This window comes from Flavobacterium sp. MR2016-29 (assembly GCF_015350695.1).
Lineage (GTDB): Bacteria > Bacteroidota > Bacteroidia > Flavobacteriales > Flavobacteriaceae > Flavobacterium.
Genome location: NZ_JADKPU010000013.1, coordinates 1 through 57,671, shown reverse-complemented (window position 1 = coordinate 57,671; position 57,671 = coordinate 1). Strand labels below are relative to the sequence as shown.

Below are 57,671 nucleotides of genomic sequence, written 5' to 3'. Positions count from 1 at the left end.
ATCACCACATCATTGGCAATTGTTTTAAGAGTCAGGCTTTTTAATGTTTTATTTTTGTTCAGTGGCAAATCTAAAATTGTTGCAGCGCCACCGTCAACGCCATAATTTGTAAATCCTTTTAAGATGCTGAAATGGTTAAAATTCCTTGAAACTTCACCTGATTTCAAATAAACTCTTGGCGGTTTTGGAGCATCTGTCGTAAACGCCAATCCGTCTGTAAAATAATCCTGTTCGATTGGCCACCAGTTTTCTGGATTTTTTAATTGTAAAATCTCAAAAGTTCCGTCTGTATATCCGACTTTTATTTCGCCATTTATCATACGGCTTTGCATTGGGTTTGTTGTTCCGGCAACCATAAAATAAGCGTGTGAAGCTTTTCCCTCAAGCGGTATATTAATGCTTTCAGGATAATTATCCCACATAGAAGTGAAAACAATATTTTTCTGATTTTCATCAGATGGTGTTTGAAACGAAATCCCTTCTGGAGTTCTAATCTGTCCGTTTGCTTTTGCTTTTTGGCGCAAGCCTGAATCATCAATTTTTACAGCTAAATTTGGATAACACCAATTCCCAATTCCTTGTTTTGGAAGTTGGATTGACGTGGTTTTGGGTCTTGGTGATACATATTCGTTATTAAAAATATCGGTAACTTTTGCATTAAAAAAAGCTGAAAGCGAAACTGTTTCAAATTTATTTTTAGAGTTTAGAGGGATATCCCAATTCGTAAAAGTTATTTTTTGAATAACTTTTGAATCGTTTTTTATTGAAAAGCTATTTGTTCCCGGCATTAAATCCTGAACGGGAATTTGAATTGATTGATGCTCTTTTAAATCTAAAATAATTTTATCCTGATTTTCTTTAGCGGAAGCATCAAAAACCACATTTCCTTCAATCTTTTGGTTTGTATTGTTTTTAAGCGAAATTTCTAAAATACTATTAGAAAGTTTTACCTGCGATTCAATTTTAGATTTTAGTATAATTTCTAAAGGATGCCACCATGCAAAATCGCCTTGTTTCAGCTGCAAAAAGAACATCTTATTTCCATCTCCCTTTACAGTAGAATGAAAAGTTTTCTCTGTCTTCGAAATTTCTCCTAAAAAAGATTGCGGATCATAAACCGAAACAATTTCAGCTTTAGCCGTTATTAAATGCAGTGCGTCGCCTGAAGCATAATTTAATTTCGAAAACATTTTTTCTAGAGTACCGCCTTTCCAATTTATTTTAATGTCATAAACTGAATTATAAGGCGCTTCGATACTCATTTTTGGTGCTCCGATACTTTCCGGAATCACTTTCCAACTATGGGCTTTTCCGTTTACGGTAATGCTTTCGATTCTGTCATAAGGGGCGCTAAGAACCAATTTTAAATTCATTTTTGAAGTAAAATGATTTTCAATATGATAAATGTCTGTCTTATTTTCTCTTTTAAAAGAAAAAGAAACATCCGGAATTTCTAAAGAAGCATTATCCCATTTTGAAGGAAAACCGGGCTGAATAGTCAAAACTCCAGCGATTGCGTCAGGCTGAATTCCGTACAAACCTTCAACCAAAGTTCTCGACGCCATACCAATTGGGTCTGCAAAATCTCGGTACAATTCACCTCGCATTGCATCTTGATACATCAGCTGTTCAAAACCTCCTGGCGAAGGACTGAGATACATACTTTCTATCAATGCACTTTCCCACATTGTGTAGGCTTTATCGGCTTCTCCTCCTTGCCAGAAAGCCAAAGAAGTATGCAATTGTTCAGCCAAAGCCACATTATTGATCGACCAAGTATACGGCTGCCAATTTGTTGTACTAATTACATAAAGGTCTTTTTTATCTAATCCTTCGGCCGAAATGGGTATATGCGGAATCTGATTATCAATATAACTCAACATTTGATAACTCTCAAAAGGCGTTGACAATTCAGAATCGATTGTATGGTAAATACTCCAGATTCCCGGCGTTTCATGTAATAATCTGTTTCCTAGAGCATCTTTATATTCGGCAAAAATTCCTTTATTTTTTAACCAAAGCTGATCATTTGTGGCTTTTATAATTTTATCCGCTTCCGCAGAAAATGGATTGGCATCTTCGTTTATATTTTTAGCAATTTCTGCAACTGTCTTATTCGCGTAATAATTATAAGCTGAGGAATGAATCACGCCTCCTCCGCTATATTGTAAAGCATCGCTAGCCCAAATCGACGCATAAGCATCATAAAGTCCGTCGCCATCTGCATCAAAATTTCTTTTTTCCCAATCTAAATGTCTCTGAATGGTTGGCCACATTTCTTTTATAAAAGTGGTATCACCTGTCCATTTAAAATGACGCAGCATTTCGTCTATAAAAATCAAATTCATATCGTAATGATGCGGAATCGTATTTTTATTCGGGCTACGGCTGATGTAACCGCTGCTGAACATAGATGTTCCCATTTCTTCTTTCTGGCGTGCTAAATTTTTTTCAGTATCAAAAACAACTGGGCCGTTTGCTGGCGTTGTAACCTGCGAATTGCTGTAACTCGAGAAATGCGATTTTGCACGGTCGTGCCATCCTAAAGGATCAGCAGTATATGCGCCGCGCCACGCGTTCAGGTACATTCTCCATGCAATTGCGCCGTGGAGATAAGCTGGACTTTCCCAAATTCCGTCAGCCGCTATTGAAAGAGCTGAACCTAAAGTATTAATATAAGGATCCGGCGTTACTACTTTAACTCTGTTTGCTAAAAGCGCTGTTTCTTGAACTGATTTATCAAAAAGCTGTGCTAAACCTTTTTGCGAAACATTAAGTTTTAAATCTTCTGTAGAAAATAGCCAATAAATATCTTTTTGAACATTTTTTGTTTTTCCAGTAATGACTGGCAAAGATTCTGGCTTAGCATTATAAAGTTCTAAAGGCGAATTTTGCTGATTTGCATTGGCTAAATGTGTTTCTGAGTCGGGAAAAAAGCCAAACAGACTTTTATTGTTTCCTGTTTTTTGTTTGTTGCTTTCTGAACCGTATTCCAGTAAAAAAAAATCCTTATTTAAAGTGTATGTATTATTGATGCAATATTCAGGCTGTAAATAAAAGACCGATTCTGGATCTGCACCGATATCGCCGTCACGACTGAACTTCTTTCCGGTTGCACCGCCAAAAGTCCAAAGTAAATTGATTTTTTTATCAATATTTTTACCATAAGCTTTTATAATAAAACCTTCTTTTTCTTTTAAAGCGACAACGTCAATAAATAGTTTTCCGTTTCCTAAAATCAGGTCTTGAATTTCGTACCGCATGGTTCCCAAAACATAACGAGTATCAATTTTTGATGCTTCGGTAATCCATTTGCTTTCTTTTCCATTTATCAAACCTAATTTAAGATTTCCTCCCATTCCTGGCATGTACATTGCAAATTCAGGCAAATCGCCCGTTTCGACTCTAAATCCGGTATTAGAACCGTATAGAGCACGATTGAATTTTCGGGTACCATTTTTTAATACAAAACTATTTCCATCAGGCGCATAATGAATTTTTCGAACTGCTTTTTCCTGCCCAAATGTTATAACTGAACATAAAAGGAACAACACAATTAGAATTTGAATAGAATGCCGTTTTGTTTTCATAAAATGGTAAAAATGACTAATTATAAATAAACATAAAATAAAATTATTATGTATTTATTTTATTGATTCAATAATTATGATGCAATTTCTTTGTTTTTTTGTGGTATAGTATCCTGTACCTACCTGATTCATTAAATATAAAAACTATATTAAATTTTAGCGATTTCAAATTGTTTTTAACATCATAGTACAGGATAGTATATCAAAAATGAACCGCTAGATTTGAAAATCAAATAAATTAAAATCTCAAAAAATTGATAAAAATTAGAATATTACTCGTCTCTTTTTGTCTTTGCATGCCAGCTGTTTTCTTTGCTATGCATTCAAATGGAAATTTAATTTTATCAAAAGAAATTTCGGCTGATAGTACTAAAAATACTAAACCTCTATTATTTCAATTTGGAACTGCTTTAAAAACTTCAAAAGCAAAAATCATAAATAATGCTTTGGTTTATAATTCAACTTTAGGATATGGCTTTGATTTTAACTCAGTTTCGAATATAAGAATCAATTCTAATTCTTTTTCTGTTGAAAAACCAGCCTATTTTTCAGTAAAACTTCCTGAAGGAAATTATCAAATTGAAGTTCTGCTCGGAAGTTCTGAAAAAGAATCAAATGTTACTATAAAAGCAGAATCGCGACGATTAATGCTCGATCAGCTTTTTATTAAAAAGGGAAAAACAGTTACCAAAATTTTCAACGTAAATGTGAGAAATCCAAAAATAGATGACAATATTAATGTTACTCTAAAAGATAGAGAAAAAGATATTTTAGATTGGGATGATAAACTGACACTAGAATTTTTGGGAGAAGCATCTATACAAAGTATAAAAATTACGCCAAAAGATAATCTTACCGTTGTTTATTTAGCGGGAGATTCAACAGTTACAGATCAAGATGTTGAGCCTTGGGCCTCTTGGGGACAATTTATCACAAACTATTTTGATGATTCTGTTGTGGTATCAAATTATGCTTATTCTGGTTCAGCACTGAGTTCTTTTAAAGCTGGAAACCGTTTAAAAAAGATTCTTACTCAAATTAAAAAAGGAGATTATTTATTTGTCGAATTTGGGCATAACGACGAAAAAATAAAAGGCGAAGGAAATGGCGCATGGGGATCATACTCCACCTTATTAACCGAATTTGTTCAGTCAGCCAAAGATAAAGGTGCAATTCCGGTTTTAGTAACGCCAACACAGCGCCGGTTTTTTAATGAAAACGGAACTTTAAAAGAAACACACGGCGAATTTCCTGCTGCGATGCGCGCTGTTGCACAAAAAGATAAGATTGCGCTTATTGACATTACCAAAATAACAACAGAATTATACGAAGCTTGGGGCGACGAACCTTCTAGAAAAGCTTTTGTGCAATATCCTGCCAATACTTTTCCAGGACAAGAAAAAGCTTTGGATGACAATACTCATTTTAATAGTTTTGGAGCAAATGAGATCGCACTTTGTGTACTAAGCGGCATTCGTGAGCTTGATATTCCATTAAAAAAACAGATTAAAAAAGAAATACCAAATTACAATCCGAAAAAACCAAATTCTATTTCGAACTGGACTCTACCAATGAGTGCTCGCTTTGAAATTTCAAAACCAGATGGCAATTAACCATCAAAGAATTCAATTACTATGCTGCTAAAAAACACTATCAAAAACCTCTCTATTATTGCGTTTACGCTTTTTCTGACCCAAAACAGCAACGCACAGCAAACAGATAAAATTTATCTTTCCGGAAAAGATTTTGAACATCCTGTACAATGGGATTTTTATTGTACGGAAGGAAATAACAGTAAAACCTGGTCTAAAATAAATGTTCCGTCGCAATGGGAACTAGAAGGTTTTGGCGAATATACATATGGAAGATGGTATAAAGAATTGAACCAAAAAGAACCAAGCAAAGAAGAAGGCTTATACAAATATGAATTTGAGGTTCCTGCTGAGTATAAAGGCAAAGATGTTCTGATTGCTTTTGGAGGGGCTATGACGGATACAGAAGTTAAAGTAAATGGAAAACTGGCGGGAGCAATTCATCAAGGCGGTTTTTATGAATTTAAATATGAGATTTCAACTTTACTAAAATATGGTGTTAAAAATACTTTAGAAGTTCATGTCTGGAAACATTCTGCCAATAAATCAGTAAATGCAGCAGAAAGAAGAGCAGATTGGTGGCTTTTTGGAGGTATTTATCGTCCGGTTTGGCTGGAAGTTTCTCCTAAAACTCACATTGAAAATATTGCCGTGAATCCAAAAATGGATGGCTCTCTGACTGTTGATTTGGATCTTAAAAATATTTCTAAAAACACAACTTTAGAAGCCACTATTAAAGGTTTAAATGGAGAAAATTTTCAAACTTTTACTTTTCCGATTAAAGCAAAAAGCATAAAAGAATCGATTGCAGCACAATGGAAAAATATTAAACCTTGGAATCCAGAAAATCCTAATTTATATGATTTGCAGTTGGTTTTAAAACAAAACGGAACTGCAATTCATCAATACAATAAACGCATTGGCTTTAGAACGTTAGAATTTAAAAAACAAGACGGAATTTATGTCAACGGTACTAAAATTTTGATGAAGGGAATCAACCGCCATTCTTTTTGGCCAGAAGGCGGACGAAGCACCAGCAAACGCATCAGCGAATTAGATGTCAAATTAATCAAAGACATGAATATGAATGCGGTTCGCGGGCATTATCCGCCGGACACGCACTTTTTACAAGTTTGTGATTCGCTAGGTCTTTTTGTTTTGAATGAATTGGCTGGCTGGCAAAACTCGTACGATACTGAGACTGGAGCCAAATTAGCAAATGAAATGATTACACGCGATGTGAATCACGCCTCTGTAATTATTTGGGATAACGGAAATGAAGGCGGTTGGAATTATGATACTGATAAGGTTTTTGCAGAAAAAGATCCACAAAAGAGAATTGTAATTCATCCTTGGGCTGATTTTAATGGCTGGGACACGCATCATTATCCTACTTATTTGACTGGAATGCATCGTTTTAACGCAGGTGAAAATGTATTTTTTCCAACTGAATTCATGCACGGAACATACGATAACGGACACGGCGCAGCCCTGGAAGATTTCTGGAACCGCTATAAGGAAAGTCCGCTTTTTGCTGGAGGTTTTATGTGGGCAATGCTCGATGAGGCTGTAAAACGCTCAGATTGGACAGGAGATGTAAAATTTGACTCAAAAGGTTCGCTTGCCGCGGATGGAATTCTTGGACCTCACCGTGAAAGAGAAGGAAGTTATTATACAGTTAAAGAAGTTTGGGCGCCAATTCAATTTCAGCCGAAACAGGTTTCAGAAGATTTTGACGGATCGTTCCTCATTAAAAATGAATATCTTTTTAGTAATTTGAATTCTTGCAAAATGGAATTTAAAGTATTAAAAGCAGATAATAATGTACTTTATACAAATGGAACTTCTAAAGAAATAAGTGAAGGAAAAATTGAAATTCCGAGTATTGATCCAGGTGAAACACGCAAAATTCAATTTGCGGTTCCGAGCAATTTTGCGGAAGGCGACATTTTATCGATCTCAGCTTATGATCAATTCAATAAAGAAATTTATACTTGGACTTGGCCTATTCATAAAGCTAAATTTTATGCTGCTAAATTTTTAGCCGTTCAAAATACAAAAGCAAAAGCAACTGGCGTAAAATCTGGAAATGAAATCACTTTAAAAGGAAGCGATGTTACCGTTACTTTTGATGCTGCAACTGGAGAAATCATGTCTATTAAAAATGGAACATCAACTATTCCGCTTACAAATGGACCTCGCCCAATTGGTATGAAAGCAAAATTAAAAGATATTCAGCTTTCGCAAGAAGGAGATAAAGCTGTTTGCAGTGTTTCGTATGCTGGCGGATTATCTTCTATAAAATGGATTATGGAACCGGACGGAAGATTTAAAATGGAATTAATTGCCCTTAAAAATGCATCTGGAGGAGAAGGTTTTGACGGTGCTTTTTTTGAAGATAAAATCAGCGCTTTTGGAATTACGTTTAGTTTTCCTGAAAAAGAGGTTACTGGCATCAAATGGTTTGGAAGAGGTCCGTATCATGTTTGGAAAAACAGAATTAAAGGAACAACTTACGGTATTTGGGAAAAAGAATATAACAATACCATTACAGGTGAAAGTTTTGAGAATCTAATTTATCCTGAATTTAAAGGATATCATGCCAATTTATTGGGAGCAAATTTAAAAGCGGGAGCATCTTCCTTTAAAGTTTTCAGTGAAAATGATAATTTATTTTTGAGATTATTTACGCCTGATTTGCCAAAAAATGGCTTTGCAGGAAGCAACCCACAACCGGCTTTTCCGGAAGGAGATATTTCGTTTATGTATGAAATTCCAGCAATGCGAGATTTTAAACCTTTAGAACAGCAAGGACCTCAAAGTCAGCCGACAAACATTCGTATTAAAAGCGGAGATGACGGAATTAAAATGAATTTGTGGTTTGATTTTAGAGATAAGATTTAGTTTCATGTTTCAAGTTTCAAGTTTCAAGTTTCAAGTTTCAAGTTTCAAGTTTCAGTGCCGAAGCTTCGGGATCAGGTTTCAGGTTTTAATCTTTATCTATAAAATCGATGATTTTGATTACGGAGTTTCTAGTGTGATTTCTCCTTCGTCGAAATGACAAATTAGATGAAAAGGGCTTCGACTTCGCTCAGGATGACAATCATTTTCATAATAATACCTATGTCAGGCTGAGCGAAGTCGAAGGCTCGTTTTACATCTTACCTATTACATTTTACAACACACAATATGAAAACATTTAAAATACTTTTCGCCTCTATTTTGGCACTATTATTTTTCAATTTTACATCTAAACAAGACGACAAACCTACTGTTTATATGGTTGGCGATTCGACCGTAAAAAACGGAAAAGGCGACGGAGCTGGCGGGCTTTGGGGCTGGGGAGACTATATTGGACAATTTTTAGACACTACAAAAGTTAACATTGAGAATCACGCTTTGGGCGGTACCAGCAGCCGAACATTTCAAGATAAAGGTTTGTGGATTGAAGTCCTGAACAAACTCAAAAAAGGAGATTATGTACTGATTCAATTTGGACATAATGATGACGGACCCATTAATGATACGATTCGTGCTCGCGGCACAATTAAAGGCATTGGAAAAGAAACGCAGGAAATAGACAATTTGCTTACCAAAAAACACGAAACCGTTCACAGTTACGGCTGGTATATTCAGAAAGTGGTGCAAGAGGCAAAATCCAAAGGAGCAATTCCGATTATTTGCTCACCGATTCCTAGAAACGACTGGAAAGACGGAAAAGTACCAAGAAATAACAAATCGTACGGTTTATGGGCCAAACAAATAGCTAAAAAGGAAAACGTTACTTTCATTAATTTAAATGAAAAAATGGCGCTTGAAATGGAGAAATTCGGCGAGCAAAAAGTAACGGGAACTTATTTTTACAAAAAAGATCACACACATACTTCTGCAAAAGGCGCTGTACTTTCGGCTTCAGTAATAATCAATGAATTAAAAGAGAGCAAAAATTCTTTAAAAAATTATATTTTAGGAAATCCAAAAATCGTACTTCCACCTAAGAAAAAAGTATTTTTAATTGGCGATTCTACAATGGCCAGCAACGACGGCAATGCAGATGCTGTTGGCTGGGGAGTTGCTTTTCCTAAATATTGCGATACGACACGAATTGAAGTCATCAATAAAGCTCGCGGCGGCAGAAGCACTAGAACGTTTGTTAATGAAGGGCTTTGGGACGAAGTAAAAAAACAGCTTGAACCTGGAAATTTTATTATAATTCAATTTGGACATAATGATGCCGGAGCAGTCGACAAAGAAAAATTAAGAGGATCCTTAAAAGGTAATGGCGACGAAACTCAAGAAGTAATACGCCCTGACGGCTCAAAAGAAATTGTAAATACTTTTGGGTGGTATATGGCAAAATTTATTCGTGAAGCGAAAGAAAAAGGTGCTATTCCTATTGTTTTAAGCCAGACACCAAGAAATGAATGGCCAAACGATAAAGTAGAACGCCGAACGGATACTTACGGAAACTGGTCGAAAATTGCAGCCGATAAAGAAGGTGCATATTATATTGATTTAAATGAAATTGTTGCCTTAAAATATGAAGTTTTGGGTAAAGAAAAAGTAAAATCCTTTTTCCCAAAAGATCATACACATACGGGTTTAGAAGGTGCAACTCTAAATGCACTAACTGTTGCAGAGAGCCTTAAAAAATTAAAAGATTGCAATTTGAAAGATTATATTGAAATACCTAAATAATTGTTAGTTGTTAATGGTGAATTGTAAAATGCAGTTTGAGATGTTTCTAAGTAATTTCACAATTCATAATTAACAATTCATAATTAACAATTAAAAAAAAACCTCGTTTAATTACTTAAACGAGGTTTTATCTTTTGAATACAAAGTATTATTTTTTTGATTCTTCGATAGAAACTTTTCTGAATTCTTTTAAAAGTTTTTCAATTTCCAAAGTAGCTTTACGAGCTCTTGGTCCAGCAGCTTTAATACCTTTTTCAGTTAAAGATTCAGCTTCTGCTTTAAATGCGTCAATTTCGGCGTTGATTTTTACTAATAGATCTTTCATGCTTATACTTGTTAAATTAAGGCGCAAAAATAAATGTTTGCTGGAAAGATAACGCACGTTTAGTGTTAAAATTATACCTATTTTAGACTATTGCGTTAATATTAATTTTACAAAGGCCATTGATACTTCACAATCAGATCATTACAAAATTATAAAAAGAAAAATATTTTCCATACAACTCACTTTTATTCGATTATTACATTCTTAAGGCAATTTACATCTCATAAATAATAACACACAACTCAATTAAAAGGTATTTCATAAGAACTTCCTTCAGAGGCTAGATAGACTGCAAGCTGATCCAGAACAATTCCGGTTTGATTGACTTCTATTTTAATCGTATGCTTTCCTTTTTCTATTTTAGTGGCTGGTAATTTTACAATTGTGCTGTTTCTCAACACATTTTCTTTCCAGGTGTTGTCGCGGTCTTTTGTATTGGTTTTAAAAAACTGAGTCGTGTTTTTATCTACTTGTATTCCGATTTCGTGATCAAAATTATTAGCATGGGTTGGCAGTAATCGAACTTCAATTTCATATTCTCCAGCATTTTCAATTATAAATTCATAAGTCAAAAAAGGTTTTTCAGTTTTAAAATACTGCTGTTTCAGCGGAAATAAAGTAACTGCATTATTGCTGTATCCTAAACCGTTAATTGTTTGCCACTGAAAGTTTTTAAATCCTTTTTGGGAAATAAATTGATTGGCTTGAATGGCAATTCTGTTTCCTGATATTTTCTTGTCTTCTTTTGAAAATATATTCTTTTTAAGTGAATCAAAAACAGGCAAATTTCTCGGATGCATTGACATCATATTGTTCCATTTTCCGTTGCTTAATTTTGTATTGTAGAAATCAGTGAGTTCTTTTATTTCCTGATAGGCTTTCGCACTTAAAACCTCGAATTTTTGTTTTTGATTTGCATCTGAAGTCGCTGCAGCTAAATTCCAATATAAAAATTTATGATTCATATAAGCAGCTCCTTTTACAGGATAAACTACTAGTTGAAACCAAGCGTCCTTTCGCTCTGACGGAATCAAAACAGATAAGCTGTCTACTTTTTCCATAAGTTGATCATAGGCTTTGATTCTGCTCCAAATTTCTGCTGTCGAAAAATCAGAAAGCTTTACAGGAGTTGTTGGTTCAGTTTGGCTCCAGCCCATATATTCAGGTTTTCTTAGAAAAGCCAAACGGTAATATTCTTCAAAAACTAAACTCAAATCTGCACTTACTTTTTCCGTAAATTCTCTCGAAGCCCAATTTTTTAAATATTGATGAAGTCCATCTGATTTTATGCTGTTGATGTTCCAAGCCATATCTAGAAAAAGTTCTATATCATATTCTGCTGGCTTTATATCGCCCACATTTACAATCCACATTTTCTTTGCGCCATTTTCATAAGCTTTATTCATTTCATACCAAATTAATCCCGGCTGCATGGTGCTCAGCCAAAGATAATCGTGAGGTCTTCCCCAATAACTGATATGATAATAGACCCCGCTCCCTCCTGCTCTCTTTTGTTCGTTTTCATTGCTCAAACGTCGAATATAACCGTAATTATCATCAGGCCAAACCAAGGTTATATCGTCTGGAACTTTTAGTCCGTTATCATACAATTCTAAAACTTCTTTATACGGAACAAAAGCTTGCGGAATAGCTGACAATGATTTTTTGAAGGTTTTTGAAAGCATTTCACGCTGATTCACAATAATTTTCTCGACCATTTCAATCGATGCTGCTAAATCTTTGGCACCTTCCATTTTGCTGTCGTGAACGCCACGCATACCTAAAGTCATAATGGTTTCGTTTTGCGCGTTTTTTAATTCATCTAAACGATCTTGCCAATATTTATCAACTTGAGTTTTATTGGTAAAATAATTATAGTCTCCATTAATTTTAGGTTTCCACTCGTCAACATTATTGCGGAGCATTGGTTCTGCGTGCGAAGATCCGATGACAATATGGTATTTTTGCGCCATTTCCTTATTCCCCGGAAGGGTAAAAAAGCCTTTTGTTGACGGATGCATTGCTGGCCAAATCGTATTTGCTTTTAATCGCAATAATAACTGAAATATCTTTTCATACGTTTTTGGTCCAATATCTCCTGTTTCCGGTTCAAATGTTTTGGCGGCCCAAGGCTGTAATGCCCAATCTTCATCATTTAAAAAAATACCTCGATATTGAACTGAGGGTGAAGAAATTATTCCGTTTTGAGGCAATTGCAACGAAAGATTTTCTTTTTTAATTGAACGAACATCTGCCCACCATTTCCACGGAGAAATTCCTAGCTGTTCTGCAATCTCAAAAACAGCATAAACAGTTCCTCTAACATCACTTCCCGTAACTAGTAGGTTTTCTTTTTCTTTTTTGATAGAAAATTTCTCCCACTGATTTGAGAATTCTTTTTGATTTATTTTTGATTTTAAAAGACTTGAAGAAGCTTGTCCTATATAAATGCCACTTTTAGAAATTGAATTTGTCTGAATAATTTCTGGACGTTTTCCGGTTATTTCTTTAACATCATCTGCCAATTCATTTACTGCCCAAACAATTAATGGATCCGTATTTTTGTCAATATAAATAGACGTTGTTTTATTTGAGTCGGCAACGGAAAAGTCAACGAAACTTTTATTCTGGCTGTAGGAGTTTAAAGTTACTAAAGCAAAAATATATAAGAGTATTTTATTCATTTTATGATAATGTTTGAATTGTAATAGCGCACAGATTTTACTGACTTAGCAGGTTTACGCTGTTATTTTCTCCAGTTTTGCGATTATAGGCAATGACAAAGTTTATGGTTACTTTGTGTTAGACGCACTGCTGTGCGCCTCTACAGAAAGCCTTTGCACTTCTGAACCTCTTAATTTTAATCCACAAGCACTTTGTTAACATACACATTTTTAAAAGTTACTCCGTTAATCAGGCTTTTATCAATATCTGTTTTTACTGATTCTATTTTTAAATTCTCGAAAGTGAAGTTTGATAAACGCACATTTGGATCGTTTTCTACTTTATAAAACATTTCGCATTTAAGTTCAATATTCTTCAGAGTAACATTATTGCCATAAGAAAGTGGAATATCAGGACGGCCTTTTAAATCAAAAAACTGTTTCCATCCTAAAATAGCCAAACCATTTTTAGTTTGTCCTTTAATGTCTTCAAGCCTAATAAACTCGTAAAGCTGTGGTGTATCAGGCCTCATTTTAAGATGCAATAAAATTGAAGGTCCGTCAACCTCGCAATTACGCATAATTATGTTTCGGTTATGAATCGCCTCGCTTCCGTTTGTCAATGCTGAATGGCAATATCCAAATTTACAATCCTCAATGATGATATTGGTATTTGGCCCATTATTTTTATCTTGATCTGCATACGGGCCCTTTCCGCCTTTTAATGCTACAGCATCATCATTAACAGACATATAACTCCCTTTTATAAGTACATTGGTACAAATGTCAAGATCTATGGCATCCGTACTTGGAGCATCTCCCTTTTTGTGCGGAGAGAAAATATAAGTATCTAATATTTTTACATTATTGCATTTGTAGAAATGATTTGTCCAAAAACCTGAATTAATCAATTTTACATCCTGAAATTGTACGTTGTTTGAATTCCACACAAAAACCAATCTTGGTCTTGAAACTTCTAGATTGGTACATTTCGGATTCTCTTTTCGGCGTGCCCAAAAAGCATCCCAATATTTTTTTCCATTTCCATTGATAGTTCCTTTCCCTGAAATCGAAAAATTATCAACTCCGTAAGCGTTTACCAAAGCTGGAAAATAGTCCAGATTTTGTCCTTCCATTCTTGATGGCATAATTGGAAAATCAGCAATATTATCAGAGCCTTTCAAAACTCCGCCTTCACTAACATATAAAGACGTTTTTGGTTTAAAAAACAAAGCACCGCTCAAGAAAACACCTTTCGGAATTACAATAACGCCTCCGCCATTTGCAGACGCTTTATCAATCACTTTTTGAATGGCAACTGTCTGCACTTTTGTACTGTCTTTGCTAATACCAAAATCTGTAATAGTGTATTTTTTTCCTAAATCCTTCAATTGAAGTTTGGTATAATCTTTAAACCAAGCTGAAATTGCTGTTCCGTCTGGAAAGCTGTCGTTTTGATATTTTTGAGAAAATGTAAATTGAGAAATCCCCAAAATACAAATGACTAGTGTTATTAATCTTTTCATTGTATGCTTTTTTTTGATATTTATTTTTTAATTGTAATCTGATGCAGCGAAATAGTATTTCCTGTACTTCCGTAATTGGCCTTCTTTTTATCAGACCAGTTTGGCCTTTCTCCTGTAACCGAAACGATTAATTCGTAATTGTTTTTTTTCAAAATAGGAGATTTAAATACTTGTACTAAATCTGAAAACTTACTGTACATATCGATAATTGCTGTATACATTGTATTTCCTTTTTTATCTGTTAAAACCACTTTTGCATAACCATTTTCAGGACCAACAAAACTTGTTAAACCAATTTGCTGTCCTTTAAATTTTATTGAAAATGAAGCGTTTTTGTCATCAGATTTGCTTTCTAAAAGCATATTCCCATTATCAGTATGAATCCACTTCCCTAAATATTGAATTTCTTCATTAGTGTTTTTGATAATTATATCTTTATTCTCCACAATAGTTACAACTCCTGTTGAAGTATTTATTCTCCAAGCTTCTTGAAATTTTGGCATTGATACAGAAGTTCCTGCAATTGAAAGTGGCTGCCAAACATAAGTTGCTGACGAGGCTTGCTTAGGAAAAGACCAGCGATCACCCATAAACATATAAGTTGTTTCCTTTAAACCTTGTATGGGCAATACAAATGTGGATTGAGAATTCCATGTTAACGTATTTTCTGGAGCAACTAATCCTTGAGAAATCCATGGTCCTTTTAGAGAAATCGAAGTATAATAATAATTGTCATTTTTTTCCCAGCTTGTCAAATGCGATCCTATAAAATAATAAATATCATCTTTTCGAAACAGCGTTGGCGACTCAAATCCAGACGTTATATTTTCGTTTAATTTCTCTGTAACCGATGTAAAATCATCACTTAATTTATAAATTTCACCGCCGTGAACTAAGACATATCCAGAACCATCATCATCTTGAAAAGTTCCCATGTCCCATTTTTTAATTGATTTTCCCTGAAACAAAAGCGGACCTTTAAATACATAAGGACCATTTATTTCTTTTGAAACTGCATAACCCACAAACTGATCCTTATACGTTAAACTATCAGCGTGCATGTACATAATGAATTCTCCCGTTTTAGGGCATTTCATAACTTTTACTCTTTCTCCCACTCGATTTGGACCCAGTTTTCCAGATTCTTGTGCAGGAAGTGCAACACTTTCAAATTTCCAATTATAGAGATCTTTAGAAGAATAACAGTTGAATCCAGCAAATGCGTTGCTGGTGTCCGTATGTGATTCACCAAAAAGATAAAAAGTATCTAATTCTTTTATAATATTTGCGCCGTGTGCGCTTACAATATTTCCGTTTTGGTCAAACCAAGGAACTCCAGAATAAATGGCATCCATTTTGGCTGCTTTTTGCGCAAAAGAAACCGCTGTATTGCTTACAAAAACAATACAAATGGTGAAATACCTCAAAACGAAATAATTATTTTTAAACATTTTACTAATTACTTTTTGCTAAATATTTTAGCTTTTCAGAAGTTAATTTTCGCCCTTATTTACGCTTCAGCCAATCTTTTGGAACGTTTACAATACAAATATTCAGTGTCCTATTATCCTCAGAAAGCATTGCCGATTGAATTTCTATTTTTGTTCCGTCTCTGTTAAACGTAGGATGAACGTGATCTGCAGCAGTTTCTTTATGTCCAGTGGTCAGCATCACCATTTCGTTTGTTTTTCTATCGATTAAATATAAGCTTCTTGAGAAATCGTCTCCAACTGCCCATCTTCCGTCAGAAGAGCCGTGTACGTGCCATAAACCACTTCCGCTTTTGGTTTGTCCGGCAATAATCATTTCTCTGGTTCTTAAATTTACAATTGCTAAACCTGTTGGTTTTTCGCGTGTTCCAGAATTTCCCCAATTGCTTTCCTGACCTGGATTCTGCGGATTTTGAACTTCTTTGCTGTCTGTTACTTCAGATGGAGCTTCTTTTTGAATATCAATTTTTCGATGTCCCATAATTGCCATCGCAACCTCGTCCTTAGAAATAACTACTTCATGCGTAACCCATTCAAAATCAGATTCTGGATATAAAGGTCTTAGACCAGATCCATCTGCCATTACTGTCCAAGTTCTTTGAGGTGATTTTCCTCCAGTTTCCCAGCAAAAAACAAGTTCTCCTGGATTCCAAATATTTGACTGAATGTGTCCGACCTGAAAGGGAACAGAAATTACATGTTTCAGTTCTCCTGTTTTTATATTCATACTGCTAATACCGCCCGGACCAGCGCCCATATTTCTTGGTCCAAAACTTTTTTCTATTTTAATATTCGGATCTAAATGTCGTGCTGCCTCTTCTTTTCCAATTCTAAAATAAACGCGTTCTTCATCTGCATCTAAAGCCATATCGCCAGAAGCGCCCATTTCTGGATTCGTTGTACCGCAAACGCGCTCGTAAGCCGAAACAGGTTTCATTTTTCCAGCTTGACTGTCAGTAAAAACAGCTTCTAGATTAACCTCAATAATCTGCATTTTATCGCCGTCGGCTTTTCTCATAAAATACAACTTCATCGATTTTTGCGCCATACATAAAGTTCCGGTATAACCGCCTTCTGTAACTTGAACCATGATACCTGATTTTTCGTTAACAGCCATTGCTTCGCCATTTGCTCTTTTAGTTCTAAAGATGAGCCATTCTCCATCTGAAGACCATTGCGGATGCGTGGGATAGGTTTTAGAATCTCCAGCCGACTTAGTGGTTAAAAAGATTAAATCGATACCTGTAACCGGATCTTTGATTATCTTTTTTTCTGATGGAAATCGTTTTCCTATCTGGCAAAAAACTGTTAAGCTAAATAATAGGAAAAGTATATTTATAGTGGATTTCATAGATTGTGTTTTTTTTGCCGCAAAGGCATAAAGACGCTAAGCTTTTTTTAAATATTATTGGTTAAAGCTGCTTATTACTACTTCATTTTAATAATTAAAAACTCATAACTCATAATTCATAACTTATTTCAGCAGATTGTTTTTACCTGGAATTTTCAATTGAATTGAACTGTCATTTATTACAAATTCACTATCCTTTAGCAACATAATCACTTCGGATCCAGCCAATAAAACGGGACCGTAACCGTGTGCCGCGAAAACACTCACAGGACGATAGTAATAAAATGCAGGATCAAAACCCATTCCGGTTCCAACGCAGGTTCCTTCTACCTGACCTTTATCGTTAACTTTTGAAGCCACAGCATTCCACGCCAATAAAACCGCTGGAGCGTACGTCATTTTATCAACATAGCCTCTATTAATTGCTCTGGCAATAGAATAAGCATAAATAGCGGTTGCCGAAGTTTCTAGATAAGAATCATTCCTGTCTAATAATTGATTCCAAAAACCTGTTCCGTCTTGATATTGTACCAATCCCGCAATGTGTTTTTGCAATTGCGCCAAAACCTGAGGATATCCAGGATGATTTTTAGGCAAAACTTCTAACAATTCTACCATTGTCATTACTGCCCAGCCATTGGCTCTAGCCCAATGAAACTGAGGATGAACCTGCATAGATTCGACCCAGCCGTGCATGTAAATTCCTTTTTGAGTGTTAAACATTCTTTCAGAAAACTGATTTACCTGTTTTACAGCGTCGTCGTAATATTTTGCATTGCCCGTATAACTTCCCATTTGTGCAAGCGCGGGAACACTCATAAACATATCATCCAGCCAAAGAGTATTATCCTGCGGTCTGTTTCTTGCTAATGTTCCGTCTTTTAATCTAAATTGTTTATTGCTGATGAAGTCGATATAATTGTTCACCAAAGGATCAATATTGGCTTTTAAACCTTCTTTTTTGGCTTTAATAAATGCTGCACAAAGAGCACCTGCAAAATCTAATGCTTCTGGATGAAGCGTTTTTAGCATGTCTTTGTCTTTGATGTTTTTTTCGTTATAATTTGCAGCGATATCCGCAATTAACTGTATTCTTTTGTTTGAATAATCTGCAAAATATTTTTCGCCTGTGGCTTTAGATGCCAACAGCATTCCAGCATAGGTAACGCCCCATTCGTAGCTTGTTAATCTAAAAGCACCAGGTTCAAAAACAATATCCTGATTGGCCTTTTTATAATCTGTAATTTCAGCTTTGGTATTTGCATCTACAATTTTTGAAGCCGAATTTTTGTCTAAAAAATTATAAACTCGGTCCAGTACAGCTTTTATATTTTCTTTTTGCGGAATAATATACGGTGTTGGATAATCCGGCTGCATCAAATGCAATGGTGCAGTAGCATCTGTTTTTTGAGCATTTGCAACAGAAAATGCTCCAAAAGCGAACAATGTTATAGTGGTTAATTTATAGTTCATTTGGTTAGTGTGTTAGTTAAAGTGAAAATGTTTTTATTTACTTATCTCAACCTCTATTTTGGCAGAAAGCTGTTTTGCCAAAGTGGTTACATAATTGCTGAAATAAGTCGAATCTTTAAAGTTTTTATCAGCACTCAACTCCCAGCCGGCAATGGCATAGTAGTTGATTTTTTTATTGTTTTCGATCGTCAATTTTGCCAAATATGAATCTGTTAACTGACCGGTTTTAGGTGCTTCGATATAGCCTTTATACAGTTTTTTTGGAACCAGAATTGCCGTTCCTAAAATCCAAGTACGGTCATAGGTTAAATAATCATGCTGGATTAAGCAAACCCAATCTCCGGCATCAACAATTTTCAACGGATTTTTATTGTTCAGGTTTGAGATTGCCACTAAAAAAGTTTCTTTTCCTTTAAGTCCGTTTATTGAAACCGTATTTTCATAACCGTACATTCCGGGCCAGATTGAGGTAGTTTCCTGAACTTGATATTGATTTCCTGAAGCTTTCCAGTTTTCGTATTTATAACTTAAAACAGAATTTACAGGACCTTCGCTGACAATTTTAAAAGTTGTTTTTTCGACATTATTTAAAGTATCATTCGTCAAGATTCCAAGTCTGTTGATTTTGTCTTCAATCAATAAAGCGTAGCCGCCCAAACCAGCAGAATTTCCAACAGGAAAAATATCTCTTCCCCAATCGTACATTACATGATAATTATCTTCAACGGCGCCTTTGCTGTTTATTCCGACATTTTCTGGCGTAATTCCAGGCAGTTTTTTTCCGAAAACATCTTTAGAATTTCTTCCATCCAAATAATGTCTGAAACCTACTTTATCATTTTCCCAAGTTGGGCCATCGGTTTGGTATTTTTGAAAACCTAATTTTTTATGCACCTGATTGGCTAATAAAACTTCTTCGGTTGCGGGCTGAACTGGTAAATCCTTTGCTTCTCTTTTTCCGAAACGAACACTAGTCTTTATTGGGAATTTCGGATTTATCGAAGACCATTTCAATTGTACCGTTTTCTTTTCTTTTGGAGCAAAATCAGTTACAAGAAAAAGCTCATCCCATTTTCCATCTCCATCCAAATCATTTAATTGAGCCGGAATAGTATCATTTTTATTGATTAAAATTGGATAAACATTCGTTGCATCTTTTACCGAAAGCTGACTTCTTTTTATTGTAATTGCCTTTTGAGGTACTGCTAAAGCAGCGGTGTTTTTTAATGTAATTTTAGTTCCAGATACTTTTTGCTGTGCTTTGCAGCTCATCAAAAATGTGGCTGAAAGGGCAATTGACAGATAGATTTTTGTTCTCATTTTATGCTTTTTTTTGTTTAATGTTTTCATTGTTCAAGTTGAAACAATTTAATCATTTAATCTAAGTGAAAAACTTCTTTTAACGGAATTGAAATTGGTGAATTATCTGGATTTGTGTCCATGATATCTCTCATATAAGCCCACCATTTTTTTACGATTGGATGATTTGGCAAAAAACTTTCATCAAAATCTGAGCTGATTTTTTGAACAGCAAAAAGGATCAATGTTTCTTCATCTAAAAAAATACTGTAATCCTGAATACCTGTTTCTGAAAGCAAACTTTCAAGTTCCGGCCAAATTTCATCGTGTCGTTTTTTATATTCTGCTTCAAAACCTGGTTTTAACTTCATTTTGAAAGCATTTCGAATCGTATTATTATTTGCCATTTTTAATGTTTTAAATTAATTTCAACTTGTTTATCTCTGTTGCAGACAATTTCTCCATTTAAATATTCCAGTTCGGCAACCTGTATAGAACTTCTTTTGGTTTCGTAACTGTCTACACCTTTATTTTCAGGAATTCTCCCAGGATGAGTGAAGTAAAAAATATAGGCTTTTCCATCATTTACTATAACATCGGGATGCCCGCCAATTACTTTATCATCTTCTCCAGTTCCCGGAGTTTGAAGAATGTTTTTTTCTTGTCGATTCCAATTCAGGAAATCTTTAGAAGAATAAACATTTAAGCCTCGCCATGAATCAGAAATCATCCAGTTTTTGCCTTTCCATGTAAATACTTTCGGGCCTTCCCCTCTATCTTTTACAATCTTTTTTCCGCTGTCAATCCAATTATACAAATCTTTGCTGTCAGCATAATAAATTGATTTTCCATCATTTTCGTTGTTATAAAACATTCTCCAAGTTCCGTTTGGCAATCTAAAAACAGATGCGTCAATACATCTTTCTGAAGCTAATTTTAATGCTGATTCAAATTTCCAGTCCATCAAATTTTTGCTGGTTAAATGAATAATCGATCGAGGATGATACCAATCATTAAAAATTCCAGGTACAATCGTTAAATACATATGATATTGACCTTTATACTCAATAACATCTGGCGCCCAATGCGTTGCATCTTTTATTTTATAATCAATATTGCAAGTGTCTTTATATGTCCATTTTGCTCCGTCTGGCGATGTTGCAATACCAATTTTGGTTCCGTGTACCCAAGTAATTCCTTTTGCAGTTGAATCTTTTGCTCGGCGATTGGTATAAAACATGAACCATTTTTTTTCTTTTTTATTCCAAATAATAGTAGGATCTGCAGCTCCGTCAAAAATAGGATCTCGGTATAAAGGTTTGTCTGCAATATGAATATTTTCTTTTTTGATTTTATTCTGCGCTGAAATGGTCAGGCAGAACAATACTGCTGCGAGATTTGTAAAGAAATATTTTAGATTTATTTTTGACATTGGATTTTATTTATGTTCTCGCAGTGGCAGATACAGCAGCTTATTTCTTTTGATTTTCTGTTGGCCAATCATCTGTTCTAAAAGGCGATGCAGGCAAATTTTCGGCGTTGAATAAATTCGGTTCCGGTACTGCTTTCCATGCAAAACGAACTGCAACGGGATTCTTTACTTTTGATGAAGAAACTACAATAGTCTTGCCATCAATTTTTGCTTGAGCAGGATAAAAAATTTGATCGTTTCCGGAAATTTCAAATTCTTTTAAATCTTCATTACTTTTTTTGAAACCATTTTCTACATCATCAAAAAACAATTGAATTTTACCTTTTTTTATTTTCATATGATTGTAAAGCGGTCCAGAATAAGCCAAATTACTTTCATTGTACGTTTTCGATCTTGCAATTAAAGCCAAACGATACCCAACAGTTTGTTTGTCGATTGGATGAATATTTGTTGCATTTCCAACATCTGTAGTAACGGCCATTCCAGTATTTGAAACACTTTTAGAAGCCATTAACTGCGCTTCTCGAATATCTGGATTCTGCCCTTTGTGTGGCGCAATCTGAACAAAATAAAATGGAAAATCACCTTGATCCCAATCGCTTCTCCAGTTTTTAATCATTGCTGGAAATAAAGTTCTGTACAAAAAGGCGCTTTCTGCATTGCTTTCTCCTTGATACCAAATTACGCCTTTCATCGTATAATTGATTAGCGGATGAAGCATCGCATTATAGAGAACATATGAAGTTTTATTCTCTTCTTTCTTAGGTCTTTTCAGTTGTGATTTCGAAATATCATTGTTGTTTGCAATTCTTTCTTTTTGCAAATCAGCATAATAAATTTCTAATTTCTCCTGAAATAATTTTTCGTTTTTTGCATCCTGTTCCAAAATCGGAAGGAAATCTGGATTCTCCTCTAAAACGGTTTGAGATGTCCAAGCTTCTGCTTTTGTTCCGCCCCAAGAAGACGAAATTAAGCCAATGGGAACTTTTAAATTTTGGTATAAATCTCTTCCAAAAAAGTAAGCAACGGCAGAGAATGTTTTTATTGAAGATGGAGAACATTGCTTCCAGCTTCCGGTTACGTCGTCTAGAGGTTTCTGAGAAGCTTTGGTTAAAACCGTAAACAATCTGATGGATGGAAAATTGGCATTTTGAATTTCTTGTTCGTAATTTTTAACCCCTGTTTTCCAAGTTCCGTCTTCCTTCCCAACAGGAAAATACATATTTGACTGCCCGGAACAGATCCAGACTTCGCCTATCAAAATATTTTTTAGAATGATTTTATTTGAAGCTTCTATTGAAACGTCAAAAGGCTTTTCACTTCCTTGTGGAGTATTTACAGCTGTTTTCCAAGTTCCGTCAGGATTTGCCGTGATTTCTACAGGATTATTTTGCCAGCCCAATTGAATTTTTATTTTTTCGTTTGGAGAAGCCCATCCCCATAAATTAACTTTTGAATTTTGCTGCAAAACCATATTATCCCCCACCAAAGCAGGCAGTTTTACCTGAGCAATGGCAGTTATTTTTAATCCTAAAATAATGAATAATAGAGGAAGTTTTTTTAAATATATCATTCGGAATTTAATTTTAATACTAAAACTTTAAAGATATAGTACTAAATCGATATCGGTATCCTGTGCTTCCCTGTTTATTTGCAGAATTATGAACAAAAAAAGGCAGTAACCAAGTTACTGCCTTTTGTAAAATCAAAACCACTTAATTTTACCATTACCATTAAACGAAAAACCAATATTCTTAAAATGATACTCAAATCTAGTTATTAAATAACTCATAACTATCCTGTTGTACCCTGCTAAATTTCATAAAAAAACCGTCTCAAAATTGAGACGGCTTTAAACAATATAGTTGGGGGCAAAATTTAGTAACCTGGATTCTGCATTGCTGCTTTTTCTTCTGGCGTTAATGGTTTTCCGCTTGCGTAAACACCATCTAAGAAAGTCTGCGGAATTGGACGCAGATTATGAAAATCCTGAATGTTTGGAGCTGCTTCAATATTATAAGCTTTTGCTCTGGCGACCAAAGTTTTAGTTCGGCTTAAATCTTCCCATCGATGGAATTCACCAACAAGTTCTCTAGATTTTTCATTTAATACCAAACAAAGCATTCTGTCATAATCAGTACCATATCCTAGTTTTGCAATTACAGCTAAATCTTCAGCTGGCAAAGCTCCAATACTAGAGATCGCTAAACTTGTTGCTGTAGTCAAAACGGGAATATTATTTGATTCGTAATACGAGTTTTCTGGAATAAAAGAAATAGGAATTCCAGCCTGACCTGAAACTGTCCAAGCTGCTAAGCCATCCGTATAAGCAGAGCGGTTTTCTCCGGTTTTATAAGCTGCACGAGTACGAACTGTGTTGATATAAGTCAGTGCATCGGCAAATGTTGCAGATCCTAATTTTGCGAGACGTATTTTTGCTTCAGCTGCCATCAAATACGTTTCTGCTGAACGTGCCAATATAATATCACGAGATCCTTTTGTGTTGCTGACATCTATTCTATTTCCATCTAAATGTTTGCTTAATGAAGGAAATCTTACGTCGGCCATTAAGCCAATTTTATCTGCTGCATAAGCTACATATACACTCGGAATTGTTTTTCCTGTTTTTGCATAAACAATAGCGTCTGCATTTTTGGTTTTAGCAAAACGCGTATCAGAAGCACTGTTGACAATGTACATAATACCTAAATCTCCATTTACATAATAATTTCCTGATTTATTATTGATAATGCTTTTAGTTTGAAAACTTTTCCAAAAACGAGAATCATTTACATGATCATAAACATCATAAATAAAGTAAGTTGGTGCCAAACGGCTGAATGGTCTTCCTCCGGCAAGGTTTCTTCTCATTTGAGGCAATTGATCGTAAGTAGAAAGAAAATACAGGTGCTGCTGATTTCCTCCAGTAGTTAATGTACTGGAATTGAACTGAGCAGATAAGATTATTTCTGGAAGTTTTTCGTTTACGCCATCGGCTACAGTATAATTCCATAGCTCACCAAAATTTGATGCCAAAGGATGATGTGAAATTACCTCATCAGATAAAGTTACAACTTGCTGTAAATCGGCTGCTTTTGTAGCTGAGTTCCAGCTGTCGTTAATTTCACTAGCACGTGCTAAATAAGCTTTGGCCAAATAGTGAGCAGCAGCATCTTTTGTAATTTTAGCTGGAGCGCCGGCGTTCGTCAACAAAGTGTAGGCTTGTGTAAAATCAGCAATTATTTGTTCAAGCACTTTTTGCGGTTCTGCTCTTGTAAATTCTAATTCAACTGTAGAACTTGTTTTTGTTTTTAACGGAACGGCTCCATATTGGCTAACTAATTTTAGATAATTAAAAGCTCTTAAAAAATAACCTTCGCCTAAAGCTGTTTTTTTGATTGCATCATTTGTCGAAACAATATCTGTGGCAGACTCAATCAATTGATTTGCATTTCCAATTCCGATGTACAAATTGTCCCAGTTGGTGTTTGCTGCAACTGTATTTGCATTCGAAACTGTCACAAAAGCTTTAAAACCTGAAGAATAAGAATTCCAAATCCAGTTTGAAGGATCTCCTCCTGCATGAAATTCATCTGTTCCAGATTCGGTTGCTGTAAGCGGTACTTCGCTTGAGAATTCTGCAGCAAATACTTGATAGTAAGTACCATTTGCCAAAGCCTGAATTCCTGCTTCTGTTTTATAATAATCTTTACTGTAAGCTGTGGTCAGTTCTTCGTCAAGAAAATCTTTGTTGCATGAACTGCTTCCTAAAACAAGCGCAGCAATCAGCATCAAATTTATATATCGGTTTTTATAATTTTTCATAATGATTTTTTTTAAGTTTAATTTAGAATTCTACATTTAACCCTAAAGTCATACCTCTGTTAGAAGCTGTCGTCTGCGTATCCAAATCAGTCCATTTAAGCTTGGTGAAAATCATACCTGGATTACTTGCCTGGCAGTATAATCTCAATTTAGAAAGTCCCAATTTCTGTACTAATTCCTTATCGAAATGGTATCCTAAGGAGATGTTTCGTATTTTTAAGAACGAACCATTGCGATATCCTAAAGTAGGATAATAAGGATCTCCAGTACCTGCTGAATAAATTGGTTTTTGATATTCTGCATTGATATTATTATCAGTGTAATAATTTATCGATCTCTGACTTCCTTTTGCTCCTTCATTTTCTCCTAAAGTATCATATAAATAGCCCATACGTCCGTAAACAAAAAATGACAATTCGACATTTTTGTAAATGAAAGTATTTGTTAATCCAACGATATATTTTGGATCTTTGCTTCCAATAATTACACGGTCGTTGTTGGCATCAATTTTATAATCACCATTTTGATCTACAGGTCTTGCATTACCAAAAGAGAAAATATTAGATCCGGCAGCGGCATTGAATTTTGCCATTTCAACTGCATCTTCAGGTTTCCAGATTCCGTTTGACTCAAAACCATAAATTACATTTTGAGAATCTCCAATAAATAAATTGTTGTTGATGTCGTCGAATTTTCCATTTTGAAGGGCTACAATTTTACTCTGTTGGTACGATCCGCTAAAGTTCGAAGTCCATTCAAAATCTTTTCCAGTTATGTTTACTGTGTTTAAGGTAAGCTCAACTCCGCTTCCTTCCGTTTCTCCAACATTTTGGTAAGTATCTCTCACACCAATAACGGTTGGAACACTGCTTTTTAATAACAAATCAGTAGTTTTACTTGTGTAATAATCTAAAGCACCTGATATTCTATTATTGAACATAGAAAAATCAATACCATAGTTAAACTGGGCAGTCTGCTCCCAGCCTAGTTCTATGTTTCCTAATGAAGTATTGTCTATCACACCAGATCCATTTGGATATACGATTCCGATCAGCGGCGGCTGTGTTGCATAAGCTGGTACTGCTGCATTTCCGGTAACACCGTAACCTACTCTCATTTTTAACTGGTTGATCCAAGTTACATCTTCTAAGAATTTTTCTTTATTCAGTACCCAAGCTACAGATGCACTAGGAAAAAATGCCCATCTGTTTTCTGCTGCTAATTGTGAAGCTCCATCAAAACGTCCTGATGCAGTAAGCAGATATTTATCAGCATAACTATAATTTACCCTTCCCATGTAAGATAATAACCCAGTGTCTGTCAATCCTGAAGAATAGCCCGCAAGTGTTACATTGGCAGGATTTAAAGCATTCCATTTGTTTTCAGGATTTTTGATATCATTGGCAGACAGTGAACTGTTCTCATTATGATATTCTGTCTGGCTCATTAATAATGTTCCGCCAAAACTATGATTGCCGAATGTTTTGTTGTAAAAAATCAAGTTATCTAAAGTATATGAAATTGATTTTTCATTTGTTAAAGAAGCGAAACTTGTTCCAGAACGAATGGCTGATTTTCCATCTAAATAAACCCCATCACGATAAGAAGTAAGGTCCGGACCAAAATTAATTCGGTATTTTAAGCCGTCAAGCGAAGATGAAAGACCACCCAAATCGAATTGTGCATACAAACTACCAAAAGCACGCAATGTTACACGCTGATCTTGCGATAATTTGTATTCATCAACAGGAGTTCTGATTGTAGAATCTCCTCCTGGATTATCAATTCTGTTTCCGTTGCTGTCGTAAGGAACTGCATATGGAAGATTCGTGCGGGCAGTTGCATAGATCCCGCCAGAACTTGTAACGGCAGTTCTTCCTACGTTTGATTGTCCATATTCATTTACGCCATAACTTGTATTAAGGCTTACACCCATAGAAAACCATTTTGTTGGCGTAACATCTACATTTGCCGTACCACTGTAACGCAGGTAGCTTTGACCAAATAATGTTCCTGTATTATTTAAATATCCAAAAGATCCGTAACCTTTCATTTTCTCTGTACCACCACTTACGCTAACTGTATGCTGTTGTGTGATTCCAGTACGGGTTACAAATTTAGTCCAGTCTGTAGTTGCTACTTTAGAACCATCCCAAGTTGTTGTTAAGTTTCCGCTGGCATCTCTCCATCCTTTTTCGATATTTGCCCATGCTGATGGATCAGCGGAAGCCAAGAAAATTAATTTGTCATTATCTATATTTGGAGTATCTCCTTTTGGGAAAGCAGTTGGATTTGAGTAATATCTTCCCCAACGACGAAATTCGATATATTCTGCTGCGTTCATCATCGGAGCGTTTTCATGAATAGTTTCTAAGACAACAGAAGTATCGTAGTTTAAAGTAAATTTTCCGTTTTTACCTTTTTTTGTTGTTACGATAATAACCCCATTTGCACCGCGAGATCCGTAAATAGCAGTTGCAGATGCATCTTTTAATACGTCTATTGATTCAATATCTGTTGGATTCAAGAAATCTATCCCACCTGAGTTTGGATCTACACTAATTTTTCCTGTAGAGGCATCAGTAACCAATCTCGAATTTAGCGGAATACCATCAACCACATAAAGCGGTGCATTCGAAGCCGAAATAGAGCGGGCTCCACGAATGGTGATACTTCCTACAGTTCCTGGACGCTCTGTTGAAGAAACATCTACACCTGCAGCTTTACCCTGCATGGCTTGAACTGCATTTACAACTGGTCTTGAAGCAATTTCTTCAGCACCAACGCTGACAATAGATCCGGTAAGATCCTTTTTCTTTTTTACTCCATATCCGACTACTACAACTTCATCAAGAGAATTATCGTCTTCTTTAAGTACAATGTTGTAAACAGTTGCATTTCCGACTGTAACTTCTTGTTTTTGAAAGCCAATAAAACTAAAGGTAAGTGTACTTCCTGTAGCAGCACTTATGGAATAAGTTCCATCCAAATCAGTGCTGACACCAGTCTGACTTCCTTTGATGAGTACGTTGACGCCCGGAACCGGTAATCCAGAAGCATCTCTAATGGTCCCTTTAACTACTTTGTTCTGCGCATAGCCTGATGCATGCAATAATGTCATCAGCGCTATCACAAGCAGAGCACTAAATTTGTTTTTCATAAAAGTTAAATTTGGTTAATTAATTAGTTAGTTAGTTATCTCAAATTTATTTAGAAGTTCATTCCGTACTGTCCTGTAGTATCCTGTAAAATTATTTAGTACGAATCTAACTTACAGTGTTTTACAAAAAATAATTAAGTTTTTTTTAACCATAAAAACCTTCAAAGCCTTGATTTTCAAGAGAAACTTAGATTTAGAGTCAAAAATATTGATACCAAAATAAATGTGTATTTTTTTTAAATATACCATAATTTTGTTCAAAATTTTTTATTGAATAAAAAAAATATTACTAAAAATACTACTGATTCAACATTATTAAAAATTTATCAATAAGAAGTATTCAAAAACTAATACTAAATACCGTGATTACTCTCTGAAAATCGTTTACATTTTAGATAAAAGCATAAAAAAACCGTCTCAAAAATGAGACGGCTTTCAAAAAACAAAAATTAAAAAATTTTACTTATAACCTGGATTCTGCCATTCTGCTTTTTGTGAAGCAGAAAGATTTGAACCATCATCGTTCAACAATCCGTCAATAAACGATTGCGGAATTGGACGAAGCTCATGTTTATTTGCAGTAATACCTGGAGCTGCTTCAGCATTAAATGCTTTTGCTCTTTTGATCAACTGTCCTGTACGCGAAAGCGTTTCCCAACGTTGCCATTCTCCTAGCAATTCACGAGTATATTCATCTAAAATAAAGTTTAACGCGCGCTCATAATCACTTGAAGCTCCAACCTTAGCAATAATTGCCTCATCTTCACTTGGCAGATTATTAGGGAATGATGTTAATCTTAAGTCAGATGCAGCAGTTGTAACCGGTACTGTTGGATTAGATAAATAATACGTATTCATATCTAAATTTGAAGCCGTAAAGTTTGTTGCAGCAGTTCCTGTATTTAGAGCATTTGTTTTAAATGCTTGAGATCCGTCATTATAGTAAGATCTGTTTTCTCCAGCTTTCCATTGTGCTCTTGCTCTAACTGTATTTATGTCTTGCATTGCATTTCCGTATTGCTGTAAACGAGCATAACATTCTGCACGCACAAGATAAGTTTCTCCTAAACGAGCCATAATTACGTCACGGTGTGCATCTCCTCTTTCAGCAGTACGTGAACCATCATCTGTTTTATTGATACCTGCGAAGAAATTACAAATTGGCTGATTTTTAAATGTAGGCGCAACATAATTTCCGTTTTGATACAACACTGAAGAGTTAGGCACAAATTGTCCTTTTTTAACAGCCAAAGTTCCAGCAGTAGGCGTTTGTCTTGCCCCAGTATTCCATTCTGGCAAACGTCCTGCAGCATCTGTCCAAGTAGGAGCCTGAACACTCGCACCAAATTTAGCTGTATTATAAGTATTATCGTTTTTAGTATTCAAGATCATAACAATTCCAGGATCTCCAATTTTTACACCTGCATTAGCAGTTACAACAGTGTTAGCTCCGTAAACTGTCCTGAAGGTTTTCCACATACGAGCATCGTTTACGTGATCGTAAACTGCATACGAATATTCAGTAGGGCGACAGCGTTGAAAATCCATACTTCCAATCCATACGCCACGTTTTACCCATCCTCCAGAAAAACTTGAAAATTGAGGAGCAAAATAGTTATAAGTACGGTTTCCAAAACGGCCTACAGTTGCAGCATCTCCATTATGACCAGCGGCCATTAATATTTCATTCAATTGCTCGTTTGGACAATCAATTCCTGTCCAGTTAGCATAAAGATCACTATAGTTAGCCGTCAATGGTCCACGCGCAGTAATTGCATATGAACATGCATCAATTGCTTCTTTAAGGTCTGTATCTTTATATTTACCATTCCATGAATCATTACGCTCTGAAGAACGGAATAACAACGCTTTTGCCAAGAAATGGGCAGCAGTTGCTTTTGTCCATGTAACTCCTTTTCCATAAGTAAATACTTCCCCTTCAAAAAGATTATATGAATTTCTTAAATCAGAAACCACCTGCTCCCAACATTGTTCGTCTGTAGAACGAGTAAAGTTACGAACAACTCCTACAGCAGGTTTAGTTTGAAGAACAACTCCTCCATATTGTGCTGTAAGACGGTAATAATTATAGCCACGTAAAAAATAAGCATGAGCTAAACAGCGATTACGGATTTTTAGATCTGTAATTTTTTCTGCATTTGCAATGATAGTGTTACAAGATGCAATTCCGTAATACATTTCATCCCAAAGCGCTGCTGGGTTTGTAGCATTCCCGTTTGCTGCTCCAGTAGCCGTTGTTGCACCTGCTGGTCCAAAACGGTTATCATACGTATTCCACATTTCATTGGTAAGATCATTTGCATTCGTAAACTCATCAGTTCCGTAAAGTGTATTTGCATACGACCACTCAAAACCAAAATGCCAGCGAATATTACCATAAAGAGAAACCGTCAAGGCTTGAAGACCTTCAGACGTTTCAAAATAGTCTGTTGAATATTGATTCGTCAATTCTTCGTCTAGAAAATCTTTCGAACAAGAGGCAAAAGATACCCCTATCATTATCAAAAGACCGATTCCGATATTTTTTATATTATTCATTTTTTTACTTTTATTATTATACTTTAGTTCGCAACAGCTTATTAGAATCCAACTTCAACACCCATAACGAAACTGCGGTTGAAATAGGTATTATTTGTATCAAAATCATACCAGCTTAAAGATTGATAAATGCTTCCTGGGTTTACCGCTTGTATATAAAGTTTTAGATTCGCCATTCCAATTTTGTTTACATAATCTTTATCAAAATTATAACCTAAAGAAATATTACGAATTTTTACAAATGAAGCTTTTTGAAAACCTAGCAATCCTGCAAATTTATCAGCTGAACCTGATGATGCTTGTCCAAGAATTGGTTTTTGAAACTCAGCATCTGTATTATCTGGAGTCCAGTAATCTACTTCACGTTGGTTAGCGTGAGCAGTTAATGCTTCTCCGCCTAAAGATGCTGTATAACCTGCACGTCCGTATAAATTAATTCCTAAATCAAAACCTCCATAAGTAAAATTGTTATTCCATCCCATAGTCCAGTTTGGATTGCTGTTTCCTAAAACTACACGATCGGCTGCATCCATTTTATAATCTCCATTTTGATCTTTAGGACGCACGTTACCTGGGCTAAATGCGTTCCCGTTTGCATTCCATTTTGCCATTTCAGCAAGATCTTCCGGCGTATTTTGCCAAATTCCTTGATTATCATAACCATAACGAACAGCAATAGATTTACCAATAAACCATGAATTGTCAACCATATCATTTTTACCGTTAGCCAATGCATCAATTTGATCTTTCTGCCAAGCTGCATTTAAATTAGTTTCCCATGTAAAACCTCCACCAGTCTGAATAGGAATCAAGTTAAGCGTTACCTCCACACCTTTATTACTTGTTTCACCAATATTAGAAGTAATAGAAGGGAAACCTGTAAGTGTAGGGATTTTTACCTCTAATAATAAATCGTTTGTATACGATTTGTAAACATCAATAGTACCGCTTACTCTATTTTTGAAGAAACTAAAATCAAGACCAAGGTTATATTGTGTTGTTTTTTCCCAAGTAAGAGCTGGATTAGCCATTGTTAATTGAGTAGCAGTATAATATGGTTCATTTGTAGTATAACCAATTTGGTTGCTCATTCCGTTGAAAGGAAGATAAATTGAAGTAATATCTCCTTTTGTTTCATAAGGATCTACAGAAGAATTTCCTGTTGTACCAAAACCTAAACGAAGTTTTAAATTTTCAAGCCAGTTTACATTCTTCAAAAATTCTTCATTTTTGATACGCCAAGCCAATGCTGCTGAAGGGAAAAATTCCCATTTGTTTCCTTCTGATAATTGAGACGCTCCGTCCCAACGGCCTGACATAGTCAATAAATAACGATTATCGAAACCGTAATTTACACGAACCATGTAAGAACTCAACTGACGTTCCGTAATATCTGAACTCATACGAGCACTGTTTGCAGGATTTGTAACATCTACAGATCCCATTGCATTCCATAAATAAGATGGTTTTGGAATATTATTCGCATTCATTGAAGAGTTTTCAATATTCCATGAAGATGCAGTCTGAAGCAATGTTGCACCAACTTTATGTCTAGCTGCAAAAGTACGATCATACGAAATTATATTATCCAATGTCCATGAAAGATCGCGGCGATTTTGAAGACGAGCATAATTAGTACCTGAACTTCCATCTGAATTTATTTTAAGAGATGAAGTCCCGTCGATATAAGATCCTTCTCTCCAATGACGAAAATCTGGTCCAAAATTTATTTTATAACTAAGCCCTTCAACCGCGTCTGCTAATTTACCGAAGTCAAAAGTTGCAGAGAAATTACCTAAAACACGCATCGTTTGTGACTGTTGCGTACTTTTTTCCCATTCATCTATAATTGTATAAACTCCTGATTCCCCACCTGGATTAATCACCATCTTTCCATTTGCATCATAAGGCACTGCAATATTATATAAAGATTTCGCTGCACCATAAATTGCATTCGGAGCTGTTCCGCTTCTTGCGCCTAAAGTCGACATACCAAAATCCTGCTCACTCCATGAAACATTTAATGAAGCATTCATTTTAAACCAGCTAACCGGCGTAATATTAGATGTAATTTTTCCAGTATAACGTTTGTACCACTGTCCTTTTTGAGTACCGTCTTGATCTAAATATCCAATAGATCCATAAGTATTTACTTTATCAGATCCACCGCTTGCACTCAAAACGTGCTCTTTGGTTAGTCCACCTTGCGTTACAAGGTCAGTCCAATTTGTATTCGTTACTCTAGAAGCATCATACGTTCCGTTTACCCATCCTTTTAAAACATTATCTCTAGAAGTCTGACCGTCTAATGCACTGTCAAAAATCAGTCTGTCATTTGCTAAGGTTGGACTATTAGGATTTGCGTAAGTTGTTGGATTTAAATTGTATGCTGCCCAACGTCTGAACTGAATAAAATCTGCTGCATTCATAGAAGGAGATCTATCCACAATTTCAGACGTCGTAAGTGTTCCTGCATAATTTAATGAAAACTGTCCTGATTTTCCTTGTTTAGTTGTAACGATAATAACACCGTTAGCACCACGAGAACCATATATAGCAGTTGCAGAAGCATCCTTAAGAATATCCATAGAAGCAATATCCCTCGGGTTAAGTGTCTCAATAGCAGATGCAGACATTAAAGGCACACCATCAACCACATAAAGAGGATCATTACTTGCTGCAAGCGAACGCGTACCACGAATACGAACAGTACCAAGCTGTCCAGGGCGCTCATTGCTTGTAACATCTACTCCGGCTGCTTTACCTTGCAATGCTTCAAGCGCATTCGTAACAGGTCTTGTCATTAACTGTTCTGCAGTTACACTTACCAAAGCTCCTGTTACATCAGATTTCTTTTGAGTTCCGTAACCTACAACAACAACCTCATTAAGCTGAGACACGTCATCTACAAGTTTTACGTTAACTTCTGAAGACTGACCAACTGTTATTTCTACTGATTTAGATCCAGTAGATGAAAAAACCAATACTTGTCCGGTACTTGCACTGATAGAGTATTTTCCATCAAAATCAGTACTTGTTCCCTGCTTTGTTCCCTTAAGAAGTACATTTGCTCCAGGTATTGGCAGTCCGGCCGCATCTGTGATTGTTCCTTTAACCACTTTGTTCTGCGCATAACCTGCTGTCTGCAGAAGCGCAAACATGGCCAAAATCAGCAAAAGACTAAATTTGTTTTTCATAAAAAGTTAAATTTGGTTAATTAATTAGTTTATCCAAATTTATTTAGAAGAGGGGTGCGTGGCATCCTGTAGTATCCTGTTAACTTTCAGGTTCTTATGCTTTTTTTTATGTTTTTATTAACTATAAAAAGCCTCAACTCCTTGATTTACAAGGCTAAATAAATGTAAAAACTACAAATATAATATCTAAAATTTTATTAAAATATTTTTTTGTAATTCCTATTTATTCTACATGAAAAATACGAATTGAGAAAAAAATATGACAATTTTTTATTCATTTGATTTTTAAGAAAATAATTTTAAACAGGACGCTACAGGATGGCAATTTAAGACAGTACTTATAATTTTACGTTTAAGACTAAGAATATAATTGCTGTACTATAATTTTAAAATTAATTGAAGTCATTATATTAGTAGCTACTATTAACCACCCTTCAACAATAAATAATGAGACTGACCAAATCAAATTACTTTATATTATTATCTCTTTTCTGCATTTTCAATTTAGCAGCACAGGAAACTAATTCACCTTGGCCAAAATCTTCTAATATAAATCAGCCATGGGCGCGCTGGTGGTGGATGGGGAGCGCTGTTGACAAACCCAACTTAAAAAAGAGTCTTTTAGATTTTCATAATGCTGGAATTGGAGGCGTGGAAATTACTCCTATATATGGAGTCAAAGGAGAAGAAAATAATTTCATCGATTATCTTTCTCCAAAATGGATGGAAATGCTAGACTATACGATTCATGTATCTGATAGTCTTCATATGCAGGTAGACATGGTTTTGGGAACTGGGTGGCCATATGGAGGATCACATGTAACCTTGCCTCATGCTGCTACAAAATTAATTGTAGAAAAATACCAATTGAAAAAAAATGAAACTTTCGACAGAAATATAACACTAGACAGCAGTAAAGAAAAAATTCCAGCAGAACTTTTATATGTTGTAGGATATGGAAGCGACGGATCTTTTGTCAATTTAACAGATCAACTGAAAAAAAATCAGACAAATTCAAAAGATAAAGGTATTGACGGAACTTCAGTGGCTATTCCAAATCAGCTTGAGCTAAATAAATTAAAATGGAAAGCAAAAAAAACAGATTATACTTTATATGCTGTTTTTAGCGGTAAAACCGGACAACAGGTAAAAAGAGCTGCTCCAGGCGGAAAAGGGTATACATTAGATCATTATTCAGAAGAAGCTTTTAATGCTTATGTAGTACCCTTCAATACTGCTTTTAAAGGCCGTGAAGGAAAAATAAGAGCTATTTTTAATGACAGTTACGAAGTTTACGGAACTGATTTTACGCCAACTTTTTTCGAAGAATTCCAAAAACTACGAGGCTATGATTTAAAAAAACAGCTCCCATTATTACTCAATGAGACTGACAATGAAATCGGAAATCGCATACGAAGTGACTACAGACAGACTATAGGTGATTTGCTTTTGAATAAATTTGATAAAAATTGGACACAATGGGCACACACTAAAAACTTTAAAACCAAACTTCAGGCGCATGGCTCTCCCGGAAATTTAATCGATTTGTACGCTGCTGCAGATATTCCAGAATGCGAAACTTTCGGCTCTATGCCATTTGATATTCCAGGTTTTAGACGCGAGAAAGAAGATATCCGCGAAGGCGATGCTGATCCTGCAATGTTGAAATTTTCATCCTCTGCTGCACATATTTCTGGTAAAAACTTAGTTTCGTCAGAAACATTTACCTGGCTGAGAGAGCATTTTAAAACTGCTTTATCGCAATGCAAGCCCGAGGCAGAAGATTTAATGCTTAACGGAATCAATCATATTTTTCTGCACGGTTCTACTTATTCTCCAACAAGAGCTGCGTGGCCGGGTTGGCAGTTTTACGCTTCTGTAAATTTTAATTCCAATAATAGTATTTGGGAAGATGCTCCTTCTCTATTCTCTTATATAGCGAACTGTCAGTCAATGCTTCAACAGGGAAAATCAGACAACGAAATTTTGATTTACTGGCCTATTTTCGATACTTGGGACAAATACCAAAAAGGAACATTATTTTTCGAATTTAAAATACACTCTTTGCAAGAATGGCTTCATAAAACTGCTTTTTATGACACTACTAAAAACTTGATGAAAAAAGGATATGGAGTAGATTACATCTCAGATAATTTTATTGCAGAAGCAAAAGTAATAGATGGAAAAATCAGCCTTTCTGGTACAACTTTTAAAGCACTTGTTATTCCTCAAACTAAAAAAATGCCTCTTGCAACTTTGAAGAAATTAATTGAACTGAAAAAAGCCGGAGCAAATATCATTTTTGAAGGACTTCCAGAATCGGTTCCGGGTTTTAACGATTATAAAAATCAGGAAAAAGAACTGCAAAATGTTTTAACAGCAAACAGCGAATTAGTAAAACCGGCTTCGGATATTTTTAGTGCTTTAGATGCTGCTAAAATATTCCCCGAAACACTTGTAGAAACAGGTTTAAAATACACTCGAAGAACTGTTGACGGAGAAAAAATATATTATTTAGTAAATCACACTACAAAAACTATAGATGATTTCATTCCGCTTCAAGTGGGTAATAAAGAGGTCGTAATTTTTGATCCATTAAATAGAGATTTTGGAAATGCTGTTGTAAAAAAATCAGATAATATTACATTGGTTAAGATTAAAATAGAACCGGGACAATCTTACTTTCTAAAAACAGAAAACACAGCTTCTCAAAAAAAATGGAATTATTATGAACCAACCTCAGAATCAATCGCTCTTAAGGGAAATTGGAAAATTAATTTCGATAAAGGCGGACCGCAATTGCCTCCTGGCGCCACTGTTTCTAATTTAGAATCATGGACAAAATTAGGACCAGAAGCCGAAGCTTTTTCAGGATCTGCAACATATACGCTTCAATTTGATAATCCGAATGCTAAAATAAATAACTGGAGTTTAAATTTAGGTGATGTCCGCGAAAGCGCAAAAGTCTGGATAAACAATGAATTTATTGGGACTGCTTGGTCTGTTCCTTATAAATTGAACATCGAAAAATTAAAACCTGGAAAAAATATTTTAAAAATTCAGGTTACGAATCTATCAGCAAACCGAATTCGCGATAAAGAATTAAAAGGCGAAGAATGGAAGATTTTCTACGAAATAAATATGGTCGATAAAGATTATAAAAAATTCGACGCTACAAAGTGGAGCCCAATGCCATCTGGATTGCTAGGGCCTATCACGCTCACTCCATTAAAACAAAACTAACTATTAAATAACCGATATTAAAAATGAGAAAATTACTTTTAATCTTCGCTATATGCTTTTTATATACAAGTACAGCAAGCGCACAACAGCCATTTGATAAGAAATTAGTTTTAAAACAAATGATTTTGGCTAATGATTATTTTATGCAAAAATGGCCAGAAACCGGAAAAACAATTGTCACTAATAAAGAACGTCCGAGCAATATCTGGACACGTGGCGTTTATTATGAAGGATTAATGGCATTGCACGAAATTTTCCCAAAAGAAGCCTATTATGATTATGCATATTCTTGGTCAGAATTTCATAAATGGGGTTTCAACGGAGGCAACATAACCCGAAATGCCGATAATTATTGTGCTGCTCAAACTTATATTGATTTATACAATTTAGAGCCAGATGCAAAAAAATTAAAAAATACAAAAGCAAATATCAGCATGCTTTTAAATACGCCTCAACTAGATGATTGGTCTTGGATTGATGCCATTCAGATGGGAATGCCTGTTTTTGCAAAAATGGGAGTTTTAGAGAAAGACAACCGTTATTTCGAAAAAATGTATCAAATGTATATGTATTCACGAAACAAACATGGCGACAACGGTCTATTTAACCCTAAAGATGGATTGTGGTGGCGCGATGCAGATTTTGATCCGCCGTACAAAGAACCAAATGGTGAAGACTGCTATTGGAGCCGCGGTAATGGCTGGGTAATTGGAGCTTTGGCAAAAGTGCTTACCATTATTCCTGAAAATGCACCTCACAGAGACCAATATGTAAAAGATTTAAAAGCTATGGCAACCGCATTAGTTCCTGTTCAGAGAGCAGATGGATTCTGGAATGTTAGCTTGCATGATCCTACAAATTTTGGTGAAAAAGAAGCATCTGGAACAGCTCTATTTGTTTACGGAATGGCATACGGAGTAAACAGCGGGATTTTGAAAAAAGAAACCTATTTACCCGTGATTCAAAAAGCATGGAATGCACTTGTAACTGAAAGTCTTCATACCAACGGAGCTTTAGGCTTTTTACAGTCAACAGGTAAAGAACCGAAAGACGGACAGCCATTATCATATGATAAATTTCCGGATTTTGAAGATTACGGTTTAGGCTGTTTTTTATTGGCAGGTTCAGAAATTTATAAAATGAAATAATGAAAAAGACTCTCTTATTTTTTGCTCTATTTATTTATAATACAGCTTTATTTTCTCAAGAATTTAAGAGAGAAAAATACAATTTTAATTCCGATTGGAAACTAAAAACTGGAGACTCAAAAAATGCTGAGTCTCCTTCTTTTAATGATAATTCATGGAAAAAGGTTACGCTTCCGCATGCTTATAATCAGGAAGAGGCTTTTGAAAAAGATATCGAACATCTGACTACAGGAATTGTTTGGTATCGCAAAAAGTTCAAACTTCCAAAAGGAATCAAAGACCATAAAATTTTCTTGGAATTTGAAGGTATTCGGCAAGCCGGCGTTATTTATGTAAACGGACACAAGGTTGGACTTCATGAAAATGGCGTCATGGCCTTTGGATTTGATATTTCAAATTTGGTAAAGCCATTTCCACAAGAAAATCTAGTCGCGCTGCGAATTGATAACGATTGGAAATATAAAGAAAAAGCCACTGGAGCATCCTTTCAGTGGAACAACATTAACTTTAATGCGAATTACGGAGGCATTCCAAAAAATGTTTTTCTGCATATTACAAATAAATTATATCAAACGCTTCCACTCTATTCTAATTTAAAAACTACTGGAGTTTATATTTATCCCACAAAAATTAATATTCAGGCAGAAAGCGCTATTATAAACGCAGAAACTGAAGTGCGCAACGAATTTGAAACTTCAAAAACAATTGAATATAATGTTAGTATTGTAGATCTTGAAGGGAAAACAATTGCTTCATTTTCAGGCGAAAAAACTACAATTTTGCCCAATGAAACTAAAATTATAAAAGCAAATAGCCTAATTGATAATTTACATTTTTGGAGCTGGGGTTACGGTTATTTATATACTGTAAAAACCATTTTAAAAGTAGATGGAAAAATTATTGATGAAGTCTCTACCAAAACAGGCTTTAGAAAAACTGATTTTAAAGAAGGTCAATTTTGGCTGAATGACAGAGTATTGCAAATTAAAGGATATGCACAGCGAACCAGTAATGAATGGCCGGCTATTGGAATGTCGGTTCCTTCTTGGCTGAGTGATTTCAGCAATAAATTAATTGTAGAAGGCAACGGAAATTTAGTTCGATGGATGCACGTTACACCTTGGAAAAAAGATATCGAATCCTGTGACAGAGTTGGCTTAATTCAAGCAATGCCAGCTGGTGATGCCGAAAAAGATGCGCAGGGAGATACTTGGAAACAGCGCGTAAACCTTATGCGAGATGCCATTATTTACAACCGTAATAATCCGAGTATTATCTTCTACGAAAGTGGAAATGAAGTTATAAGCGAACCTCATATGCATGAAATGAAAAGTTTGAGAGATACATATGACCCTTTTGGAGGCCGTGCGATTGGTTCTCGAGAAATGCTTGACAGCCAAGAAGCTGAATATGGCGGAGAAATGTTATACATTAATAAAAGCGCCAAAAAACCATTATGGGCAACAGAATATTCTAGAGATGAAGGTCTTCGCAAATATTGGGATGAATTTTCACCACCGTTTCATAAAGAAGGTGATGGCCCTTTGTACCGAGGAAATCCAGCAACTGATTACAACCACAATCAAGATCGCCATGCCATTGAAGATGTTGTTCGCTGGTATGATTATTACAAAGAAAGACCCGGTACCGGAAAAAGAGTAAATTCTGGCGGTGTCAATATTATATTTTCTGACTCGAATACACATCATCGGGGTGAAGAGAACTATAGAACAAGCGGAGAAGTCGATGCGATGCGTATCCCTAAAGACGGTTTTTGGGCACATCAAGTTATGTGGGATGGCTGGGTAGATGTTGAAAAATATCGCACACATATTATGGGACATTGGAATTATAATGACGCAGTGGTAAAAAACATTTATGTGGTTTCAACAGCTTCAAAAGTAGAATTATTCTTGAATGGAATTTCACAAGGTTTTGGAAAACGAAGCAGTGAATTCTTATTTACCTTCGAAAATATCACTTGGAAATCAGGAACTATAAAAGCAATTGGTTATGATGATGAAGGAATAATTTTAAGTGAAGATATTAAATCGACTGCAGGAGATCCTTCGGAAATTAGACTAAAACTAAACACACATCCGCAAGGTTTATCAGCAGACGGAGCTGATGTTGCTTTAATTGAGGTTGAGGTAGTTGATAAAAACGGAAATCGCTGCCCAATAAGTAATGATTTAATTTCCTTTTCTATGGACGGTCCGGCAACTTGGCTTGGAGGAATTGCTCAAGGTCCAAAAAATTATATTTTATCAAAAGAAATTCCGGTAGAAAATGGTATTAACAGAGTAATGATTCAGTCTTTGGCAAAAGCCGGAAAAATCAAAATTTCTGCTCAGGCAAAAGGATTAAAGCCGGCTGAATTAACTATTAACTCAAAAGCTGCTGAAGTCACAAATGGACTTTCGAAACAACTTCCTGGGAACAGCTTACCTTCAAACCTAGAACGTGGATCAACGCCTAAAAAGGTTTCTTACACACAAAAAAGAATTCCTGTCAATATCTTAAATGCAACGTCTCCATCAAACAATAATGATGCTTATAAAAGCTATGATGACAATGAATTAACAGAATGGAGAAACGATGGAAACATCAACACAGGATCGATAACTTATACCCTTGCAAAACCATCAGTTGTAAATGAAGTAACGGTTAAGCTGACAGGCTGGAGAACTAAAGTTTATCCAATCAGAATTTTAGCCGATGGAAAAGAAGTCTTTAAAGGAAATACAACCCAAAGTTTAGGTTATATTACACTTTCGCTGGAACCAATTTTAGCTGAAAAAATTACAATTGAATTGATTGGAGCTAACAGTGAAAAAGACAGTTTTTCTAAAATTGTTGAAGTAGATCCAACAAAAGAATTAGATTTATATAAAGATAAAACATCAGTTGATGCAACTGGACAATTACGCATTGTTGAAATAGAATTTTATGAAAAAATCAAATAGTTTAAAACAGGCAAAAGCAATAATATTTTTAATGTTATGGATATCAATTCCTGCTTTTTCTCAAAAAAAGGAAATTCCATTATGGGATAAAATTCCTGATGAAATTCAAACAAAAGGATATTCTGAAGAAATCGATCATAAAAACGAAATTGCTGAAGGAGTTAGAAAAGTAACATTACCTACTCTTACAGCTTATTTTGCGAATGCTGAAAAATCGAATGGAACTTCCGTTATTATTTGCCCGGGTGGCGGTTATGGAATGCTGGCTATTAACAAAGAAGGTTATAAAGTTGCAGAATGGCTTAACACTTTAGGAATAAATGCATTTGTTCTAAAATACAGGCTCCCAAGTGATTTAATCATGAAAAACAAAACTATAGGACCGTTGCAAGATGCACAGGAAGCAGTGCGATTAGTACGAAGAAATGCTGTTAAATGGAAATTAAATCCAACTAAAATTGGTATTATGGGATTTTCTGCTGGAGGACATTTAGCCGCAACTTTGTCTACGCATTACAGCGATAAAATCTATACTACTTCTGATACGACAAGTGCTAAACCCAATTTTTCGATATTGATTTATCCTGTTATTTCAATGCAGGAAGGCATTACGCACCAAGGCTCTAAAGATAATTTATTAGGAAAAAATGCCAATAGCGAGATAAGTGATAAATATTCAAATGAGAAACAAATAACTGCTGCAACATCAAAAGCCTTTTTGGTTCATGCGACAGATGATAAAGCTGTTCCCGTTGAAAATAGTATTAATTATTATTTAGCTTTAAAAAAAGAAAAAGTTTCTGCAGAAATGCATTTGTATGAAAGTGGCGGTCACGGTTTTGGTTTAGGTGTAAAAGGAACTAATGCTTCTTGGCCAAAAACATGCGAAAAATGGCTTAATGCAAATAATTATACCTTAAGTCCAGATGGTTATGTATTTACTTATTTTAAAGGAAATGGTGAAGACGGTTTGCATTTGGCCTACAGTGAAGACGGTTTAAAATGGAATGCCTTAAAAAATGATACTTCATTTTTAACTCCAGAAGTAGGAAAAGATAAATTAATGAGAGATCCTTGTGTGATAAAAGGCGGAGATGGCCAGTATCATATGGTTTGGACAGTAAGCTGGACAGATAAAGGAATTGGTTATGCCTCTTCAAAAGATTTGATTCATTGGTCAAAACAGGAATTTATTCCAGTAATGGAACATGAAAAAAAGGCTCGCAATACTTGGGCTCCCGAAATTACTTACGATGAAAAATCAAAAAAGTATATGATTTATTGGGCTTCTACTATTGAGGACAAATTTCCAGAAACAAAATCAGATGAAGAGAAAGGATATAATCATAGGATTTATTACACAACAACAAAAGATTTTAAAAAATTTGCTAAAACGAAACTGCTTTATGAGCCAGGTTTTAACGTCATTGATGCAACAATTGTAAAGCAAGATCAGGAATTTGTAATGTATTTAAAAGATGAAACACGTAATCCTGTACAGAAAAATTTAAAAATTGCAATAAGTAAAAATTTAACAGGACCTTACAGTAAAGCTAGCGAGCCAATAACCGGTAATTATTGGGCAGAAGGGCCTACAGCAATCAAAATAGATAATAATTGGGTGGTTTATTTTGATAAGTATACACTTAAGAAATATGGAGCTGTAAAACAAACTTCAAAAGGCTGGGAAGATATTTCAGATCAAGTAAGCTTTCCAAGCGGAACACGTCACGGAACTGTTATAAAAGTTTCAGCAGATGAAATCAATATATTAAAAAAAGAGTAAACAATAAGCAATTAGTATTTTACTATAATAAAAAAGTAGGTTATTGAGCAACCGATAACCTACTTAAAAAAAAAATAAACTAACGTAATAACTTCTGTTAAGAAGTTTATTACTATAAATCAAACTACATTAAAAAAAATAAAGCTTTATAAAAATTATCAAATTGTGTTGGGAGAATTGGCGTATTTTGAAGTCTTGATTCCAATGTTATCTTATTCAAATTTAAAGTCATTTTAAAATGTTGCTTTAAATCACTAATAATTTGTGATCGTGTTTTTGAGCTATCTAATAAAATTAAGTTTTTAACTTCCTCTAAAAAACTTAAACTATTATACAACTGCTTGTTAAAAAGACAAACTAAAACATTTGCTTCTTTTTTATCTAATTTTAGATATTCAATCATTTCAAATTTATCATAAACAACAAATATAGAACGATCATAATCTTTAGAATTATTTTCATTTTCCAATAAAAAAGAGCTTTCAAAGAAATCAAATTCATCTTTAAACTTTTTTTTAAACATTTTTAAGAAAAACCCTTTATTATCCCGCACTAAAACCTTTTCCTTTTCCATTATTCAATTAAAATTGTTCTTGTTAATATACTTTAAATCAAAGCACTTAGTTTATTTAAAAACTTAGCGCTTAAAAACCGGGCAAAGGTATTTTACAATTTTTGCTTTGAGTAACTTGATAAGACATGAAACAGTTAAAATAAGGTTTTTTATGAGACGCAAAACAATGTATATCAATAATTTAAAACCCTTTTAATACCTATCTTTCAATATTATATTTAATAAATTTTAGCAGGATAATGAATTATTTGATCAAACTTTTATAATAGGAGTTACGTTACTTTCTACAAAAGTTAGCAGTTTTTCCATATTTCTTTCATCATTATATTTGTTAGAAATTGAAATTATATATCCATTTCTTTCTTTTACATACAGAAAGAAAAAATCTTTAGTCAAAATCGCCTTTTCAATTTTAATCCATTTATGAGTTATTTCACCTAGTGGTGAATGTACATTTATTACAGTGTTATTAAAATTAAGTTTGTATTTCCCAATAATGCTTTCAAACTTGGATATTTTTTTTAACAACCTGAAAATAAGCCTACAAATTGTATTTACAAGTGAATATTGAAATATTAGAAAGAATATTATAACAAATAAATTTCTTATAATCCATATTGTAAAATCATTACCAGTAGTTAAGTTGAAAAAATCATAGACAATAGAAAAAAATAAAAGAAGACTAAAAAATATGCTAACTCTTTCTTTGTATAAATTTTTAAAATACATTTTATTTAATTTCCTTATTTCAACAACATTCAATTCAAACTCCAAGGAAAAGTTATTTATACTGTCCATTTTGTATGTGATATTTATTTATTTGAACCTTCTGAAAAATTAGATAGATTAATCTTCCAACAGTTCAAAATTAATACAACCACAGTTTATCTTTCTAGCAGATACGTCAATTAAATATCAGAATAAGACTTTTTATAAGAATGGATGTAAAAAACACATGGCTGTTTTTGAAAACAATAAATAAGAAATATTCCTTCAAACTTTTCATCTTTTTTGTGCATCAAAAAAAATTATAAAAATCCCTTAATAAGACAAAAAAATATCAGAAAAAGGCTTAAAAAACAATACTATTTATTTTGTTTTCAAATAGTTAAATAAACTTATTATTTTACAATCTTAACTAAAATATTTAGTTACTTTTGAATTTAATTTAAAATAAATATAAATAATTTCTTACTTTTTTTTTAAGTGTGTTTTTTAAGGTAAAAATTAAATCTCAATTGCCTAAAATATTTTCTTTTTAGATTGTTTTTTGTAATTCCATTTAATTACTAAAAGGTTATTCTTAGCAAAGAAAAAACACTAACAAACATATAATCAATAAATTAACTTAAAAATTATTAACTTTATATATTAAATTCATTATGCCATTGAAAACAATTCATCATTCTTACAGCGCAGATTTAAATTGGGTAGAGCCCTTTGCTAAACAGTTCGGAGGAAAAGTTGAAGGCAATTTCATAATTATTCCAGAAGATTTACAGTCCGGAACAAGATATTTTTATGATTGTGGAGACGGTATTATTGCCTATTATATTAATGTAGAATATAAAAAGACCTTTCATTTAATACAGAGAAACGAAAACAAAGATTTCGTAGGAATATACTATAATCTTACCGATGGAGAAGCTAGTGTTTCCAGTACTGATTTCACTTATAATTTTGGAAGATGGCAATATAATTTGGCAGTCATTGATGGAAATTTAGAATCTAGTTATAAAGTTAAAAATGGAAGCAAAACATTTGCACTATGTATCTTTATAAAAAGGAGCAATATCGAAGAATATGCAAAGAAAAACAACATTCAATTTCATAATATGAATAGGATGGTTGATCCATCAAAAAATACTATTGTGCGATTCGACAGAATGAGTAACGAAAGCTTTCATCTTTTAGACGACTTAAGAAAACTAAAAACTGGAGGATCTGTGTTTAATTTAAATTTAGTTGGAACTGTACACTTGCTAATCTCAAATTATTTAAAAAAAATAGCCAGCAACCGTATAATTATTCAAACGGTCAACGAAACTGATCTTGCTAATATTATTAATATACAAATGTATTTAATTGATAATGTTGAAGGTCATTTTCCAAGTATTAAAATGATGGCGAGTATGGCAAATATGTCTGAATCAAAATTTAAAAATTTATTTAGAAAAATTACCGGTATCACACCAAACGTCTTTTTTATGGATAATAAATTGCTATTAGCCAAAAATCTTTTGGAAAAAAAACAATTGTCTATTTCGGAGATATCATATAAGCTCCATTTTACTAATAACTCCTATTTTGCTTCAAAGTTTAAACAGCATTTCGGATTATCTCCAAAAACTTTTATTAAACAATTGTAATTAATGCCAAACATCAGAATGTAGTAATAATAACTAATCTCCTTTATGAAAAAAATTACACATTTTTATAGTTTAGGTCCCGAGTGGCAAAATCAACTTGCTGAAGAAATGGGAACGAAAGTAGTAGATGATAAAATAATTGTTGTGCCCGAAAATATAGGCCGAGGACATACTTATTTTACTCAAATTACATCTGGTATTTCTGCATTGTTTTTTGACATTGAATTTAATACTCCTGTTAAAATAACCAGGCTAAAATCTGATCACTATTTATATATTTTTCATTATGATTTAAGTGAACATGTCAATTTAATCAAAATCAATAATAAAGACTATGAGATTGGTTCTTTTGACAAATTAGATCTTGCTATCATCGATAATAAACTGGAAAGTTCATTTAAACCAGCTGTTAATGAAAGAACAATTGCTTTACGGATTTTAGTCGATAAAAATTTATTAAACGATTTTACAGAAAAATATCCTAGTAAAGAAATAACAAAAAATAAAGGCAAGTCAACACAAAACACACTTTATCATTATGGCAATATTGATAGTAATAGTCTTTTGCTCATTCAAGCCATTAAAAGCAAATCTATTTATGATTTATCATTTGATTCATTTTTAAAAGGGGTTTCATTAAAATTATTAGGGAATTTTTTTAATAAATTCTATAATATTGATACTGCTCAAAATGAAATCACTGATGTTGAAATTGAAGCAATAACCAAAACAAAAAACTATCTTCTTGATAACTTATATGGTCCATTTCCTTCGATAGCATTTTTATCAGCTTTAGCGGGTATGTCTGATTCAAAATATAAAATGTTATTTAAGAAATATTTCAAGGATACGCCAAATAACTTATTTATTGTAGAAAAAATGAGGCTTGCTAAGAATCTACTACAAAGTGGAAAATTTAATACATTAACAGAAATAATCTATGAATTAAATTATAATAAGCTAACTTATTTTAGCTCAAAGTATTATGCCCTTTTTAAAAGAAAGCCTTCAGAAGATTTCGTAAAAAAATTATCATAAGTATATTTATATAACTTAAAAGTTAAGGTAAAATATTTATTAAACTCTTAATTATCAGAAATTAATGCTAAATGCATGAGTAATTATTATAAAATAAAAGGGTATCAGAAATGATACCCTTTTATTTTATTTATACTTTCGTGATATTCACGAAATTATTTATTGAAATTAATAATAAATTCAGAACGTCTGTTAAGCTGATGTTCTTCTTCAGAACATTTAACACCATCAGCACATTTATTAATTAATTGACTTTCTCCATATCCTTTGCCAGTAATTCTATCTGCTCTTACACCTTTGCTCAAGAGATATTTAACTGTTGATTTTGCTCTTCTGTCAGATAATTTTAGATTGTAATCAGCATTACCACGGCTATCAGTGTGTGATCTAATATCAACAGAAATATTTGGATAATCTTTTAATACCTGAAGTACTTTATTTAGTTCGATCTCAGAAATAGGTTTAATTTTATCACCATTAAAATCAAAATAAATTGGCTTTAAGTCCAGCTGTTTTGTTAGATCGCCATTATCTGTTATAGTTTTGTTATCTTCTGAAATAAGGGAATTCGCATTCGGATCACTAATCAAATATTTATTTATTTCAATTGTCTGATTCCTCTGTTCTTCAGCTATATGAAGATCTTGTTTCTCTTGATAATATCCCGTTTTATCATAAGTCAAATAATAGTCCCCTACTGGAACTTTCAATAAATACTCTCCTGCATTATCAGTATAAAAATCATCTAACTTATTCTGATTTTTATCATAAACAGTGATCTTAACTTTTGGAAGTAATTCACTATGTTTTTTGTCATATACTTTTCCGTATACAAGTATTTCATACTTTATAGTATTATGAAGTTCAGTAAAGCTATATATCTGATCTTTTGAAGTTCTGTTTGAAGCAAAAAAACCTTTATGAGTATCTGGGTTAACAATATAACCAAAATCATCTTCTGTAGTATTAATTGGCTGGCCAACATTTACTACTTTATAAGAATTATCTTTTTGTTTAATTCCCTCAAAAACATCAAGTCCACCTAATCCAGGATGTCCGTCAGATGCAAAATAAAACTCTCCTGTTTTAGATACAAATGGGAAAGTTTCTCTTCCAGCTGTATTTATTGATGGACCTAAGTTTCTTGGTTCTCCAAAAGTACCGTCTTGTTTTATCTCTACCTCATATAGATCAGTCTGTCCTAAAGTACCAGGTCTGTCAGAAGCAAAGATTAAAGTTTTACCATCTGCACTTAATGCTGGGTGTGCATTCGAAAAAGATTTATCATTAATACTTAAATCTTCAATATTAGTCCAATTACCATTGTGCAAAGTTGCTCTGTAGATTTTAAGACGGTTTGTATTTGTATCATCTTTTCCAAATTTACCGCCTAAATAATTACTTCTGGTGAAATAGATTTGATTTCTATCTTTTGTAATTACAGGAGTTGACTGGTGGTAAACTGAATTTATTTTTCCACTAATTTTTTTAGCATCTGTAAGATCTCCGTCATCAGTCATCGTTGCTTCATACAATTTAAAAAATGGTTTTCCATTCCATTTGTCAATATATTTTTTAACAACATTTGTATCTCTTGCAGAAGTAAAAATGACTTTATTGTCTTTATAAAAAGCAGGTCCATAATCAGAAACCTGAGAGTTTATACTTACTGGCTTAATTGTAAAAGGATTTGAATTATTCAATAAATCTTGCAAATAATCCGTACTTGCTGAAATAGAAGTATTTCCTGACCTTGCATTGTATATTCTGATAATTTTTGCTGCATCATCATACTGTCCATTAGACTTTAACGTTTGTGCATATCTAAGTAATTGTATATTAGGAATAACAAAATTATCTTTAGTTTTATACATCTGATCATATGCTTTTAAGGCATTACCATATTCGCCATTTAAAAAGTAAGCCTCCCCTAATTTTGAATAAAGTGCCGGTGAACCATATTTTTTTTCAATAAGTTTATTATACAATTCACTTGCACTTACAAATGCATATTGATCGTAATCTTTTTCTGCCTGATTAATTAATTTGTTTTGCGAATACGTATTATGTATACTAAACAATATTATAAAAAGTAATATGTATTTTTTCATGAGTATATTTATCTTCATTATTAAAAGAATCTTGGATTAATCAATCGTTTGTCAGATTTATTGAATAAATCAAATCTTAAGAAAATTTCATGCGATCCCGAATTATAATGTCCCAGTTTTGTTGTGTCATAATCATAACCATAACCTACCATTAAATCATTTGTAACTTGAAAACCAGCTAAAGCGCTTACTGCAGCATCCCAACGGTATCCAGCTCCAAGAGTGAATTTCTCATTAATTAAAAAGTTTGCTGATAAATCAACAGCTACTGGTGCACCAGGAACTACTTTTAATAATGCGGCCGGCTTAAATTTTAAATTTGGATTAAGATCGAATACATATCCTCCCATTACATAAAAATGTGATTCCTTACTGTATACCGATGAAGCGACATCACTGTAATAACTTGTTTTTAATAATTTAGGAACTGATATTCCAACATACCAATTATCATTATAAGCATAAACACCCGCACCTACATTTGGTGAAAATTCAGATGGGGAACCGGTTAAATATTGATCAGGAGATTCACGATTTAGCTTATCATAATCAACTTTAAAATTTTCAATACCCCCTGATATACCGAAAGACATTTTCCAATCGTTCTGACCTAAAATCAATGTATAAGCATAACTTGCTGTAACTTCTGTAGTTTTTGATGGCCCGATTTGATCACTCACTACGTTTAAACCAATTCCATTACCATGATATCCTAGAGGACTTTGAATCGAAAAATTCATTGTTTTTGGAGCGCCATCTAATCCAACCCATTGTGTTCTATACAATCCCATAGCACTAATAACACCTCTCGAACCAGTATAAGCCGGATTGAATGTCATTGTATTGTACATGTATTGCGAATATTGAGATTCTTGTTGCGCTGAGGCACTAGAAATCCCTAGCAACAATATTGCTGCCAGACAAAAAATATTTTTCATTAGTTCTAAATTAATTTTTGATTCTTAAATTCTAAGATTATTGATTGTTGATGTACAGATATCCTGATTTTTCAACCATTTTATTTTCTTTTTTATAACTTAATATGTAGAAATAAGTTCCCGTAGGAAGTTTGTCACCTCTGTTAATAGTTACGCGTCCATCTGAATATCCTCTGAACATTACGTCAGTTTCATTATATGAATTAGCTTCATATACTTTTACACCCCATCTGTTGTATATTTCAACTTTATTTTCAGGATATTTATTTATACCTTCTATATGGAAACTATCATTTATTCCATCTCCATTTGGCGTAATTGCATTATACACAATCAAATCATCTTTATCTGTATTCTTTTTAGTAACAATTGCCATTGTAAAAATGCCATATCCTTTTACTGGACCAGTCAACAAATGTGAGTATGTTTCTCCGGTTATCTCATTACTCAAAACACCCCCTTCTCTAACCCATTTTGATGTTGTTTCATCCCAACGTACAATTGCTAACTCTGTTCCTGAAGTTTGTGTGAAAAAGTCAGAAGGTGTAGTATCTGTATCTAGAGTAAGACTCAAAACAATTTTTTCATCTCCTTCATTCTGTCTTACTTCCCAATATTCTTTATCATTTATAAGTTGAATTCCTGATTCTTTACTTGTATGAGGATATTGATTTCCTGAATTTTTATTAAAATATTGTGTTGTATACAGATTATTCACAGAAGAATTAGCCGCATGTACCGATGGTCTATAAAATTGGCCATCACCCACTGGGAATTCAAACATTTTCTGTCCTTTTTTTTGTACTTTTCCATCAACAAAACTCTGGTCTCCTGTATTTTTATGAACAGCGTTTTCATTAAAAACTACCAAACCATCATAATCATCAGCATCAACAATTCCTTTCTTAAAATCCGCTTCTTTATTGACAGAAAAAGTTGTAGCTAAATGAAATGGAATTGGAGAGTTCAAATTGTTAAAAATTATATTTTGAAAACCTGATGGTTGTCCACCCTCTAAAATTTGATCTTGCTCACCTATAAAAAAGGTTTTACCGTTTGCTGCAGTATTATAACCAACTACTCCCTCATTTTTCCAATTTTGAAAAACGTAAACCTCACCGTCATTAATAAATTTTCCTGAAGATGCATTTTCATAATCCATGTAGATAGACAATATTGTATTATTGTCTACTTTCACATCACCATTATTAACCATTTGAGCATTTACTTTATAAGAAGAAAATAAGCCGGCAAAAAGACCTAATGCACAATAAGAACATTTTTTACTTGCCATTCTAAAAGCTGGCAGTTTCACATTATATAAATTTTTATTTTTCATAAATAGGCATATATTTATTATATAAATTACACTTTGAATTAGGCCGTAAAATTAATTGATCAATAAAATTTACCCCTCCCTTAAAAGTTATTGCTATATCATAATAGGGTTAAATCAATTCTGCTTTACCACATCATTTATTTATTGATTTCACAACAATTAAACGGCGCAAAGTTCTGATTATCAATATCAATTTTTAGCCTGTAAAAGTTTTTAAACTTATAGATTAAGACATATCTATATATTACAGAATGTATGCCTATGAAATTTTACTAAGAAATATTTTAGGAGAAGATTAGTTAAACTATTTATAACAAATAAAAAAAATGACTAATAAGTAAATACTCACAAAAAAAACGAGTGACATCACTTTTTTTTGCTTAAATGCTGAATAACATGTTAAATTGATTAATTTTATCATTAAATATAATCAGCAAAACATAAATATTTGCTGATACCTAAATTTCTAAATGTGTCACAATCAGCTTTATTTTTAGCAGGCGAAATTCTAAAACGTGCAAAAGAGCAAAACATAGGAATTTCTAACATGTCGCTTCAAAAGCTTCTTTTCATTGCAAATGGGCTATATCTTGCAAAAAAAGGTAAGCCATTATTCAATGAACCTATTGAAGTATGGCCATACGGACCTGTAATAAAATCAGTATATCATGAATTTAAAGAATATGGTAATACGGATATTAGAAAAATTCCGATTGCATATACTATGAACCTGGATAAGGAATTTGATGCCACTGCCAATGAGGCTATCAACTTCGCTTTACAGGTGGCTCAAAATCTTAATGCCATTCAACTATCCAACTGGACCCACCTTCCTGAGTCTCCTTGGGCAAATGCAAGAAACAATAATGACGATTATATTTCAAACGAGTCTATTGCTGAATATTTTCAGAGATTCATAGAACAACAAGAACAATTATAAGAAGCATGGCAGCAAACGTTTCAGGTTTTAATCTTAATAATTTACTAGATGATGCTACAGCAGCTCCAACAAGTCCAGTATCTATTGCTGAATATATGTCATATGAAAAACATATTCAGGAAATAAAAAATTCTGATCAGAATATGGTCGAACGGAAAAATTATGCTGAATATATTTTTAGCTTTACCTGCCTTTGGTGTATTGCAATATTATTTATATTGATTTGGAAAGGAATGGGAAAATTAAATTTATCTGATGAAATAATTATTACATTGATTGGATCATCAACAGTGAATGTTTTTGTTTTCTTCCGTTTAGTCACAAAATATCTTTTTAACGAGGCAAAATCCACATAAAGTCTAAGTTACTGCTATAATTATCTATAAAAAAACCCGATTGTTTAGCTCAATCGGGTTTTTATATTCCTTGTTTTTACAATAAACTTATTTATTTTTTATCAATTATTTTTTGAACCAGCAACTTCAAGTTTTCAACTTCTTCTTTAAGACTTACTATTTCTGCTTGTTGTTCTTGTACTGCTTTTACTAAAGGCACTACAAATCCTGCATATCGCAGACTATAAAAATCATTCTCGCTTTGCGGTTTAACAATACCATTAAATTCATATCCAATACTATTTGCAGCAGCTTCTACTTCCTGAGCTATGAAACCTGATTGTAATTCTGTAGGACCTGTTTTCATTTTATAAGTTACTGGACGTAGTTTATTGATAAAGTTTAAACCATAAGTACTGGTAACGATGTCTTTTTTCAAACGAAAATCTGACCCTATCGACCACTCCACAGCTCCACCAATACTTGTCATTGAACTATTTCCTATTTGTACTGTATTTGAACCTCTACCAATAGTGTTATACCCAATAACAATCTGATTCGTCTCGTTATTATCGTGCGGTGCAGAAAATGATCCAATAAAAACTGATTGTTTACTCGATAAATAAGCATTTCCTCCACCACTTAAATGACCAATTCCCACATTATTAGAACCTATAATTTTATGAAGTGCTTGATCGCCTACTGCAGTGTTAAAACCTTCTTGTGTAACATTATCAAGTGCATGATAACCTATTGCAACATTTTGTGTACCTGTAGTAACTTGAGAAAGCGCATTAAATCCAACTGCTACATTAAACATTCCTGAATCATTGCTACTTAAAGCACCATAACCAAAAGCTGTATTATCTCCTTCTACCGAACTTCCTAAGGCATTTTCTCCAAAAGATGTATTACCTCCTGAGGTTCCTATTCTACCACTTAAAACGCTATTTCTCTTGAAAACCAAATCCATATCATCTGTAGTACCTATAAAGTTCGTTCCAGCCGTTGTTCCTGCATTTCCTCTTACATCCCATTTTTTGACTATTTCTTTTGCCAAATCTTCAATTGCACCTTGTACATTTATTGAAGGTACTGCAACAGTTACATTTGGCACTGCAGCAATTGAAGTACTTGGTGTTTGAGATGCAGTTTCAATAGGTGAAGAAATCACATAAGGTTCCTCTTCAGTTCCTTTACCTTTTACAGTTACATTTGTACCTTCAATTGTTTTACCACCTAATCCATTAATTCCTGGTACACCTTGAGAACCTTGCTGTCCTGGTATACCTTGAACACCTTGCTGTCCTGGTATACCTTGAACACCTTGCTGTCCTGGTATACCTTGAGGACCTTGTTTCCCTTCTTCTCCTTGAATACCTTGCTTTCCTGTTTCTCCTTGAACTCCTTGAGCGCCATCGTTACCTTTTGGACCTCTCAACCCTTCTAATTGTTCCTCTGTGAAATCTTCATATTTGAAATTTTTTCCATCAATCCCGTTGGTTCCATTAGTACCATCCTTTCCATTTATTGAAGTGAAAGTCCCATCAGAGTTTTGAATGTAAACTGTATTAGTTTCCTTATCGGTGTAAATATTAATATTCTCACCTGGGTAACCGTCTTCACCTTTATTTCCAGGAGCACCGTTTCCGCCTGCTACTCCAACTGCACCATCTTTACCATCTTTACCATCTTTACCATCTTTACCATCTTTACCGTCCTTTCCATTTATTGGCGTGAAAGTTCCATCAGAGTTTTGTATATAAACTGTATTAGTTTCCTTATCAGTGTAAATATTAATATTTTCACCTGGGTAACCGTCTTCACCTTTATTTCCAGGAGCACCGTTGCCGCCTGCTACTCCAACTGCACCATCTTTACCATCTTTACCATCTTTTCCGTCCTTTCCATTTATTGGCGTGAAAGTTCCATCAGAGTTTTGTATATAAACTGTATTAGTTTCCTTATCAGTGTAAATATTAATATTCTGACCTGGGTAACCGTCTTGACCTTTATTTCCAGGAGCACCATTACCTCCAGCTACGCCAACAGCACCATCTTTACCATCTTTACCGTCCTTTCCATTGATTTTAGCCCAGGTCCCATCTGGATTTTGAACATATACATCACCTGATGAATTATCTGTATATATAAGAATATCTTCTCCTGGATAACCTGGTTCTCCTTTATCACCCGGAGGCCCATCTCCACCAGTTGCTCCACAACATTTTGCCGCTTCATCAGAAACTGCAATTCGATGCCATTTATCAATATACCAGTAATAATATCCTGGTTGAATATCAGAAGCGGTCGCAGTATTAAATACCAGCAAGCTATTTACATTTCCGTTTTTGATTGTAGTTGCATCTGTTGAGCTCGTTAAAGGAACTCGCGAAATCAATATCCCTTTATCTGAAGCGATGACTTCTAATTGTGCTGATTTATCTGGCTTAAGTGTCCCAATACCAACTTGGGAATACCCTACGTATCCACTTAAAACTAAAAGTAGTGGTAAAAATTTATTCTTCATTATTTCTTTTTATTCAATTAAAAGCTATGAAAATCAATAAATAAGATTTACAAAGCCTGTCCATAAGCCATTTGCTGTTTTTTTGACGGTGCAAATTTCTTTCAGTTATGAAAACTTATTTACTCCTGAAAGTTTTAATTCTATTAGATTAAGACTTTTTTTTATGTAAGCAAAAAAGCCCACTGCAAGTTGCAGTTGGGCTCTATTATTTGCCTGTGTAAAAAAGATAATTAGTAATCTTATTTGTTCAACAATTTTTGCACAAGTTCTTTTAACTCCTGAATATCTTTTTGTTGCTGTTCAATTTGAGTTTGTTGTTTCTCAATTTGAGTTTGCTGTTCTTGCACTGCCTTTACTAATGGTACTACAAATTCAGAGTAACGGAGGCTATAAAAATCTTTATCACTTTGTGGCTTAACTACCCCACTAAATTCATATCCAATATCATTCGCTGCTGACTCAACTTCCTGAGCAATGAACCCTGACTGTAAACCTGTAACTCCTGCTTTCATTTTGTATGTTACCGGACGTAATTTAGTGATGAAATTTAGACCAAAATTACTCTTTACGATATCCTTCTTTAAACGAACATCTGAAGGGTTTGACCACGCCACCTGACCTCCAATGCTTGTCATCTGATCATTTCCTATTTGTACTGTATTTGAACCTCGTCCTCTGCTATCATGACCAATAACGATTTCATTTTCATCATTATCTTTCTGAGGATAAGCTTTATTACCTATCACAACAGAATTTTTTAATGAAGTAAGTATCTGTATACTATTCTCCACACCATAATATCCCCCTGCTTCCATTCCAATAGCAATATTATTGTTCCCTCTGGTTAAACCGCCTAACGCCGCTGCTCCCAATGCGATATTAAAACTGGTAGTTTCAGATTTCGCAAGTGCAAACCCTATAGCAATATTCTGATTTCCACTTAAATTGGCATTAAGTGCAGATAATCCTATTGCAACATTATCACTTCCAGTATTATTTACCTGAAGCGCTTGCAGACCTATTCCAACATTCTCAGAACCTATTGTATTACTAGCAAGAGTATGCGTACCAAAACCTACATTTGAATTTCCTGTAGTATTACTCATAAGAACATTGTAACCCACCGCTATATTATTAGAAGCCGTATTTACTTTAAGTACATTGTAACCAATTCCTACACAATAGCTACCTGTATTATTTTCTAGAGCATTTATTCCGAAAGCTACTGCATATTTTCCTGTATTTGCAACTGATGAATTATATCCAAAAGAAGTGTTAAGTAAACCGATTCTTCCACTCTCAAATCCATTTCTTTTAAAAACCAAATCCTGATCATCAGTTGTACCTATAAAATTTGTTCCAGCAGTTGTACCTGTATTACCATTGATGTTCCAACTATTATTAACTATTTTACGTAATACACCATTAGCATCCATTGATAGAATTTGATCTGTTAATGCACCTGTTTGCAATCCTGTAATTGCTAAAGTATTGCTTGCTGTAGTCGTTAAAACTGAAGGCTGTATTAAACTTCCTCCAAACTGAACAGTACCGTTTGTAATGGTTAAACCGTTATTTGCTGCACCAGGGGCACCTGGATAAAAAGTTACTTTTTTTCCATTTGGAGTAACAACCGTTTCAGATGTTTGTGCCATAATAAATCCAGATTGAATTAATAACAGCATACATATTATTTTTTTCATATTTAAGTCACTATGTTTCTATGATTTATAACCATATTATTATTAAAAATTTATAATTTACTTATTTGAAAACTACGCATTCTTATACACAAGAATACGTAGCTTCAAAAACTCTGATTTTATTTTGAATAATCAATTATTAAATTGTCATTTGCCATTAATGTATACGAGCCATTATTTCCAGGATTGTAAGTAACTACTTTACCGCTTACAGAAATTGCATCTTTATCGATACGGACTCCATTTATATATAATTTCACTTTTGACAAAGCAGAAGGCGTGTCTGATAATGTAAAACTAGATTGACCTGCATTAGCTATAAATTCTTCTATTACTTGTTGAGGAAGTACTGCATTTACAACATACGGATTTGCAACCGTGCCATCGCCTGTAATCTTAATGTTTGTTCCTTCCATTGTTTTACCGCCAATACCATCAATACCTTTTTCTCCTTTTAAAGAATCTTTATCG

At 34.0% G+C, this 57,671-nt stretch carries 34 protein-coding genes (1 of these 34 running past the window's edge); 11 read left to right on the top strand and 23 right to left on the bottom strand.

Annotated elements, in window-relative coordinates:
• A protein-coding gene (locus tag IR010_RS19825; protein WP_194606099.1) for a DUF4450 domain-containing protein crosses the window boundary here: on the bottom strand, positions 1–3,590 show its 5' portion. 31 nt of this gene lie to the left of the window's left edge; 3,590 of the gene's 3,621 nt are visible here — the first part of the coding sequence; the start codon lies at positions 3,588–3,590; its stop codon lies off the left edge, out of view.
• A gap of 296 nt (positions 3,591–3,886) precedes the next feature.
• Between IR010_RS19825 and IR010_RS19820 the strand changes: the two genes are divergently transcribed.
• From IR010_RS19820 to IR010_RS19810, 3 genes are all read left to right on the top strand, one after another.
• Positions 3,887–5,203 (top strand): rhamnogalacturonan acetylesterase, encoded by a 1,317-nt coding sequence (locus tag IR010_RS19820; RefSeq protein WP_228515209.1) that lies wholly within the window; start codon positions 3,887–3,889, stop codon positions 5,201–5,203.
• Between the two features lie 21 nt (positions 5,204–5,224).
• Entirely contained in the window at positions 5,225–8,086 is a 2,862-nt protein-coding gene (locus tag IR010_RS19815; protein ID WP_194606095.1) for a glycoside hydrolase family 2 TIM barrel-domain containing protein, read from the top strand.
• 285 nt (positions 8,087–8,371) lie between these two features.
• On the top strand, positions 8,372–9,880 hold the full coding sequence (locus IR010_RS19810) for a rhamnogalacturonan acetylesterase (protein ID WP_194606093.1): 1,509 nt from the start codon (positions 8,372–8,374) through the stop codon (positions 9,878–9,880).
• Between the two features lie 148 nt (positions 9,881–10,028).
• Here the strand turns inward: IR010_RS19810 and IR010_RS19805 are convergent, their stop codons facing one another.
• The 14 genes from IR010_RS19805 to IR010_RS19740 all read right to left on the bottom strand — a co-directional run bounded on the left by IR010_RS19805 (position 10,029) and on the right by IR010_RS19740 (position 34,180).
• Positions 10,029–10,205, bottom strand: coding sequence for a histone H1 (locus IR010_RS19805; RefSeq protein ID WP_029272605.1), 177 nt, complete (start codon positions 10,203–10,205; stop codon positions 10,029–10,031).
• 242 nt (positions 10,206–10,447) lie between these two features.
• Positions 10,448–12,889 (bottom strand): glycosyl hydrolase 115 family protein, encoded by a 2,442-nt coding sequence (locus tag IR010_RS19800; protein WP_194606091.1) that lies wholly within the window; start codon positions 12,887–12,889, stop codon positions 10,448–10,450.
• 176 nt (positions 12,890–13,065) lie between these two features.
• Positions 13,066–14,394, bottom strand: a complete 1,329-nt coding sequence (locus IR010_RS19795) for a glycoside hydrolase family 28 protein (RefSeq protein ID WP_194606089.1) — start codon at positions 14,392–14,394, stop codon at positions 13,066–13,068.
• Positions 14,395–14,414: 20 nt separating this feature from the next.
• On the bottom strand, positions 14,415–15,845 hold the full coding sequence (locus IR010_RS19790; protein ID WP_194606087.1) for a family 43 glycosylhydrolase: 1,431 nt from the start codon (positions 15,843–15,845) through the stop codon (positions 14,415–14,417).
• A gap of 55 nt (positions 15,846–15,900) precedes the next feature.
• Positions 15,901–17,235, bottom strand: coding sequence for a hypothetical protein (locus tag IR010_RS19785; RefSeq protein WP_194606085.1), 1,335 nt, complete (start codon positions 17,233–17,235; stop codon positions 15,901–15,903).
• Between the two features lie 123 nt (positions 17,236–17,358).
• The gene (locus IR010_RS19780; protein WP_194606083.1) at positions 17,359–18,708 is read right to left on the bottom strand and encodes a glycoside hydrolase family 105 protein; all 1,350 of its coding nucleotides are present in this window, start codon (positions 18,706–18,708) and stop codon (positions 17,359–17,361) included.
• A 33-nt stretch (positions 18,709–18,741) separates the two neighbouring features.
• Positions 18,742–20,028, bottom strand: coding sequence for a DUF4861 domain-containing protein (locus tag IR010_RS19775; protein WP_194606081.1), 1,287 nt, complete (start codon positions 20,026–20,028; stop codon positions 18,742–18,744).
• Positions 20,029–20,084: 56 nt separating this feature from the next.
• Positions 20,085–20,414, bottom strand: coding sequence for an L-rhamnose mutarotase (rhaM, locus tag IR010_RS19770; RefSeq protein ID WP_029272612.1), 330 nt, complete (start codon positions 20,412–20,414; stop codon positions 20,085–20,087).
• Positions 20,415–20,416: 2 nt separating this feature from the next.
• Positions 20,417–21,439, bottom strand: a complete 1,023-nt coding sequence (locus IR010_RS19765) for a family 43 glycosylhydrolase (protein ID WP_194606079.1) — start codon at positions 21,437–21,439, stop codon at positions 20,417–20,419.
• A 40-nt stretch (positions 21,440–21,479) separates the two neighbouring features.
• The gene (locus IR010_RS19760; RefSeq protein ID WP_194606077.1) at positions 21,480–23,012 is read right to left on the bottom strand and encodes a sialate O-acetylesterase; all 1,533 of its coding nucleotides are present in this window, start codon (positions 23,010–23,012) and stop codon (positions 21,480–21,482) included.
• A gap of 305 nt (positions 23,013–23,317) precedes the next feature.
• Positions 23,318–25,264, bottom strand: coding sequence for a RagB/SusD family nutrient uptake outer membrane protein (locus IR010_RS19755; RefSeq protein WP_194606075.1), 1,947 nt, complete (start codon positions 25,262–25,264; stop codon positions 23,318–23,320).
• A gap of 22 nt (positions 25,265–25,286) precedes the next feature.
• Complete coding sequence (locus IR010_RS19750) at positions 25,287–28,424, bottom strand: SusC/RagA family TonB-linked outer membrane protein (RefSeq protein ID WP_194569755.1); 3,138 nt, start codon at positions 28,422–28,424, stop codon at positions 25,287–25,289.
• Between the two features lie 459 nt (positions 28,425–28,883).
• Positions 28,884–30,983, bottom strand: coding sequence for a RagB/SusD family nutrient uptake outer membrane protein (locus tag IR010_RS19745; RefSeq protein ID WP_194569757.1), 2,100 nt, complete (start codon positions 30,981–30,983; stop codon positions 28,884–28,886).
• Positions 30,984–31,024: 41 nt separating this feature from the next.
• Positions 31,025–34,180, bottom strand: coding sequence for a SusC/RagA family TonB-linked outer membrane protein (locus tag IR010_RS19740; RefSeq protein WP_029272619.1), 3,156 nt, complete (start codon positions 34,178–34,180; stop codon positions 31,025–31,027).
• Positions 34,181–34,627: 447 nt separating this feature from the next.
• On the opposite strand from IR010_RS19740, the gene IR010_RS19735 reads away from it, so the two are divergent.
• The 4 genes from IR010_RS19735 to IR010_RS19720 are packed head-to-tail and all read left to right on the top strand — an operon-like array spanning position 34,628 to position 43,323.
• Positions 34,628–37,423 carry a glycosyl hydrolase gene (locus IR010_RS19735; protein ID WP_194569760.1) on the top strand — a complete coding sequence of 932 codons (2,796 nt, stop codon included), beginning with the start codon at positions 34,628–34,630 and terminating at the stop codon, positions 37,421–37,423.
• Positions 37,424–37,446: 23 nt separating this feature from the next.
• A complete protein-coding gene (locus IR010_RS19730) occupies positions 37,447–38,571 on the top strand; it encodes a glycoside hydrolase family 88 protein (RefSeq protein WP_194569762.1) in 1,125 nt (374 codons plus the stop codon).
• Entirely contained in the window at positions 38,571–41,537 is a 2,967-nt protein-coding gene (locus tag IR010_RS19725; RefSeq protein WP_194606073.1) for a glycoside hydrolase family 2 protein, read from the top strand. The genes IR010_RS19730 and IR010_RS19725 overlap by 1 nt, the downstream gene beginning before the upstream one ends.
• The gene (locus tag IR010_RS19720) at positions 41,521–43,323 is read left to right on the top strand and encodes an alpha/beta hydrolase fold domain-containing protein (protein WP_194606071.1); all 1,803 of its coding nucleotides are present in this window, start codon (positions 41,521–41,523) and stop codon (positions 43,321–43,323) included. Before IR010_RS19725 ends, IR010_RS19720 begins: the two co-directional genes overlap by 17 nt.
• A gap of 124 nt (positions 43,324–43,447) precedes the next feature.
• Here IR010_RS19720 and IR010_RS19715 read toward each other — a convergent pair whose 3' ends face one another.
• Both IR010_RS19715 and IR010_RS19710 read right to left on the bottom strand, forming a co-directional pair.
• On the bottom strand, positions 43,448–43,897 hold the full coding sequence (locus tag IR010_RS19715) for a hypothetical protein (protein WP_194569768.1): 450 nt from the start codon (positions 43,895–43,897) through the stop codon (positions 43,448–43,450).
• A gap of 252 nt (positions 43,898–44,149) precedes the next feature.
• Positions 44,150–44,695: a hypothetical protein gene (locus tag IR010_RS19710; RefSeq protein WP_029272625.1), complete on the bottom strand. Its 546-nt coding sequence runs from the start codon at positions 44,693–44,695 to the stop codon at positions 44,150–44,152.
• 590 nt (positions 44,696–45,285) lie between these two features.
• Between IR010_RS19710 and IR010_RS19705 the strand changes: the two genes are divergently transcribed.
• Entirely contained in the window at positions 45,286–46,266 is a 981-nt protein-coding gene (locus IR010_RS19705; protein ID WP_194569770.1) for a helix-turn-helix transcriptional regulator, read from the top strand.
• A 45-nt stretch (positions 46,267–46,311) separates the two neighbouring features.
• Positions 46,312–47,304: a helix-turn-helix domain-containing protein gene (locus IR010_RS19700; RefSeq protein ID WP_194569772.1), complete on the top strand. Its 993-nt coding sequence runs from the start codon at positions 46,312–46,314 to the stop codon at positions 47,302–47,304.
• Between the two features lie 155 nt (positions 47,305–47,459).
• On the opposite strand, the gene IR010_RS19695 is transcribed toward IR010_RS19700, so the two are convergent.
• From IR010_RS19695 to IR010_RS19685, 3 genes are read right to left on the bottom strand one after another with little or no spacing between them, the layout of a single operon-like run.
• Complete coding sequence (locus IR010_RS19695) at positions 47,460–49,415, bottom strand: OmpA family protein (protein ID WP_194606069.1); 1,956 nt, start codon at positions 49,413–49,415, stop codon at positions 47,460–47,462.
• Positions 49,416–49,435: 20 nt separating this feature from the next.
• A complete protein-coding gene (locus tag IR010_RS19690) occupies positions 49,436–50,353 on the bottom strand; it encodes a type IX secretion system membrane protein PorP/SprF (RefSeq protein ID WP_194606067.1) in 918 nt (305 codons plus the stop codon).
• A 37-nt stretch (positions 50,354–50,390) separates the two neighbouring features.
• Positions 50,391–51,692, bottom strand: coding sequence for a gliding motility-associated C-terminal domain-containing protein (locus tag IR010_RS19685; RefSeq protein WP_194606065.1), 1,302 nt, complete (start codon positions 51,690–51,692; stop codon positions 50,391–50,393).
• A gap of 472 nt (positions 51,693–52,164) precedes the next feature.
• Here IR010_RS19685 and IR010_RS19680 point away from each other — a divergent pair, with 472 nt between their 5' ends.
• A complete protein-coding gene (locus IR010_RS19680; RefSeq protein WP_194569781.1) occupies positions 52,165–52,632 on the top strand; it encodes a Panacea domain-containing protein in 468 nt (155 codons plus the stop codon).
• Between the two features lie 5 nt (positions 52,633–52,637).
• Complete coding sequence (locus tag IR010_RS19675; RefSeq protein WP_029272632.1) at positions 52,638–52,988, top strand: hypothetical protein; 351 nt, start codon at positions 52,638–52,640, stop codon at positions 52,986–52,988.
• A gap of 91 nt (positions 52,989–53,079) precedes the next feature.
• Here IR010_RS19675 and IR010_RS19670 read toward each other — a convergent pair whose 3' ends face one another.
• The 3 genes from IR010_RS19670 to IR010_RS19660 all read right to left on the bottom strand — a co-directional run.
• A complete protein-coding gene (locus IR010_RS19670) occupies positions 53,080–55,497 on the bottom strand; it encodes a tail fiber domain-containing protein (protein ID WP_194606063.1) in 2,418 nt (805 codons plus the stop codon).
• A gap of 239 nt (positions 55,498–55,736) precedes the next feature.
• Positions 55,737–57,182, bottom strand: coding sequence for a tail fiber domain-containing protein (locus IR010_RS19665; protein WP_194569788.1), 1,446 nt, complete (start codon positions 57,180–57,182; stop codon positions 55,737–55,739).
• Positions 57,183–57,319: 137 nt separating this feature from the next.
• A partial coding sequence (locus tag IR010_RS19660) for a hypothetical protein (RefSeq protein WP_194569790.1) occupies positions 57,320–57,671 on the bottom strand: 352 nt, incomplete at its 5' end.

What these genes read in the sequence shown, in the direction of transcription:
- IR010_RS19820 (WP_228515209.1), top strand. Translation starts at nt 3,887, where the DNA reads ATGCCAGCTGTTTTCTTTGCTATGCATTCAAATGGAAATTTAATTTTA.
- IR010_RS19815 (WP_194606095.1), top strand. Translation starts at nt 5,225, where the DNA reads ATGCTGCTAAAAAACACTATCAAAAACCTCTCTATTATTGCGTTTACG.
- IR010_RS19810 (WP_194606093.1), top strand. Translation starts at nt 8,372, where the DNA reads ATGAAAACATTTAAAATACTTTTCGCCTCTATTTTGGCACTATTATTT.
- IR010_RS19805 (WP_029272605.1), bottom strand. Translation starts at nt 10,205, where the DNA reads ATGAAAGATCTATTAGTAAAAATCAACGCCGAAATTGACGCATTTAAA.
- IR010_RS19800 (WP_194606091.1), bottom strand. Translation starts at nt 12,889, where the DNA reads ATGAATAAAATACTCTTATATATTTTTGCTTTAGTAACTTTAAACTCC.
- IR010_RS19795 (WP_194606089.1), bottom strand. Translation starts at nt 14,394, where the DNA reads ATGAAAAGATTAATAACACTAGTCATTTGTATTTTGGGGATTTCTCAA.
- IR010_RS19790 (WP_194606087.1), bottom strand. Translation starts at nt 15,845, where the DNA reads ATGTTTAAAAATAATTATTTCGTTTTGAGGTATTTCACCATTTGTATT.
- IR010_RS19785 (WP_194606085.1), bottom strand. Translation starts at nt 17,235, where the DNA reads ATGAAATCCACTATAAATATACTTTTCCTATTATTTAGCTTAACAGTT.
- IR010_RS19780 (WP_194606083.1), bottom strand. Translation starts at nt 18,708, where the DNA reads ATGAACTATAAATTAACCACTATAACATTGTTCGCTTTTGGAGCATTT.
- IR010_RS19775 (WP_194606081.1), bottom strand. Translation starts at nt 20,028, where the DNA reads ATGAGAACAAAAATCTATCTGTCAATTGCCCTTTCAGCCACATTTTTG.
- rhaM (WP_029272612.1), bottom strand. Translation starts at nt 20,414, where the DNA reads ATGGCAAATAATAATACGATTCGAAATGCTTTCAAAATGAAGTTAAAA.
- IR010_RS19765 (WP_194606079.1), bottom strand. Translation starts at nt 21,439, where the DNA reads ATGTCAAAAATAAATCTAAAATATTTCTTTACAAATCTCGCAGCAGTA.
- IR010_RS19760 (WP_194606077.1), bottom strand. Translation starts at nt 23,012, where the DNA reads ATGATATATTTAAAAAAACTTCCTCTATTATTCATTATTTTAGGATTA.
- IR010_RS19755 (WP_194606075.1), bottom strand. Translation starts at nt 25,264, where the DNA reads ATGAAAAATTATAAAAACCGATATATAAATTTGATGCTGATTGCTGCG.
- IR010_RS19750 (WP_194569755.1), bottom strand. Translation starts at nt 28,424, where the DNA reads ATGAAAAACAAATTTAGTGCTCTGCTTGTGATAGCGCTGATGACATTA.
- IR010_RS19745 (WP_194569757.1), bottom strand. Translation starts at nt 30,983, where the DNA reads ATGAATAATATAAAAAATATCGGAATCGGTCTTTTGATAATGATAGGG.
- IR010_RS19740 (WP_029272619.1), bottom strand. Translation starts at nt 34,180, where the DNA reads ATGAAAAACAAATTTAGTCTTTTGCTGATTTTGGCCATGTTTGCGCTT.
- IR010_RS19735 (WP_194569760.1), top strand. Translation starts at nt 34,628, where the DNA reads ATGAGACTGACCAAATCAAATTACTTTATATTATTATCTCTTTTCTGC.
- IR010_RS19730 (WP_194569762.1), top strand. Translation starts at nt 37,447, where the DNA reads ATGAGAAAATTACTTTTAATCTTCGCTATATGCTTTTTATATACAAGT.
- IR010_RS19725 (WP_194606073.1), top strand. Translation starts at nt 38,571, where the DNA reads ATGAAAAAGACTCTCTTATTTTTTGCTCTATTTATTTATAATACAGCT.
- IR010_RS19720 (WP_194606071.1), top strand. Translation starts at nt 41,521, where the DNA reads ATGAAAAAATCAAATAGTTTAAAACAGGCAAAAGCAATAATATTTTTA.
- IR010_RS19715 (WP_194569768.1), bottom strand. Translation starts at nt 43,897, where the DNA reads ATGGAAAAGGAAAAGGTTTTAGTGCGGGATAATAAAGGGTTTTTCTTA.
- IR010_RS19710 (WP_029272625.1), bottom strand. Translation starts at nt 44,695, where the DNA reads ATGGACAGTATAAATAACTTTTCCTTGGAGTTTGAATTGAATGTTGTT.
- IR010_RS19700 (WP_194569772.1), top strand. Translation starts at nt 46,312, where the DNA reads ATGAAAAAAATTACACATTTTTATAGTTTAGGTCCCGAGTGGCAAAAT.
- IR010_RS19695 (WP_194606069.1), bottom strand. Translation starts at nt 49,415, where the DNA reads ATGAAAAAATACATATTACTTTTTATAATATTGTTTAGTATACATAAT.
- IR010_RS19690 (WP_194606067.1), bottom strand. Translation starts at nt 50,353, where the DNA reads ATGAAAAATATTTTTTGTCTGGCAGCAATATTGTTGCTAGGGATTTCT.
- IR010_RS19685 (WP_194606065.1), bottom strand. Translation starts at nt 51,692, where the DNA reads ATGAAAAATAAAAATTTATATAATGTGAAACTGCCAGCTTTTAGAATG.
- IR010_RS19675 (WP_029272632.1), top strand. Translation starts at nt 52,638, where the DNA reads ATGGCAGCAAACGTTTCAGGTTTTAATCTTAATAATTTACTAGATGAT.
- IR010_RS19670 (WP_194606063.1), bottom strand. Translation starts at nt 55,497, where the DNA reads ATGAAGAATAAATTTTTACCACTACTTTTAGTTTTAAGTGGATACGTA.
- IR010_RS19665 (WP_194569788.1), bottom strand. Translation starts at nt 57,182, where the DNA reads ATGCTGTTATTAATTCAATCTGGATTTATTATGGCACAAACATCTGAA.